The following is a 44777-nucleotide window of genomic DNA, read 5'->3' as shown; positions in this document are numbered from 1 at the left end:
CGGGAGCGTCGGCGGCGTTTACGGCAACACCGTACCGCCTCTGTACGAGCAGACTCTGCTCCGTCCCGGCGAGAGCTGATTCACTTCAGCTAGGAACCGGTAAAAGGGGAGGCTCGCTCACGCGGGCCTCCCCTTTTTCTTGCCCAATGAACGAGGCCCCCACCAACGTCCCGTCACCAGCGTCGTCCGTCGCGATCGAGGCGGTCGACTTGGAGAAGGCCTATGGGGCGGGCCTTGGTGCGCTGCTCTCGCCCAGAGCGGTGCGCGCTCAGGATCCGGCCCTCGCCGGAGTCACGTTCTCCTTGCCGGTAGGGGCGGCTCTAGCGGTGCTTGGCCGTAATGGCGCCGGTAAGAGTACCTTGCTGCGCTTGCTCGCAGGCACGGCCCTGCCGACACGCGGGTCGCTGCGGATTTGCGGGCGCGTGGCCTGTTGCTGGATCTGGGCTCGGGCCTGGTTGATGAGATGACCGGCGCGGAGAATGTTCGGGCGTCGCTCCGATTACTCGGCCTCGGAGGTCGCGACCTCGCGACGGCCGAACAGTTCGTGGCCGGCTTTGCCGACCTGGGCTCGTTTCTGCTGGAGACCGTGAGAGTCTATTCCCAGGGGATGCGTTTGCGCCTCGCCTACGCGATCGCGATCGCGACCCAACCCGAGGTTCTGATTACGGACGAGGTCCTGGCGGTTGGCGACGAGTCGTTTCAGAGGAAGTGCTCTCGCCATATGGTCGATTTCGTAGAGGGGGGCGGGACGCTGGTGCTCGCGACCCACAATCTGTACCTCGCCGAAAAGCTTTGCGGGACGGCTCTGTGGCTCGAGCGCGGGCGCGAGCGCGCTGTCGGGCCCGCGGGCGAGGTGGCCAAGGCCTACCGGGATTCGCTCGCCGGGGGTTGGAGCGAACCTCGGAGGTCGGCGGTGCGGGCCGAACAGAGTTCGATCCCCGCTGGGGGGCGGGCTCTGGCCGTTCTTTCTGGAGCCTCGGTCACGACCGGGGGACACGTGCGCATGCGCTTCGAGGATCCCTGGGAGATTTCGGTGCCGTTTGCGGCCGAAAAGAGCGCCGCGGTGCGTGAGGTCGAGATCGATCGGCCCGACGGCGCAGTGGTCGCCCGGATTCCCGTCGATGGGTGGAGGGGCGGGGTCTTGACGATCCCGGCAGGGAGCATCCTGCCGGGTCGCTATCGGCTGCGCTTGTCGGACCCGAGCACGTCGGCGGCACAGGAGACTCTATGGGTCGAATGCGTCGGCGCCCGGCGAGAGATCGGCTCCGTCCTTCTTCGCCATCGCTGGCACCGTACTTCATCAAAGGCAGCGCCGGAGGCTTTGTGGGGGTCCTGAAGTCGCTGGTGGAGAATCGAGCCCTGCTTCTCGAACTCGTACGCCGTGACATTCGGTCCCGCTTCGTCGGGGCTCGGTTTGGCCTGGTGTGGTCGTTGCTGAATCCGGCGATTCAGCTGGCGTCGTACACGCTCATCTTTGGTTACCTCTACGCGGCGCCGGTGGCCGGTGACGGCGAGGTGCCGTTCATCGCTTCGCTTTTCTGCGGGTTATGGCCGTGGTGGGGTTTCAACGAGGGCGTCATGCGGGGCCTGAGTGCCCTCGTGGACCAGGGGCATTTACTTCGCAAGGTGCCGATCCCACCATCGGCGGTCGTCGTTGCCGCAGTGACCGCTTCGATCTTCCTGCAACTCGTGGGCTTTCTGCTCTTCCTGGCCATCTTTGGCGCGATCGGCCTCGCGCCGCCGCGTCTATCGTGGCTGGGGCTGCCCGTCGTGGTCGTCGTCGGTTGGCTGCTCACGACCGGGCTGGCCCTCGTTCTGGCGCCGCTGTATCTCGTCGTGCGCGACACGCTTCATGTGGTCGCGGCGGTCCTGACGATCGGTTTCTTCGTCTCGCCGGTGCTCTACGCGAGCGACTGGCTTCCCGAAGGCGTGCGTGGTGTCGCGTCGTTGAACCCCCTCACGGGACTGCTGGGCCTCTATCGCACCGTGGTTCTGGGGTCCCCGTGGCCCTCCGGGACGGCGCTCGGTGCGCTCGTTGTGGCTGTCGCGGGCAGCCTCCTCCTAGCCCGCATCTTGTTCTCTCGCCTCGAACGACTCCTTGACGAGTACTGGTGAGTGGGACCGCCCCGCAAGAAGAGCATCTCCCGCAAAAAAGGGGGCGCCGCGGTTTGCGACGCCCCCCTTCTCGGCGAGTAGCATGTAACCACTCTTCAGCTTATACCTGCAGTGATGTGGAACAGTTTGCAGTTCGGATCCTGAGGATTGTACAGCTTTTTTCCTTCGATTGTGATTTGGTAGACTCCGCGGTCGACGCAACCCGAGCACCTGCGTCCGGAAGTGAAGCGCACGCTGCCACTCGTCCCGGTCGAGGCCTTCGTGGATTGGTAGCTTCCGAACAACTGCGACATCTTCACTTCTACGGCACCGCAAACGTAATCTGTCGCATCGCCCCAGCTCACGATGATGCGGCTGATGTCCACAGATGACCCTACGAGAGGCTCGCCCACATCGAGGCAGTAGCGCTTGGTCGTTCCGGGAGGAATCGAAACGTTCTTCAGGCCGACGGTGTTTTGGCCAGTGAAGACCGACTCCGTCAGGTAACCGTCAGGGCAGTTTCCATTTCCAGTTGGGGGTGGGGACGAGGTGCAACCGCCTTCGTCGAATGAACAGACGTTGTTGCAGCGGAGCGTGCCTCCGTCGAAGCCGCGGTTTTGGCAGCTCTGTCCGTTCAACTGAGCGCCGTCGCACTGCTCGACTCCGTCGATTGCGCCATTGCCGCAGGAGCTATTGTTACCTCCGGCAAACGGCGAGACCCCTTCGGGGCCGCAGTCATGAATTTCGAGGTTCAGGCCGTTGCTTGGCAGCTGTCCGTTGGTCGTCGTGCCCGTGATCGTGAAGTCCTCGCAACTCACCCCGTTGAGCACGATTGCCCCGCTCAAGGCGGGAATCGCCAGCGTCGCGACGACCGCGCTCGCGATCAACATCTTCATTGGTGTCTCTCTCATGAATCCACCTCCTCCGTAAGCAGGCGCAGCTCACGCGCTGAGCCTGCGACCGCCCCCCCACGATCGTTCACTATATTTCTATGATGCGATGGGCGGGCCGTCAACCGACACGGGGCACCCGGAGAGCTTCCCCCGCAAGAGTCATACCGCGTCCAGAGCGTCATAGGGCGGGCTTTTTCGGGGCCACGATCGTCACTGCAGTGCCGGTCGTGCGATGAAATATTGGCGTTTGCTGCATGTTCTGGCGTTCCTGTGGAGGAAACGGTATGCGAGCCTCATCGTCGTGCCGCTTGGCGCGGCGGAAACGGGGGATCAGGTGAAGCGCGCAATGAGAATCGTCGTTCAATTTGTCGTTTTCTTAGTTTCGTTCTCAAGCCTCCTGGCGTGGGCAGAGGACACAGCGGAAGGTAAGAACGAGTCCCCGGTCGTTCAGGTTGGAGAGATCAAATACACTGGGCCGGCGCTCGCTCGCGAATTTTCCTTCCTGCCGCCCCCCCAACTTGCTTCGCTCCATTCCGACGACAACGCCGCGCGGATCTTTGCCGTGAAGTGGTACGCCGGCCTGCTCTTCGCGACCGATGCGTCCCGCAACGGGCTCTACCGGCGTCGGCCCGGTTTGCAGGCCGCCTCGAAAGCAGTTGCGCGCCGATTCGTCAGCCTCGAGTACCAAAAAGACCTCGAAACGCGGGAGTACGCGACCAGCGAAGAGGAACTCCAGCAGCTTTACGCGCTCGCCAAGGAAAAACTCTGCACGGCGCCTGCGGCATTCCGTCTCGCTCGTGTGGGTGTCGTGATCGGCGCGAAGGCGGGCGACGCCGAGCGCGCCGCCGCACTCGGACGCATGGATCAGATCGCGCAACGGTTGGCGGCGGGGGACCCACTGGGCGAGGTCGCGGAGGAGCTGTCCGACCTGAAGAGCAAGTTGCCCAACGGTGAGATCGGTTGGATGACAGAGGCCGATCTCGGAGGCGCCGCCGGGGTACAGGAGATCACGGCGCTGAAAGCGGGAGAGCAAACGGGTCTGGTCGATACGCCGCAGGGGAAGGTGGTGTACGCAATGCTCGACCGTCGTGAGTCGGCGGTCGTATCGTTCGAGCAATGTCGTCCCGCGCTCGAAGCCTCTCTTGCCAGGCAGTTCGCGGGGGACATCAAGCACCGCCGTGTCGACGAACTTGCCGAGGAGTTGGACGCATCGATGAACATCGACGCCTTCATCGCCGCGTTGCGGGCCGTTCCGGTCCCGCAAGGGTGGGAGCAGACCTGGGGCAGGAATCCAGAGCCCTGAGCCGAACCGTTGATGGGGGGCGAGCCCCTGTCGTCCTCGCGGCCCGGGACCTCGGCAAGCGGTACGAGCTCGGTCCTTCGCGGATTCGGCGGCTCCTCGCCCAACTTCGCGGCGGGGGAGCGACCGAAGATCGCCCGAACTCTTTTTGGGCCGTGCGAGACGTCTCCTTCTCTCTCGATCAGGGCGCCTCTCTCGGCGTGGTGGGAAGCAACGGGGCCGGCAAGTCGAGCTTGCTGCGCTTGCTCGCGGGCACCGCGCGGCCGACGACTGGGCACGTCGAGGTCCATGCCAGGCTCGCATGCCTGCTCGACCTCGGCGTTGGCTTCAACGCACTCGAGACGGGTCGCCAGAATGCGGAGACCCTTCTGGTGCTGCAGGCGGGCATGTCGCGAACGGAGGCTCGGGCGCGCATCGCAGAGGTCGAGGCTTTCGCCGAGATCGGAGAGTTCTTCGACCGCCCGATCCGGACCTACTCCGACGGCATGCGACTTCGACTGGCGTTCGCAACGATCACCCTGCTCGACCCGGAGGTCCTGATCACCGACGAGGTCCTCGTGGTTGGGGACGAGGCCTTCCAGCGCAAGTGCAGTCAATGGTTCGAGGCCTTCCTCGGTCGGGGCGGGAGTCTCGTGCTGTGCGCGCACGATCTCGGCCAGGTGCAACGTCTCTGTGGGCGGACTCTCTGGCTCGACCGGGGGCGGGTCGCGGAGATCGGAGACTCCCGCGAGGTGATACGTCACTACCGAGAAGCCGTCGGTGCTGCCGTCGCGGGCGGAGAAGAGGGCGGGGGGGACTCGGGTACGAAGCATGCGGTCGGCCAGCCCGCGGGCTTACCCTTCGAGGTTGTCGATCTTCGGATCCGTGACGAGAAAGGACGTGAATTGCGGCTGCTGCCCGTCGATGCGACGGTCGACGTCGACGTCGAGATACTGGCTCCGGGTGGCGTTCCGCAATTGCATGTCGGGATCACCCGAGAAGATCTCACGCCCATCTTCGGCGTGTCGAGCGACATGGGCGACGCCGTCCCCGAAAATCTTGGTGACGGCCGTTTCCGATACAGGATCCGCTTCGACCGGCTCCCGCTCACGGCAGGCAACTACCGGCTTCGCGCGCACGCCCTCGATGAGACCGCCACTCGTTTGTACGACACCGTGGAGGTCGATTTCGCGGTTGCCGGAGACGATGCCGACGCGGGCCTTGTGCGCTTGGCCACAGAGTGGCATCCCGACGAGAAGTGATGAGGCTTCTTGCGGTCGTCGGCACTCGCCCCGAGGCGATCAAGATGGCGCCGGTCGTCGGTGAGGCACGCCGGCGCGGTTGCTCGGTCGAGGTCTGCGCCACGGCGCAGCATCGCCACATGCTCGACCAGGTCCTGCGTCGCTTCGAGATCACGCCCGACCACGACCTGGACCTGATGCGCCCCGACCAGACCTTGGCGGGGCTCACGGCGCGAGCCCTCACGGCGCTCGACACGGTCCTGGACGAGGTGAGGCCCGACTGGCTCCTCGTCCAAGGGGATACGACGACCGCGATGGTCGCTTCTCTGGCGGCGTTCTACCGACAGGTGCCTGTGGCGCACATCGAGGCGGGGCTTCGCACGCACGACCTGGCCCATCCGTTTCCCGAGGAATTGAATCGGATCATCGCGGACCGCGTGAGTGGCGCGCACTTCGTTCCGACCGAAGCTTCGCGCGAGAACCTGCTCCGCGAAGGCTTCAGTGAAGAGACACTCCATCTCACGGGCAACACCGTCGTGGATGCGTTGCGCGAGATTCAGGCGAAGGCGAGCGGCAGTGCGGGCGCCGCCGGGTTCACCGGTTGCGAACCGGGGCAGCGGCGCGTCGTCGTCACGGCGCACCGGCGCGAGAGCTTCGGCGAAGGCATGCGCGGGATCGCGCGCGCGATCGCTCGTATCGCGCGCAAGCACGACGACCTGTGCATCGTGTACCCCGTGCACCCGAATCCGAACGTCCAGAGCGTCATGCGGGACGTGCTCGGCGACGTTCCTCGGGTCCACCTGATCGAACCGCTCGAGTATCCGGAGTTCGTCGAGTTGATGTCGAGCGCCCATCTCATCCTGAGCGATTCGGGCGGCGTGCAGGAAGAGGCACCGTCGCTCGGTATTCCCGCGATCGTCTTGCGCAAGATCACCGAACGTCCGGAAGCCGTCGCGGCGGGCGCCGTGCAGTTGGTGGGCACCGACGAAGAGGCGATCGTCACGGCGGCCGATCGGCTCCTCGAGGATGACGACGCGCACGCGAAGATGGCGCGCGCGGTGAACCCGTACGGAGACGGCCGTGCCTCGGAGCGGATCGTGTCGATCCTGCGCGGCGAGCCGTGGGAACCGTTCTCCGCGGACGGATGACCGCGGACCAGGCCATTCTCTTCGGCGGCGGTGCCGCCGTCGTCGTTCTCGGGATCGTTCTGGGCCGGTGGGCTTCGACCTGGGCGTTGCTTGCGGTCCTGGCCCTGGCGCCGCTGCGCATCGAGTTCTTCCCCGCGGTACATCTCGCGACGCTCGTCCTTTGCGGTGCCGTGCTGGGGCGGGCGGACGCGATCCTTCGGGTCCTGCGTGGCGAGGCCGTGTTCGCTCTGGCGACCGCGGGCCTTCCTGCTTGGATTCTCCTCTCGGCGTTGTGGGCGCAGCAGCCGGCGTTCGTCGGGGGGCTCCTCGCAAAGTGGCTGATTGTGGTGCTCGCTGCGTGGCTCGCTGCCGCGGACTCGACACGCGATCCCCGCCTGCTCGTCGGAGGCGCCCTGGTCTCGATGATCCCGCACGCTGCCTGGGGGGCGGCGGAGCGCTTCCAACTCGTCCACCCGCTCGGGGATACCCACGAGCTGAACTACCGGGTCATCGTTCGTCGTGCGACCGGCGAAGTCCGGGGCCGTGCCCTGTTCTGGCATCCGAACCGGCTGGGCGAGTACGTCGAGCAGATCGGGTTGTTCCTCGGGGGCGCCGGGCTGGGTGGCGTCCTCCCGTGGTTCTGCCTCGCCGGCGTCGTCGTCGCGGCTGCCGGTGTCTGGGGGACCGGCTCGATGGGGAGCTTTGCGACCCTGGTGGGTGGGCTCGCGCTCGTGGGCGCCTGGATGCTCGCGGGTCGCCACATGAGTGCGGGGGCTCGGCGCAAGACGACGGCCGGCATCGTTCTCGCCCTTGGTTTGTCGGTCGGAGTGGCCGTGGCGGCGTTTGAACTCCACGGCGGGTTGGGCCCCCGCGCGGAGGTCTTCGGCTTCGCAGCCGACCGGATTGCCGAACGACCGTGGCTCGGCTTCGGTGCCGGAAACTGGTCGCTCCTGGTAGGGCAGGCTTCTCTCGATGTCAGCCGGTATTGGTTCCGCGGCCATGCCCATTCGTTGCCGCTCCATGTCGCCACCGAGTTGGGCGTCATCGGAGTGGGCTTCCTCCTCGTCTTCTTCTTCGTGCCGCTGTGGTCCGGTGTGCGGCGCCTCAGTGCCGTCCCGGCGGAGTGGTACGGCGTCGGCGTCGGTGCGGCGTTCGCGGTTGCGGGGCTCTTCGCCCACGACTTCGTGCACTACTTCTTGCGCGACGCGGTCGACGGCATCGTGACGGGGCTGCTGCTGGGCACCGTCGTGGCCGTCGCACGTCGGGTCCCGGCGCAGACGACATGAGTCGCATCGCGATCGTCGGCCCGGTTCACCCGCTTCGCGGAGGGATCGCGCAACACACGACGGGGATCCTCCGGGAGGCGCGCTCGCGCAATCACGATGTGCGCGTGCTGTCCTACCGACGACAGTATCCGGACATACTCTTTCCGGGTCGCACGCAGCTCGATCCCGGCGCCGCTCCGCCGGAAACGTCGCACGGCGTGTCGTCGCCGATCGACTCGTTGGCGCCGTGGACCTGGTATCGCGCCGCTGCAGAGGCCGCCGCGTTCGAGCCGGACCTCGTCCTGCTGCAACGTTGGCACCCGTTCTTCGCGCCGCCCCTTGCGGTGATCGCTCGTCGGCTCCGCGGCCGGGCGCGGGTCGCGTGGATGGTGCACAACGCCCGGCCCCACGAAGATGGTGTGCCCTGGGGGCCGCTGCTTCGGTTCGGGCTACACGACGGTGATCTCTGCCTCGTGCACGCCGAGGCAGAGGCAGAGGCGCTCCGGGCACTGGGGGTTCGGGCGGGGGTGCGGCGTGTCCCGATGCCGACGCCGAGCGAGGTTTCGCGCGTCGATGCCTCCGAGGCGCGCGCGCGGTTGGGATTCTCGCAAGGTGAGATCGTGTTCCTCTTTTTCGGCCACGTTCGGCGGTACAAGGGCGTCGAGGTTCTGTTGGAGGCGCTGGCGCGGCTTCCCGCGGACGGGCCGCCGTGGCGCGCGGTCCTCGCCGGGGAGTGGTACGTCGATCGCGGGCCGAGCGACGCGCTGATCTCCAAGGCCGGTCTCGGAGATCGCGTGCGGATCGACGATCGATTCGTTGCGGCCGCCGAGGTCGACGAGTACTTCGGCGCGGCCACGATCGCGGTCCTGCCCTATGTTTCGGGCACGCAATCGGCAGTTGTCCCGCTCGCGTACGCCTATGGTCGGCCCGTGGTGACCACGCGCGTCGGGGGGCTCGCCGAAGCCGTCGTGGAAGGCGAAACCGGGCGCCTGGTCGCGCCGGGCGACGTGGACGCCCTGGCGGCGGCTCTCGAGGACGTGCGGAACGGGCAGTGCTTCTCGGCCGAGGCCATCGGCCGGGCGCACGGCGCCGCTTCGTTCTCCGGGCTCGTCGATGAGCTCGAGGCGATTGTGCACGCGCCTGTTTTTCCATAGGCCCAGTGGCGTGCGGATCGCGGTCGCGGTGCACGGCTACCCGCCCGCAGGTTGCGGCGGCGTCGAACGTGTAGCCTCCGAGCAAGCCGAGGCGCTCGCGGCACGTCGCCATTCGCTCTTCGTGTTCTGTCGGGATCCGATCGGCGACGGGGAAGAGGGCGCGACCCGGGACGAGACGGTCGGCGGTGTGAGCGTGCGCCGCGTCGTCGTGCGGGACGGGGCGCGGAGCTCATTCTCCGAGTACTATGAAGGCGACTTCCTCGACCGCTCGTTTCGCCGTTTCCTCGAGGACGTCCGTCCCGACGTCTTGCATGTTCAGCACCTCGTCTCGCTCTCGACGCGGCTGCTCGATGTGGCCCGCGAGGCTGGGATCCCGGTCGTTCTCTCTCTGCATGACGCGTACTTTCTCTGTCACCGCCTCTTCTTGATCGACGCGCAGGGCGAACGTTGTCCTGGCCCGGACGCCGGCCTCCGCTGTGTCGGCTGTCTCGCGGAGCACGGTGTGGGCGATCTGGTGCGACAGCGGTTCGATGCCATGGCGAGACGGCTCGATCGCGTGGAGAAAATCACGGCGCCGTCGCCCTCGCTTCGCGCTCGGTACGAAGAGGAGTTTCCGTTCCTTCGCGGCCGGATCGAGATCGTCGAGCCGGGTATTTCCCAGAGGCCGCCCGTCGAGCCGCGCGAACGGCGTGACGACGGGACACCGCTTCGATTGCTCTTCGCGGGCACGTTGATGCCGCACAAGGGACTCGACGTATTGATCGACGCGTTCGACCGTCTGTCGGAAGCCGACTTCGAGCTCACGGTGCACGGCGAGGACGTGACCGTGGGGGACACGTGGGCGCAAAAGCTTCGAGACCGGACCGCCAATCGGGCGGTGCATTGGCGCGGGGCGTTCCCACCCTCGGAGCTGGCAGGCGTGTTGGGCCGAGCCGACGTCCTGGTGCTCCCTTCGCGGTGCGACGAATCGTGGTCGCGCGTCGTTCGAGAGGCGCGCGTGGCAGGGCTTGCGGTCGTGGCGCCGAAGACCGGTGGTCCGGCAGACTGGTTGCGCGACGGCGAGGACGCACTGCTCGTCGAACCGGGCTCCGTCGCGGCACTCGTGTCGGCGCTCGCGCGCTTGCGAGCGGATCCCGAGCTGCGGGCGGCCTTGTCGTCGCCTGTGACGGGTGTGCCCACTGTGGCGGAGGCCGCCACGATCCTCGAGGGCGCGTTCGCGCAGGTGATCTCGAGCCGAGGGCGAACGGCGCCACTCGCGCCGACTCGGGTGACGGTCGCGTACGTCACGAAAAACGGCGGGTCGTGCATCGAGGAGTCCCTCCGTGCCGTTCGTGCGCAGAAGGGCCCCTTTGAACTGGTTGAAATCCTGGCTGTGGATTCCGGCTCGACCGACGAGACCCTGGGCGTCCTCTCGAGGCACGGCGCACATGTCGTGCAGATCTCTCCTGATGAGTTTGGCCACGGGCGTACGAGGAACCTGGCTGCACGTGAGGCGAAGGGAGACGTGGTCGCGTTCCTCACGCAGGATGCAGCTCCTGCCGACGAGCACTGGCTCGGCCGGCTCATCGGGCCGCTCGAGGAAGATCCCCTGTGTGCCGCGACGTGGAGTCGCCATGTCCCGCGGCCCGAGTGTCATCCGATGGAATGGCGAATGTTGACCGAGCATCCGCCGTTTCGTCCGGGCGTTTCCGCGATTCAATCGGCGCGTGGCAATCCGGACTACGCGGCAAACCCGGACGGCCAGTGCTCGCTGTCCAACAACGGAGCGGCGTACCGTCGAGAGGATCTACTCCATCGACCGTTTCCCGACGTGTCGTTCGCCGAGGATCGAGCCTGGGCACGCGACGCCCTGGAGGCGGGTTGGCGCACGGTCTTGGTGCGGGACTCGATCCTCCGGCACTCGCATTCGTACTCCGCCTGGGTCAATCTGAGGCGGAACTTCGACCACTGGCGTGCGATGGCAGAAGAACTCGGGCAGGCCGATGGATTCACCTTGATGCAGGGCTGGCGTGCTTCTGCTCGAGAAGCTCGCAACGATCTGCGTTTCTGGTCCGACCACACCGGCCGCTCCGCGGCGGCGGTGGCATTGCGTTGGGGGGTGCCGGCGACGCTCTACCATCTCGGCGCCTTCACCGGCCGCTGGTTGGGATCGCATACAAAATGGCTCCCGCCCGGGGTGCCGGACCGGCTCTCGATGCATAGGATGCCGGACTCGACCGGTTCCAAGTCATGAGCGAAGACATCCAGGTGAGCGTCATCGTACCGAGCTACGACCACGAGGTCTTCGTGGCGTCCGCGGTGCGAAGCGTTCTTGAGCAGACCGCTGCCGCCTTCGAGGTGATTGCGATCGACGACGGCTCGAACGACAGCAGCGTCGCTCGGCTCGAAGAGATCGAGGATTCTCGGTTGGTGGTCGTGCGTCAGGAGAACTGCGGCCTGTCGCGGACGCTGAATCGGGGCCTCGAGCTGGCGCGCGGGCGCTGGGTGAAGATGTTGCCATCAGACGATCTGCTCGAACCGGGTGCGCTGGCGGCGCAGGTGCAACAGGCCGACGCCTCCGGGAGTGCCGTCGTGTTCTGCTTGCCGACCGTGGTCGACGCCGCGGACCAGCCTCTCGGCGAACCGGGGCCCCAGGCGTGGTTCGATCTGCCCGCGAGCGATTCCGCGGAGATCCTGCGCGCGATGGTGCCGCGAAACCCGCTGTGCGCCCCCGGGGCGCTGTTCGATCGCGAGCTGGCAGTGCGCGTCGGAGGCTTCGATCCGTCGTTGCGCGTCGCGCAGGACTACGATCTCTGGTTCCGGCTCCTTCAAGCGGGGACCGGCCGTCTCGTCCCCGAACGGAGGGTGCGCGTCCGTTGGCACGGCGGCAATCAGAGCGCGCAGGCCACCGAAGCGACGGAAGCCGAGCGCGCCTATGCACTCGTCGGGGCTCTGGTTCGTCGTGGAATGCAGTGGTGGACCGATCGATTCCAGAGCAGGGTCGCGCTGGCCGCGGCGCTCGTCGCCTCGGGACTGCGCGAAGCGCGCCCATTCGCCCGCGCGTCGCTCGTCTCGGCACGAACTGCCGGTGAGTCTGTAGGGTCTCATCCGGAACTGACCTCGTTGCTCCAAGAGGCGCCGGAGCTCGCGCGGCCCGGCGACTGGGGTGGGCTCCCTGCCGGCACGAGGGGGTGGGAATGACGAGACGACCTTCACTTCTGGCGCGCGTGTTCCGCCGGTCTTCTTCCTCTCGTGTCATCGACCGGAAGTCGCCGCCGGCCGCAGCCGTCGCGGCGGGAGCGCGCACGGAGGAGTGGTTGGTGGTCGGGAACGGTGGCGAGCGCGCCGCGCACCTGGCGTCGGCCCTGGCTGCAAGCGGGCGCGCGACGACCTACGTGTCGCGCGAAGCGGACGGCGGCGCGCCGCCCGCGGCAGAGGGGCTCCGCGTACTTTCTTCCTGGGACCTGTCCGCGTTGCGCGAGGACTACATGGGCCGCACGAACCGGCTTCGGGTCCTCGTCGGAGTCGCGGACGCAGAGACAATCGCCCTCGCGCGGGACCTGGCGGAGTACGGTGCGCGCGTCGCGTACGACGCGCCGGCACCCACGGGCGATCTACCCGGCCCTCTCTCCTACGATGCGCAGACCGAGCGAGCTCTCATCGATACCGTCGAAGATCTCGTCGGCTCGGATGCGCGAACGATGCGGCATGTGTCCGTGCAAGCCGGCGGGCGTCGCCTCGTGCACATGGTGCCCGATGCCGGCGATCCGGCCGCGTGGGCGGCTGCAGCGGATAGTCTGGCTGCACTTGCCCCTCGGCCGTCGGTGTCGGTGTTGCTCGCGACCGGACCGGATCCGGTCGCGACGATCGAAGCGGTCAACGCGTTCGAAGCCGCGCGCTCCGATGGCGCGTACCGCCTGGCAGTGATCGCCGCAGCGCGGGATCCTGCGTCCGACGCCCTGGATGAATTGGAAGAGGAGGGTCGGGTCACCCTCTACCGCAGCGCCCGTGACGGCCGCGTCGCTGCGTGGAACCTCGGTCTTTCGGCTACGCGGAGCGAGATCGTCGCACTGGCACACGCGAGCCAGCGCCCCGACGGTGCGGGTTGGCTCACGCCCGCGCTCGAAGCCCTGGCGACGCAGCGCGAGACCGGTGCCGTGGGACTTCGTCCGCTGCTTCCCCCCGGAGCCCTCGGCGAGGTGAAGTCCAGGCTCGGGGCTGAGGCGCTTCGCGTCGCGGCACTCGACGGACTCGGCCTCGTCGCTCCGCGGGCGGTTCTGCGGCGTGTGGGTGGGTTTGACGAAAGCCTGGAGCCCGGCGGTCTCTCCGCCGTCGAGTTGAGCTTCCGGATTCGCGAACTCGGTTTCGGTCTCGCCCTCTGCCCGCCGCTGGGCCTTCGTGGTGGTGAACGGGACGACGCGCCTACGGACCGGTTGCTCGAGAAGGAACTGCGGCGGAGGTGGTCGCATCGTCGCGACTACCTCGCCGGACTACCGTGACATCATGCCGGAGGTCCCCGACCTCGAGCTGTATCGTTCGAAGCTCCGGAAAAAGCTCCGCGGGGAGCCGCTCACGCTCGAGTTGGAGCGGGACCTCTTCGTCGTGATCCACCTCATGGTGGCTGGTCGTTTCCGGTGGGCGAAGCCCGGAGCGAACCCGGGCTCTCGGAGCACGATCCGGGCGGGTTGGAGGTATTGGGCCTGTCCGAGAAAAAGTCCGCGCGCGCTGTGCGGGCTGAGAGTCACACGTTTAAGCGAGCGCTGACCGACCCCAACACGTTCAGGGGCATCGGGAACGGCTAACTCGGACGAGATTCTTCACGCCGCTTGGCTGTCACCGATTCAGTATTCTCAGAAGCTGGCCGACGAGGAGGTCGGCCGCCTGCAGGCGGCGGTTCAGGAGGTTCTCCGCCGCTGGGTGGATCGACTCGAGCAAAAATTCGAAGGTCGATTCCCCGGTGCGGGTGACGTGACGGCCTTGCGGGACGATTTCGCCGTCCATGGCGGGCACGGCAAGCCTTGCCCGGATTGCGGCCATCTGGTCCAGCGGATCGGGTACGCCGACAATGAGACGAATCTACTGCGCGGCCTGCCAGACGGGCGGGAAGCTCCTGCGGGACCGGGCGCTGTCCCGGCTCCTGAAGGCGGATTGGCCTCGCTCGATCGATGAGATTTGAGGTCCGGGAGGCGATTCTCGGAACGGTTTGGCGCGGCCCCCGGTTGTCCAGGTCGGGCCGATTCGGCTAGTTCTAGTGGGGTGGGGCCGCGGGGGAGTGGTCTTGGCTGAATAGGGCGGTGATGATGCCGTCTATGAGGGTCAAGTCGAGGCTCGCCCGCCGCCGCCCGAACGGACACAGGTAGAGATGCCCCAGTTTCAGTACCGCGCCGCCGACGGCGAAGGGAAAGTCCTCGAAGGCATGATCGAGGCGGCCGAAGTTTCGGCGGCGGTGTCTCGCCTGCAGGAACGGGGCCTGGTTCCGCTCAAGGTGGCCACCCCGAGTCCGGAGCGCAGCGGCCTGGCGAGCCTGTCGCTGCCCGAGATCAGCTTCAAGCGGAAGGTCAAGCACAAGGACCTCCTGATCCTGACCCACGAGCTGAGCACCCTGCTCGGGGCAGGACTGCCGCTCGACCGTAGTCTCTCGATCCTCTCGGAACTCGCAGAAAACCCCGAGATGAAGATCGTCGTCGTCGACATCCTGCAGTCGGTTCAGCGGGGCAAGTCCCTCGCGGAGTCTCTGGCGGAACACCCGAAGGTCTTCGAGCCGTTGTACATCAACATGGTGAAGGCCGGCGAGCTCGGCGGCATGCTCGACACGGTCCTGCAACGGCTGACGGAGTACCTGGAGAGCGCGACGGAACTCCGTGACGAAGTGCGGTCGGCGCTGGTCTATCCCTGCATCCTGCTTCTCACCTCGTTCGGCTCCGTCACGATTCTGCTCACCTACGTTCTGCCGAAGTTCCAGACGATCTTCACGCAGGGCGGCCAGACGCTGCCGTTCAGCGCCCGCATGCTCATGAACATGTCCGACGGGATGCGGTCGTATTGGTGGATCGGCTTGCTCCTGACGGTCGCGATCGGTGTCGGCTTCACGCACTGGGTGCGGACGCCGGCGGGTCGGCTCCAGTGGGATCGTTTTCAGTTGAGTGTGGTCCTGATCGGCGACCTCACCAGGAAGGTTGCAGTCGCACGGTTCTCGCGTACCCTCGGCACCTTGCTGCGCAGCGGCGTGCCGATGCTGCAGGCCCTCGACATCGTGCGCGATGTTTCGGGTAACGTCGTGCTGGCGGAAGCCGTCGACGAAGTAAAGGTGGGGGTCCGGGGTGGGTCCGGGGTTTCCGGCCCGCTCAGTCTCACCGGCGTTTTTCCGCCGCTTGCCCTGCAAATGATCAGCGTTGGCGAGGAGACTGGTCGCCTCGACGACATGCTCGTGCAGGTGGCAGACTATTTCGACCGCGAAGTGCGTACTACCGTTAAGTCTCTCACATCTCTGCTGGAGCCGATCATGCTCCTCGTCGGCGGCGTCGTCGTTGCCTTCGTGGTGCTATCGATGTTCTCGGCGATCACCAGTGTCAACAACATGCCGTTCTGAGTGCGAGGTTCGCGAAGGAGTTCATGGAAGTGAATGCGGAAGGGAAAAGAGCGCTACTCGCTCGGGAGTCGGGGTTCACGCTGATCGAGCTGCTGGTCGTGCTCGTCATCATCGGTCTCCTGGCGACGTTGGTCGCTCCGAATTTCATCGGGCAGAGTGAGAAAGCCAAGCCCAAGACGGCGCGCGTGCAGCTCGAAAATCTGCGCAACGCGCTGGACATGTTCCAGCTCGACGTGGGCCGTTATCCGTCGACGCAGGAAGGTCTCGAGGCCCTGCGCGGTCGCCCCAGCACGGCGGCGCGCTGGTCCGGCCCCTATCTGCGCGACGAGCTCCCGTTCGATCCTTGGGGCAATTCCTACTTCTATCGCAGCCCTGGTGAGGGCGGCTCGGGGTACGACATCGGCAGCCACGGCTCCGATGGTCGTTCAGGTGGTGGAGAAACCGGCGCCGACATCGTCATCTCCGGCTGACGGCGGACTCGATCGAACCGGGCGGCGCGGTGCCGCCGGGTTCACTCTGATCGAGCTCGTCATCGTGCTCGTGATCGTCGGGATGGGGGCCGCCCTCGTCGCACCCGCGATCAACTCGGGGATGCGAACGCGCGAGGTCCGCAGCGGTGTGCGTGCGCTCGCGGGCGCGTTCAAGACGATGCAGAGCGAGGCGATCCAGAGCGGCAAGGTGCAGGTCCTGCTCATCGACCCGGTGGAGAACCAGCTCGTGGTCGAAGGGACGGAGCGGAGCATTGGCCTCGGAGACGTCGTACGTCTTGCGAAATTTGGTGACGTGATGATCGATGCGATGGGCGTGGCGCGGGTGCGCTTCTTTCCAAATGGGAGCAACAGCGGCGTGTCGGTTCTGGTCGACGATGCGGAGAATCCGCAGAATCTCGGCTACGTCGTCAGGCTCGATCCTCTGATCGGGTCGGTCGAAGTTCTTGACGAGTCCGCCTCGTGAAGTCTCGCGGCTTCACTCTCATCGAGATCGCGATCGGCATGGCCGTGCTCGGGCTCGGCGTCGCCAGCGCTCTTCAGGTGTTCGGGGGCGCGCTCCAGCTTGCGCGCGGCGCGTCGAAGCGAACCGAGGGCGTAATGCACGCGAAGGCGCTCATGGATTCGACGCTGTGGGCGCCCGAGCTCGCGCACTCGGTTTCCGGCGGGGAGATCGGCGACGGCTTCCGTTGGGAGCGCAACATCCGCGAGGGCGGCATCGAGGAAGAGCTCGATGGGGAGCCCCGTGCCGACGTTCGCTTGGCCGTCGTGACCGTCGTCGTTGAATGGGACGAGCCCGGAGGCGTCAAGACATACGAGCTGGCGACAATGCGTGTCGAGCCGAACTACGGGGAATGAGTGCGGACCGCCGCAGCCAAAATCAGCACCGGGGGGGAAGCCGGCTTCTCGTTGCTCGAACTGCTCATCGCGATGAGCCTCCTCGTCGTGATGATGACGATGACGTACAGCGTCTTTCAGACCGCCATGACGGCGGTTCCTCGTGGTGAGGAGGCCGCGGATCGGTCCGCCCGCCTGCGGATGGCTACCGCGCTGCTGACCCGCCAGGTGCGCTCGATGGTCGATTACCCGGCGGAGACGGACGACGAGGTCCACTCCTACTTCATCGGAGACGAGCAGACCTTCAGCTTCGTCACGGCCGCGCCGCAGCTTGGGGGTGGGGAGGGGCTCGGGTGGGTCACCTACGCCTCGGACGGCCAACAACTAGGAATGGCCGAGCGACTGATCTTCTCGCAGGGCGCCGTCTCCGAGGAGGCGCCCGAAGAGTCGGCCGAGGCAATCTTGCTCGGGGGGCTGAAGGGGGTACGATTTCAGTATCTCCGTCTCGACGGGAGCGATCCGGAGTGGCTCGATGCCTGGGATGGGATGGAGGAGCAAAGTCCTCCGGCAGCTATCCGCGTGACGTTGGACGGGGTTGGGCTCGGTGATTCTTACTGGGTGCAGGAGATCCCGGTGATGACGGTGATCTACGCGCTCGGGGCTTATGATTCGGACGTGGGGCTGGACGACGACGAAGGCGGCTTTGGGGGTGATCTGGAGGAAGACGATGGTCCCTGAGTCGCCACTGGAGTCGCCGAGGGACCAGCGCGGCTTTGCTCTCCTCATCGTTCTGTGGATCTTCATCGTCCTGATCGCCGTCGGGGCGGAGTTCTCCGCAGCGATGCGGCAGGACGTGACCGCGACCATGAACTTTGCAGGAGAGACCCAGAGCTACTATCTTGCTACCGCAGCGGCCAATCGCACGTTTTATCGCGCGTTGATCGCTCGGGACGAAGCCTCGATCGACATTCCACTCGAGGAGCAGGAGGAGGAGCCCCTGATCCGAGTGGACGGGCAGTGGCACCGTCAGGAGCTGTGGGGTGCGCCGGTGTGGGTGAGGATTAGCGACGAGTCGGGCAAGATCCCGGTCAATCTGGTGACCGATGGATTGCTTCGTCAAATCCTCGGGCATCTCGGCCTGGATGCCGAACAGGCCGATGAGATCGCCGCGGGAATCCTGGACTGGCGCGACGAAGACGACGAGGTTCGCGTGAACGGCGCGGAGACCGACTACTACCTCGATCAGCCGCGGCCGTACGCGGCCAAGAACGCCAAGATGGATTCGCTCGAGGAACTGCTGCTCATCCGAGGCGTCACCTGGGATCTGTACCACGGAGAGACCGAGGACTACCCGATCGGGCTGAAGCACATTTTCACGGTCTTCAACCCGCGGCCCGTCTTGAACATACGCTCGTCGCCTCCCGAGGTGCTGCAGGCACTGTTCGGGCTGGACGAAGAGCAGCTCGGCCAGATCCTTGAGATTCGCAACACCGGCACGGGCTCGCTGTTCGGCCTGATCGAGCCGATGCTGCCGGACCCGAGTCTGGCAGACCTTCTGAGTGACGAGCCTCCGAACATCCTGTTCGTCGAGGTGCAGGCGCAGGTTCCGGGCTCCAGGGTCGGCGCGCACATCGCGGCCGTGATCGATCTCGGCGAGTCCAACGAGGGCGTCTACATTCTGCGCTGGTTCGACCAACTCCCCTTCGCCGACGTGGATCGCGGCCAGCTTGAGTTCCAGGAGGCCGCGTGAGCAGCCCGGCAAATCGGATGCTCCGCCGGGCCACGCGCCTCGACTTCCTCGATGGGCTCGGGATCTCGATCGGCCTGCGGAGCGTGGCCTTCGTAAGACTCGTGAAGAGGCTCGCAACCGTGACTCTGCACGAGCATCGAGTCGTGCCCCTGCCCACTGTGGAAGATGGCCCCGCCCGCCGCGCGGCTCTCACCGCTGCCGTTCGCTCTTTCCTTACCGACACCAAGCTCGATACCGACCGTGTCTACGTGAGCGTGCCGCGCAGTCAGGCCATCATCTCGCGGATGAGCCTGCCGGCTGCGGTAAAGGGCGATCTCGCGCAGGTGATTGAGTTCGAGATCGACCGCCTGCTGCCGCTAGAGAGGGACGAGGTGTACTTCGATCATCTCGTCCGCGAAGCCGGGGACAAGATCGAAGTGCTCCTGATGAGCATGCCACGAAGGACGGCCGCCGAAATCCTCGATGCCCTCGAAGAGGGCGGCGCCCGCGTCCGTAGCCTCGTCTCGACTCCGATCGCGCTACACGACTTCCTGAGCTTCGGCCCGAGCGGTATCGACGATTCCGTCGTCACGCTGGTCGATGATGGTGGAGTCGTCGAGTTGGACCAGATGTCCAACGGAGCGATCACGGCCAGTCACGTTCTCCAGCCCTCCGAGATCGCCTCTGAGGCGGCCGTCGAGGGGCTCGTCGCAAGAGAAGTCGCGGCCATGGGCGGGACGGACACCGAGACTCGCGTGTACGGTTTCGCGACCGACGACGAACCGGGGGAGGGGGGTGGCCTGCTTCCGGCGGAGATTCTGGCGAAAGGCCGCGACCTTGTGAGCACCGCCAAAGGCGCGCTCGTAGCGCCGGACGACTTCTTCGACACCGCGCCTCCCCGCCTCGTCCCCGCCATCGGCGCGGCTCTCGCTGCGGTTCGAGAGGGCTCGACCAGCTTGAACCTCCTCCCGGCCGAGGAGCGCCGCGCGGTCGAGGAGGGCGTGCCGGTCGTGACGTTCTTCCTCGCAGCCGTCCTCGTCGTCGTGACTCTCGTCTGGGTGACCAGTGCGATGGTGAAGGACCATGTGGTCCTGGGCGACCTGCACGCAGAGCTCGCCCGACTCGAGCCCCAGATCCGGCGTGTTCATGCGAACGTCGGCGAGTCGGAGGGGCTACGGCAGAATATCGACCTTCTGACGCAGGGTGAAAGTCTGCGGAACTCGATGTTCCTTCAGGAACTGACCAAGGTCGTTCCCGCGGACGCGTACCTCACCACCTTCCGAATGCGCAACGGTCGGGTCGAACTCGAGGGTTTCGCTGCGTCGGCCGCCGATCTCGTGCCGCTGCTCGAGAAGTCGCGCCTGTTCAAGAATGCCCAGTTCACCTCACCGGTAACGAAGGTCCAGAACAACCAAGAGCGGTTCTCGCTGACGACGGACATCGCGCAATGAGAGATTTCATTGCCGATCTCCTCGCTCGCCTGCAGGCGACGAACCGCCAGCAGCGGTTGTACATGGCCGTCGGCATTCTCGCGGCGGTGGTGCTGTTGCGGTACGGAACGACCTGGTTCTTCGACTACCGGGCGGGCGTGAAGGCCGACATCAAGTTGTCCGCGCAGCGTCTCGCCGGCGCCGAGAAGCTTCTCGAGCGCGCCCCCCAAATTCAGCAGCAGCTCAAGGGGCTTCGCAAACGCTACCGGAGCACAGTTTCCCAGCTCGTCCCCGGCGCGACGCCGACTCTGGCCGCGGCCGAGCTGCAGGATCGCGTTTCCAACCTCGCTGCCAAGAACAATGTCCGGATTCAGACGACCCAGGTCTTGAAGGACGAGGCTGTTGGCCCCTTCCGACAAGTTTCGTTGCGGGTAACGGCTTCAGGCGACATCCGCGACCTCGCCGGGCTTCTCTCCGAGCTCGAGTTAGGGAATCTGCGTGTGACGATTCCCTTCCTCGAACTGAGCCGGCGTGGCGCGGCGATCCGCAGGCGGACGAAGAGCCCCCAGGCGCGGGCCGTTTCGGCGACTTTCCAGATCGCCGGGGTCGTGGCTGGTAGCGCGGGGCTGGCGGAGGAGGGTGCTCCCGAGACGGCTCAGACGGCTCAGACGGCTGCGGGCGCAGGGGAGGCGGCCCCGCCTGCACCGGTGGCGAAGGCGGCGGCACGCTCGGTTCCCGTGGCGGTCCCGGTTGCAGATCGGGAGGAGATCCCGCAGGACCCTCTGGGCACCGCACAAACGGTGAATGCGCAATGAAGCGATTCCGTCTCCTCAACGTCTTACTGCTGGCCCTCGTCGCTTTGGCGGGTTGGCGGACGGTCGACGTGTGGCGCCGCCAGGCGCCAGTCGTCGATGCCGGCGGAGAGGCCGCCCGCCCGCTCGAAGGGCTCCCCCCCCGCAGTCGGAAGCCGCCCATTCCTCAGGTTGTGAACGCAATTGCTCAACAAGATCTCTTCGATGCTTCGCGCAAAGAGGGGGACAACCAGGACACGCCTGCGCCTGAAGCGACGCCTCCGCCTCCGCCGACCCTGAAGCTGGCGGGTGTGCTGTTCATCGGGCTCGAGCCCGAGGCCGTGCTGATGGATAGCGCCCAGGGCAACAAGCAGATCCGGCTTCGCGTCGGTGAGGAGATCTCCGGGTACAAGGTCGACCGGATCTCGACCGAGACCATCGCATTGGTCGCAGGAACGGGCGAAGAGGTGGTCCTGTCGCTCCTGATCGACACGGCGAAGAAGGGCAAGGCGTCCTTTGGTCCCGGTGGGCGCCAGACGCCGCAGCCGAGGGGAGCCGCGGCTCGGCGATCCAGCGGGCAGCGGGCGGTGAAGGCCGCTGGGAAGAAGAATCCAGGATCATTCGCCCCGAACCAGGACGCCCAGTCCGAAGCCGAACGCCGCCGCGAGGACGCGCGTCGGCGAGCCGAAAGAGCCCGGGAGCGCCTGAAACGGCTGCGCGCCGAGGCCGCTAAGAATCGTTGAGGGTACGGGTGGGTTTTACAACGGATAGTCAACTCGGTTACACCGGCTCTGCGGGAGGGGGCATGGGTCGCACGAGTCCAGGTACGAGGCTGGCCGAGGTGTGCACGTCGGGGTGGGGTTTCCGTGGCGTAGCGCAGCTGGCGCTCCTCATTCTTTGCATCGCGGTGGTGTCTCTGCCGGCCGACGCACAGCCTGCTGGTCCCGTGGGCGCCAACGGCGCGCCCGCGCCCGCTCCCGCTCCCGCTCCCGCTCCCGCCGTCGCGCCGGCTGCGGCGATGGCTGCGGACATGCCCGCCGAAGATGCGATCGTCCTCAACTTCGAGGCGGCCGACATCCGCGAAGTCGTGCATAGCCTCGCGAGTGCGCTCGAGATCAACTACCTGATCGACCCCCGCGTCGAGGGCCAGGTGACGATCCGCACGACGGGTAAAATCCCGCGCAGCGAGTTGTTTCCGATCTTCAACCAGATTCTGCGCAGCATCGGCATCGCCGCCGTGAAGGTCGGTGAGGTCTACAACATCGTTCCCATCGCCGACGCGAAGACCCGGGTCATCGTCTCTCGGTCGCAGCTCAGTCAGATGACGGCCGACGACCTCTTCGTCGTCGAGATCGTGAAGGTCCGCAACATTGCCGCGGAGGAGATGGCGAATCTCCTGCAGCCGTTCATCACTCCCGGTGGCGACGTCATTCCCTATCAGCGCGCCAACTTCTTGATCATCACGGACATCGCGACGAACGTCGATCGCCTGCGCGAGATGATCCAGCTGCTCGACCGGGACAGCTTCAAGGACCTCAAGGCGAAGATCTACAAGATCGAAAACGCCAACATCGAAGACCTGGGTCAGGAATTGAGCGCGGTCCTCGATACGTACGGTATCACCGGCGAAGCCGCGAACGAGAGGGGCGTGTACGCGATTCCCCTCCTCCGTCTGAACTCGATTGCAGTCCTTGCGTTCAGCGACAACGCGTTCGAAGCCGTGTCGTATTGGCTGAATCTGCTCGACGTGCCGCCCGACGAAGACTCGGCTCGCGCGGTGCGCGTCTACAACGTCCAGAACGCGAAGTCCGCGGACCTCGCGACCGTCCTGAACGAGCTCTACGGCGGTGGCGAGGGTGCCGCCGGTGGGGGCCGGGGCCAGGCGGGGCAGGCCGGCTTTGGTGGGCTCTTCGGCCGCGCCAGCGGCGGGCGCCTTGCGAGCGGGGGCCGTGGAGGTGGCGGGCGAGCCGCGGCTGCGGCCGGCCGACTCGGCGGCGCCTCTCAGGCGAACCAGGGCGGCGGCGGACGAGGCGGACGCAATTCCGGTGGTGGCGGCGGCTTCGGCGGCGGCCGCGGCGGTGCGCGACCGGCCGGAGTTCTCGGCGGCCAGCCGGGGCGCGGTCTTGGTGGCGGCGGTCCGGGAAGTGTCATTCTCGCCGGCGGCACCGGCCCTCTCGCGTTCTTCAAAGAAGAAGTGCGCATCGTGGCCGACGAGGTCTCGAACTCACTCGTGATTCTCGCGACCAAGCAGGACTACGAAGAGATTCGAAAGGTGCTTCGCGACCTCGACGTCGTGCCGCGCCAGGTCGTGATCGAAGTGCTCATTGCCGAGATCAGCCTGAACAAGACCATGGACATGGGCCTGCAGTCGGTAATCGCGAACTCCGGCGCCATCGGTTCCGTTCCGTCCCCGCCCGCACCGACCGAATCGGCCGATGGTGTGGCCGGGATGCTCGGCGCGGTGTCGCAGGCGGCCGGGGTCAACGACGACATGCTGAAGCGGTTGTGGAACGTTGCCGACAACGGGGCGCTCACCGCGATCATCACCGATCAGTCGTCGTTCCGGTTTACCCTGACCGCGCTCGCCACGGCGGGGCGGCTGAAAGTGCTCGCGAGCCCGCACATCCTCACGGCGGACAACCGCGAAGCCTCCATCAACATCGGCCAGTCGATTCCGATCATCACGTCGACACAGCAATCGACCCTCGCGACGGCCAACGTCCTGAACTCGGTTCAGTATCGTGACACCGGCGTCATCCTGAACATCCTGCCGCAGGTCAACGCAGACGGCCTCGTGAACCTTCAGATCCGCCAGGAAGTCAGCCAAGTCGGCACGGAGTCCTTCGGTTCGAGTGGCTCGCCGTCGTTCATCACGCGGGAAGCGGAGACGACTGCCGTCGTGCAGGATGGGGATTCTCTCCTCATCGGCGGCATCATCCAGGAGAACACCCGCCGAGTCCGTAATGGTATCCCGTACCTCATGGACATTCCCGTCCTCGGCCGACTCTTCCGGTTCGACCAGGATGACGTCGAGCGCGTCGAGCTCATCATCCTCCTCACCCCGCAGGTCGTGCGGAACCGGGCCGAAGCGCTCGAGGTCACGCAGGGCTACAAGGATCGCCTGTGGGACGTGGTGGACGAGATCGAGCGAACCAAGGGCCTCCAGCTGCCGACGAAGCAGCAGCTTGGGGCGGTGGAGCGTCTGCGCAGCCGCACGACCACCGCGGAGAAGCCGCGCGGTCTGCTCCCGAACCGGGCTTGGGAGGACTGAGCCTCTTCGGTCGCCACGCCGTCGCCGGCCTCGGCCTGGTGGCGCTCGTGGTGGTGGTCTACGGCGGATCCGTGAGCCACGAGTTCGTCTTCGACGACTGGGAGCTCGTCGTCGGCAACGGGGTGGTGACCTGGCCGCTGTCGCGAGCGATGGATGTGTTCGAACACCGGCCCGGCGGCGTCTCTTACCGACCGGTGCGTATGATCTCGTACATGGTCGATCACTGGCTCGGGGACGGAGTGAACGCTCGGGTCTTCCACGCGAGCAACCTCGCGTATCACGCAATCGCGACGCTTCTGCTTTACGCGCTCGCCGTTCGCACGATCGGCAAGGTCGGACCAGCGCTGTTTGCGGCGGCGCTGTTCGCGATTCATCCGCTCGGGTCCGAGGCGGTGGTTTATGTTTCGGGGCGACGTGACCTTCTCTCCGGGATGTTCGCGCTTCTCGGGCTCCTTTCGTGGTGGAGCTTCTGTGAGGCGGGCTTCGTCACGCAGGGCCGCGGTCTCGCCCTCCGCCGGGCGGGTGCCTTGCTGGTCACCATCGTTGCCGCCGGACTCGCTCTCGGGGCGAAGGAGAATGCGGCCGTCTTTCCGGCGCTCGCGTTGCTGTTGTTTGTCGTGCAGTCGCGGCGGCACCCGGAGGCGGGCGGCGTGGCCGTCGGGACGTGGGCCGGACTCGCACTCGCGGCGATCGCTCTGTACGTAGTCGTCGACCGATTCTATCTCGAGCGTGTCTACGAGGCCCTCGCGCGTCTACAGGGGGACCCGCTCGGGCCGCAGCCCGCCCTGAGTCTCAACGTTCTCGGTCGCTACGGACTTCTCTCGGTGTGGCCCGTTCATCTGTACGCGGACTATCGGCCGCCGGGTTGGCCGCTGCCGGTTTCCGGGTTCGACAGTGCGTCCGTCGCGACGCTTCTCCTTCTCGCCGTTACCGTTGCGCTGGGCGCCTGGCTCGCCTGGCGGGGTCGGATCGCAGGTGCCGGTCTCCTGTGGTTTCCGGTGGCTCTGCTGCCCGTCCTCCAGATCGTGCCTTATCGAGAGGTCGTGGCGGAACACAACGCGTACCTGCCGCTCGCCGGTCTCGCCCTCGCGGCGGGCGACGGGGCCGCGGTGCTCGCCCGCCGGTGGCCGCGAAACGTAGCGCTCGTCGCGGTGTTGTTGCTCGCTCTTCTCGGCGTGAGGGCACACGCGCGCACCGCGGACTGGCGTGATGATGAGACTTTGTGGACGGTGACACTCGAGCAACTCCCGGCCTCGATTCGGGCAAAGCACAATCTCGCCTCCGCCTTGGCACGTCGCGGACGGCTGAGGCCGGCGCGGGAACTTCTCCGCGAAGCTCGTAGGCAAGGGCCTCGCGATGTCGAAGTGCTCGAGTCCCTGGCTACGATCGAGGGGCGAATGGGCAACGATCACGCCGCGCTGGCTTTGGCCAAGCGCGCTGTGCGGATCGACCCGAGTCCGGAACGTCTGCTCTTTCTCGGGTGGGTGCAGCTCTCGGTCGGTGAGGAATCGAATGCGCGTCGGACCTTCCGGCGTGTCACCCGCGAAGATCGCGGGAACGCTGACGCCTGGCGTGGCTTGAGGCAGCTTCGCGAGCGCGAGCGGCAACGAGATCACCTGGGCCAAAGGGGAAGATCCGGATGACGACTCAACCCCTCGGGGAACTCTGGCGGCAACGGGAGCTCCTGGCGTCTCTCACCGTGCGGGATCTGCGCTCCCGCTACGCGGGTTCGAGCGCAGGCCTGCTCTGGGCGGTCCTGAACCCCCTGATTCAGCTCGCGATCCTCACCACGGTATTCTCACTGGTTCTCCAGATCCGCCTCGGCGGGCCCACGGGGGTTCCGTTTGCCGTCACGCTGGCCTGGGGCTTTCTGCCCTGGCTCGCCCTGCAGGAGGGGCTCGCAAAAGCCACGACTTCCCTGGTGGATGGGGGCGTCCTGGTCCGTCGGATGGCCTTCCGCCCTGAGATCGTGGTGGTCCAGCCGGTTCTGGCCGCGGTGATCCAGCAGATGGTCGGATTGGTGCTCTTGATAGCCGTGATGCCCCTGTTGGGGGACGGCGTTTCGGCCTCCGTGCTGCTCTGCATCATCCCATTGATGATCCAGATCGCCTTTGGCATCGGAATCGGTTGGATTCTGGGGGTATTGCACGTCTATTTCCGCGATACGGCCCAAGTCGTTACGGCCGCTCTGCAGGCATGGTTCTACCTGACGCCCATCGTCTACACCTTGGAGGTTGCTCCAGCCTCTCTCCGGGGACTCCTTTCTCTCAATCCGCTGTGCGGAATAGTCGAGGGATTTCGGGGGTTTGCGGTCGGAGCGCCGGTGTCGTGGGGAGCCCTGGCCTACAGCGCGGCATGGGCGTTGGCAGCTCTCTTGGTAGGCGCCTTCGCCATCGACCGGGCACGGTCCGAGATTTCAGATCTGGTATGAAAGCCGTCAGCGCAAAAGACCTCGGAAAAAGCTATCGCCGATACTCCCGCCCGTTTGATCGGGCGCTCGAGTGGGCCGGTCGTGGCAATCGCCATGAGCTCTTCCAGGCCGTCCAAGACGTCACGTTCGACCTCGAGCGCGGCGAAACCCTGGGCTTGGTCGGTGACAACGGGGCGGGGAAGACCACCCTGCTGGCCATGCTGGCGGGCGCTTCGACCCCGACCGAGGGGACTCTCACGGTCGAAGGTCGCGTCGGTTCGATTCTGGAGCTCGGTGCGGGACTTCACGGGGAGTTCAGCGGGCGCGAGAACATCTTCCTGGCCGGTCAGGCCCAGGGCCTGCGGCGCGAGGAGATCGCGGCCGAGGTCGACGGGATCATCGAATTCTCCGAACTCGGAGAATTCATCGACCAGCCGGTGCGGACCTATTCGTCGGGCATGTTCCTGCGACTGGCATTTTCCGTCGCCACAGCCGTCCAGCCCGACGTCCTCGTGATCGATGAGGCGTTGGCCGTGGGTGACCAGCGGTTCCAGGCCAAGTGCACCGAGCGGATCGACGCTTTCGTGCGCCGTGGCGGGACGCTGATCTTCTGCTCGCACAACCTCTACCAGGTGAAAAAGCTCTGTCGTCAGGCGCTTTGGCTCGACCATGGCCGCGTCGAGCGAGCCGGGCCGGCAGCCGAGGTCTGTGATGCCTACATCGACCGCAGCCGCGGCCGGGTGCTGGCCCACAAGCTCGGCGTTGCTGACGGTGTGTCCCCGCTGGTCGAGGTCACGCGGGTCGAAGCTCTCGACGCGTCGGGTGAGCCCCTTCACCAGATCCAGACTGGTGATTCGGCCACGTTACGTGTGTGGCTGCGGCGCGCAGAGGCCGCGAATGTCGACCCGGGTGTCGCGGTCGGCGTCGTACGCAGCGACGGCCTCGTATGCCACTGCGGCTCGACCGATCTCGACGGCGCGACGCCGCGTTCGGTGGGCGGCGACGAATACTATATTTCCCTGCAATTCCAGGAGCTTCCGCTGTTCGGAGGCTCGTATCACTTCAATGTGGCGGCGATCGACAATCGTCGGCCACTGATCATGCTCGATGTGAGGGAGGGGGAGGCGCCGTTCTCGGTGACGAATCCGAAAACGGATTGGGGAGTGAGTCGGTTGCCGCACATCTGGACCCACGAAGGTCTGGACGTCGCGGGGATGGACGAAGGCGGGGGAGACCATGCGTAGAGGAGCGCCGGTCTCCCGTCGCCCACCCCGGTCTCTCCGTGGCGTGGCGTTTTGTGCGGTCGCCGTCGTGGGGCTGCTGTCCTTCGGCGGCTGTTCGGCCGGTGAAACGCCAGAAGATCTCGTAACCCGGGCGCAGAGCTACATGGATCTTCGCCAGAAGGGCAGTTGGGACGCCATCTGGACCGGGATGATCGATCCGCAGGTCCGAGAGGGTCTCAAACGTACCGCCTTCATGGAAAAGCGTAGATCTTCCTTCGACATTGTTGATTTCGAGATCATATCTGTCGATGAAAAAGGCCAAGAAGGCCAGGTGGTGGCCAGGATGGACACCATCGTCCCCGTTCTGAAGCCCGGCGGTGGCACGATGAGGATCCCGCGGGAACTCGATGACCCGCAAGACTGGGTCCTGAGAGAGGGAAGCTGGTACATCCAGCTGCATGGCTGATGTGGGGCGAAAGGAGAGCAGCAAAGGCGGTTTTTCCCGGCCGAGCAGGCGGCGCCGAAGGGGCGTTCCGGTTGACTCGACGGGGATATTTAAGCTATCCCACCATTTCCCTGTGTTAGGGGTGGCGGGACGAACATAGAAACGTTTTTAGGGCCTCGTCGACGATGTCACGGGGCTGGATAGGGCGCAGTTCAGGTTGTTGAGGTTCACAGGGTTTGCCGTGTGCCTGTTCGGCAACCGGTAGCCGCTTCGGGCCAGCTGTTAACCCAGCGACTGGGCGGTCAAGCGAAAGGAGAGAGGGGATTATGAGAGGGATTTATAAGCTTGGGGTGGCAGCGGTAGCGTTGACCGTAGTGATGGCAGGGCCTACGCGTGCGGACGCATTGGTTGACGACCCGTACACGAGCTTCACGCAGCCGGCGAACGCGCTGGTGATGCCGTTTGACGCCACCGAGGATTGGGTGTCGTTCATGATCGTCAGCAACATTGCTGGCACGTCGCAGGCCGGCGGGGGCGATATTCTTGGCGTCACGACGCATTGGGCTTACTGGAGTGATTCCTGTGAGCACCTCGTCGACGTGTGGGTTTGCCTCACGTTGAATGACACCATCGTCGTTGATCCGGGCGACGTATCGGCGATCGACGTCGGTAACACCCAGATCGGTCCTCGGACTGACCTTACGGGGCAGCGTGGTTTCGTGGTCGTGACGGCCTACGAGACGGACGAGATCTGCAGTGACGGTACGCTCCGCGGCTTCATCCCGGTCGACAACGCCATCGTGGGTAGCGCGACACGCGCGAACACGAGCATCGGCTACTCGTTCGGTAACGACGCCATCGGCCTCGGTCTCGATGCCGGCGGCGACTACACCGAGCTTCCTTCGGGCACCGGTGACAACGTTGACATTCTGACCCTGAACCCGACTTCGGTCGATGCTTCCTCGGTTGCCTTCATCTCCCTCGAGGAGAGGTCCGGCTCCGGTGACGCCGGTGACGTTGAGGTTGGCCCGAACACCGCCAGCCTCACCGCCAACCTGGTTCTCTACGACAACCTCGAGATCCCGACGTCGCTCCCTGATCACAGGATCCAGTGTGCCGACTTCACCTCGATGGTTCCGGGTGCCGGCCTCATCCCGAATTCGATCTCCGTCGACTCTTCCGGCTTCCTTCGCCTGAAGAACCTGAACAATCAGGACGGCGAGTTCGTCTACGCTGTGCATGGCCAGGCTGTTGGCAGCTTCGGCGGCAGCAACTACGGCAAGTACGCGATTACGAGCACTGATCAGTAAGCTCGCAACACCGACATGAGTTGGCACGAGGCCAGGGCGATTCGCTCTGGCCTTGTGTCGTTTTGGGGTAGTAGTTTTTTGTGCGGAGGTTTTCTATGAAGCCGTTGGTCGTGGCTGCAGTAGTGCTGGGCTTGGCTGCCAGCTTGTTTGGTGGGGCATGCACCCGCGGTCCGGGCATGGGGCCGGTTCTGCAGCTCAACGAGAGTGACGGCGGCGCAGGCTCCTTCTCGTGGGCGTATTACACATCGCTCGTTGCAGATGGGGATCGCGTGGCCGTCGCCTGGATGAACCAGAACGGCAAGCAGAACCGGAACGCGATGTTCCGTCGCTCGAATGACCGTGGGCAGACCTGGTCTCCGGAGTTCGCGCTGAACGAGCCCGACTTCTCCAGGACGATCTCCGTCGTGCCGACGCTTCACATGTTGCCCGCTGAGAACGAGATCCTCGCGCTGTGGCAGGCACGTCGGAACGAAGCCGGGCAGAAGTTCGTGCTCGTGCGGCAATCGACCGACTTCGGCGAGACCTGGGGCGACATCACGACGTTGAACGTTCGGAGACAGTCCTTTCTGCCGGTTTTCGCGCAGCGGCCCGACGGCGCGATGATCGTTGCGTGGACCGATGAGCGCAACGTTTTCCGCGACATCTACGCGAACCGAAGCCTCGATGGCGGCAAGACCTGGCTCGAGCCGGATGTGCTCGTGTCGAAGCTGCCACGAAGCGAGGCGGGCGCTCCGGCGCTCGCGATCGGTGAGGGCGACGAGGCGTACCTCGTTTGGGAAGAACGGCCTCACAGCCAGAAGGAAAGCGGCCTGCCGTTCATGTCGACGGCTTCCTCGGCAAACATGGGCGCAAAGTGGACCCGGCCAGAGCCGGTCGACACGGGTGAGGAGCCGCTTCCGAGTCCGATGTGGCCGCAGCTCATCTACAACGACGGTCTACTCACCCTCGTGTGGACAGGCGGTATCACCGGCGAGACGAACCGCAGCTGGATGTGGATGAGCCAGTCCAGAGACGGCGGCAAGACCTGGGACGGGCCGATCGAGATCTACGCTGGAAAGACCCAGGCCTTCTTCCATATGAAGACCAAGGGCCCTCAGCTCTATCTTGCGTGGCACGGCGGCGAGGACGACAAGCTGGGACGCATCTACTGGAACGTGTCGGACGACGGTGGAAAGACGTGGCGTGCTCCGTGGACGGCGCCCATTCGCCTGGACAAGGCGCCGGCGGGTAACGCGTTGCATCCGCGAATCGCGCTCGCCGAAGACAGCGACAACGTCGCGATCACGTGGCAGGAAGGAAACACGCGCGTGGCTCTGTCGGTGTCGCGTGACCTCGGCAAGACCTGGGTTCTGAACGATGCGACCGTCATGACCGACACTGCGGGCAACCAGCTTCGCCACCCGCAGGTCGCGGTGTCGGACGACGAGGCCTACGTGCTCTGGGAGCGCTGGCCCGACAAGAAGAAGCACATCAAGAGCTTCGCGGACGTCAATAAGGTCCTGCCCAAGGACAACTTCGTGCGCCGCGTGGACGTCGGCCGCTGAGCCGAGAAGCGCCGGCTCGAATCGCGTTCGGGCTGTTCGCGGTTCTGGCTCTTGCGGCAGGCCTGCGCCTGCTGTGGCCAGACGCGGGGTGGTTCGGCGTGGATCAGGCGCGCGATCTCGCCTGGGGAGCACGGATCGCAACCGGGGAGGAATACCCCACCCTGGGCCCTGCGATGCGGAATCGCATCTATCTGGGTGCGATCTACTACTATTTCTGGGCCGTCCCGTTCTTCTTCTCGAGCCAGCCGGCGGCCGCGTACGTCTTTGCGGGGCTGCTCGGTGTTCTCGCGACCGCGTTGACCTTCGAGGTCGGCCGGCGGATCGCCGGGGGTGCAGCGGGGCTCGCGGCAGCGTTGGTGTTCGCAACGATGCCGCTCGCCGTGATCGACGGCCGCGTGGCGTGGGCGCCGGCGGCCCTCCCGGCCCTGTGCGGCGGGTTCCTTCTGGCCATAGTATTCCTGCTCGAACGCGCTTCACTCGTGGCGGCCATCGTGGCCGCGGTCCTCGCGGGACTGATGGTGCAGCTCCACATCGCGGCCGCGCCCGTCGTGTTGGTCGGTGTCGCCGCGGTTCTCTCGCAAGCGACGCGGCTCGGCGTCCGCGGTGTTTTCGCATCCGGCCTGTCCGGAGCTCTCGTGGTCCTGCCGACGCTCTGGGCGTCGACCTTTTCTCCGCCGGTCACGGACGCGGCCACGACAGCCGGCCCCGCGGATGTCACGTCGGGTCGGCTCCTGGACCTCCTTTTCGTGGGCCGTCGCGCGGTCGCCGGGATGAGTCTCGATCCGGCGGCGTGGCCCGGCTGGATCTCGGTCTGGCTCGGCCTCGAGACGGCGTGGATCGCCGTCGTGCTTGCTTGCGTGGCTGTCCTCATCGTCCGCCTCCCGATGGACGGCGCGGCCGGTCCAACGATCGCCGTTCTGGGTATGTTGTTGTCGTCGTTCCTTGCGGTGCTGCTCTTGCCTTGGGAGGCGTGGCACTACTATCTCGATGTGAGCCTCGTCCCGGCCGCGTTGGTCGTGGGGCTCGTGGTAGCAACCGTGCTTGGACGACCCGGTTGGTGGATGCTCGGGGGTCTCGCCATCGGACGTGCGGCGCTCCTCGTGTGGTGGATTCACGCCGCCCACACCGCGGGGTACGTCGGTGCGAACCTGGAGTTGCTACGCCTTGGCGGACCTCCTGCGGCGTTCCCAGATTCGCGCGCGCGCGTACCGACCGTCGCGACCCGTGGGCAGGCGGCGGACACGTTGGTGTTCGGTTTGGGCATCGCGCCTCCCGGCCTGTGGCAACGAGCACACGGTCCGGGCTTCTCGGATCTCGACACGGACAACGGCTTCTTCTTTGCGAGAGCTGTGCACGGAGCGGACGAGCCCTCCGGTACACACGAGGTCGTGGTCACGTATCGCGGTGAAGTGCCGCCCGCATGGCGCAGTGGGCAGCCGGCGCCAATCATCGCTGGGCCGCTCGAGTTTCTGCGGTACGAGCCCTGGCTGGATCGGACGGCGGCTCGCTTGGTGAACTGCGGAGGCGGACCCTTGCCGCTTCGGCCCGGCGCGACACCACTGGATTACGGGGACGGCGCGCTGCCCCGGATGCAGTGGCCGTGCCCCGACCCGGTCGTGTCCGTCCCCCTGCGGTTCTCGCGCGACGACGATGTCGTCCTGCGGCTCTTCGCGCGTTTCGACGGGCCGGGTCGGGTTCTGGAACTCGAGGTCGCACCTCCCGCACGGGTCCGCGTCCTCGAAGACGTACCCAGGGGGCTCGGACGTGGATTCGAAATCACCGGACGCCCGGGCGAGGTCCGCCTGCGTTTGGCGATCGACGGGCCGGCGTCGCTGGACCTCTTCGAGTTGCGCGGCCGCTCCTAGCGATGCGCTAGTTCGGCTCGATCGGCTCCCAGATCGTGTAGCGGCCGATCTCCTCCACCCGGCGTAGTCGGTCGGTGACGTACGGGTCGACGATGTCCGGGTGATGGCGCCTGAGGATCATGAGGTGGCCGTTCGGCGGATCGAGGTACCACTCGTAGTGCTCGTTCCCGGCATCCCAGGGGATTTGGTCGATATTCGGCCCGCCGTAGAAGCGGGCCGAGAACGGTCGCTTCTCCACGAAGACGATCCGGCCTTCCGCGCCGCGCTCGGCCTGGAAGGCCTCGGCCCGCGCGAGAATTGTTTGCGAGGACCATCCGCCCTCGATCAGAGGCATGCCGAGGATCATCGCGAGCGAGTAGACGACGACGAGTCCGACCGCGATTCGTCCCTGTCGCGCAGCGCTGAGGCCGAGGCTCGCGAAGATCGCGGCGAGCAGGACCGCCGCCGCGGGCAGCACCGGCAGAACATACGTGCCGAGGATGTGTCGAGAGAAGCTCAAAAACAGAATGTTGCCGACCACCGCGAACCCGAGGAACTGGAGATCACTGCGCCCGAGACGTTGTTTCGCGAGCCGTCGCGCGTCGGGCGCCCGCAAGTGCCAGGCCAGTAGGACGAGCCACGGGAGGAACGCCAGAAGGAAGAACACGATCGCAGCGCCGGGCGGAAACTTGTGTCCCCCGCCGTACCGATCGCCGTACTCCGATGCGAAAAAGCGCAGGAAGTTCTCGTTGACAAAGAAGTACTCGAGGAATCCGGCGTTGGCTCGCTCCGTCAGGGCGAACCAGGGAACCCAGAGGAGCAGAAACACGAGGAGGCCGGGCCACCACGCCTGCCTCGCGAGATCGTCGAGACGCCGGTTCCAGGCACTCCAGGCGAGCGCCGGCAGGCCGAACTCGACCAGCGCGATCGGTCCCTTCGTGAGCATGCCGATTCCCAGCAAAGCGAACGTCACGAGACTCCACCGCCGCGCGCGCACCGGGTCGTCCTCACGCGTGAACGCATAGTGGGAGAAGAGGGCGCCGCCGACGGACAGGCAGAGCAGCATGTCGGTGAGTCCGATACCCGCGCTCAGGAAGAAGAGGGGCGACGACGTGAGAACGAGGAGCGAGCCCCGCAGTACCTCCGACGCCACATAGCGCCGGAGCGTGAACCACGTCACCAGCAGGACGCAGACCGAAGCGAGGAAGGGAGGGAGTCTCGCCGCCAGTTCGGTGACGCCGAGGGCCGCCATCGTCCCGGCCTGCAACCAGAAGAGGAGAGGAGGCTTGCTGAAGAACGGGGTGTACTCCCCGTTCGCCCAGATCATCGGCGTGACGAAGTCGCCGCTTTGCAGCATGTCGCGCGCGACGACGGCATAGCGGGCCTCGCTCGGGTCGAGGGCGGGGAGGAGCGGCAGGGTGGCGAATCGCATCCCCAAGAGGCCGAGGACGAAGATCACGAAGGTGCGTTGGCTCACGAGGGCTCCATCCGTGGCGCTTGCATAGCATCCCCCTGGCGCTTCGGGACCGCTTGGGATCAGCGCTCGCTGCGGAGCGCCTCGACCGGGTCGAGCGTCGCGGCCCGGTAGGCCGGATAAATCGTGGCTGCGACGCCGAGGAACAGGATGATCGCCAGTGTGCTTGCGAGTCTACTGGCCGGCACGACCCACGGCCACTCGCCGAGGGTGGCGGCGAGGGCCGCGCCGGCGACGCCGAGGCCGACACCGACCGCGGCCCCGGCGGACGCGAGCAGGATCCCCTCGAGGAGAAACTGCACGAGGATTTCTTCCCGCCTCGCACCGATCGCCCGGCGGATCGCGATCTCGCGCCGCCGCAGGGAAACGCTTTGCCACGCCTGGCTCCCGAGGGCGATGCCGCCGAGGCAGAGGGCCAGGACCGCCACGGCGGCGAGAAGCGTATCCAGTAAGCCCCGGGTGCTCCGTTGTTGACGCAGGAGGGCCTGCGCGGTCTCGATGGCGAAGTGCTCGACGCCGTCGTGTCGTCGCAGCAGCGCGCGCTTTACGACCTGCGCGGCGCGTTCGGGATCGACGTCGTCCGAGATTCGGAGCAGGATCTCGCCGAGTCCTTGTCGCTCGGAAAGGTCGTGGCGTAGCGTCGTGAGGATCGGGACGTAGAGGCGGCGATCGGTGTCTTCGCCCGTGGTCGAGGCCTCTGGCTCCAGGATTCCGACGACCCGGCACCATCGCTCGCCGACCTTCACGTGCGAGCCGTAGACCGGGCCCTCGCGCGCAAGTCGGCGGGCCGTCTCGTCTCCCGCGACGCAGACCGCGGCTCCTCCATCGCTCTCTTCGACCGAGAACGGGCGTCCGCGGGCGAACGACAGTCCGCGTAGGGCGAAGTAGTCTTGTGTCGTGCCCACCACTTGGACCGTCAGCTGTTCATCGGGAAGGAGGACGCTTGCGGGCACGACGCGCACCGGCGCGACGTCACGAGCGAATGGCAGCGCCTGTGCGATCGCGGTGGCGTCGGCGATGGTCAGGGCGGGCGGAGCCTCGCGCCCCGCTTCTCCGACGGCATGCACGCTCACCAGATTCGCGCCAAGGCGCTGGATTCGCTCGAGCAGCTCCAGGCGAGCGCCGCCCGTGATCGACAGCAGCGCGACCGCGGCTGCCGTCCCGGCGGCGAAACTCGCGATCGTGAGGGCGGATCGGAGGCGATAGAGCCGAACGCCGCCAAGCGCGGCGCGGGCGACGTCACGCGCGGAGATTCGGCCGGGCTCAGACGAAGCGGCCATGACGGATTTCCAGCGTTCGCTCGGCCATCGCCGCGACCCGGGGGTTGTGCGTAACGAGCACGACCGTCGTGCCTAAGGAGTGGATGGTGCGCATGAGTTCGAGGACGCCCTCGGCGGACGCCTCGTCGAGGTTCCCCGTGGGCTCGTGGCGAGCAGAAGCGGCGGTTCGTAGATGAGGGCTCGCGCAATTGCGGCGCGTTGCTGCTCCCCTCCGGAGAGCTCGTCGGGCCGATGCGTGAGACGATGGTCCAATCCGACCTGGCGGAGCGCCGTCGCAGCGCGCGGGCTGCGACCGTCCTCGTCGACGCCGCCGTACACGAGGGGAAGCGCGACGTTTTCTTCGAGGGTGAGATGCGGCACCAGGTGGAAGGCCTGGAAGACGAAGCCGATTTTGCGGTTGCGGCGTGCCGCGCGAGCGTCGTCTTCGAGCGTCGAGACGTCCTCGCCGTCGAGGCGGTACCGGCCGGCGGTGGGCGTATCGAGAAGACCGAGCACGTGGAGCAACGTCGACTTGCCGGAGCCTGAAGGCCCCGTCAGGGCCAGCATCTCGCCGTGCTGGATTTCGAGGTCGATGGCTTCGAGCGCGGTGACGGTGCCTTCGCGACGTGGGTAGTGGCGCTCGATTCCTTTAAGGGCCGCGCAAGGTGCTCGGCGGCCCTCGGGTGCGGCATCGCTCACGCTCGCGGCTCCGGAAGCGGTTGGAATGCAACAGAGCCGCCCGGCGATTCCAGGAGAAGCTCGTCTCCTTCATCGATCCCGGCGCGGATCTCGACGTGGGTCTCGTTCGCGAGTCCGAGCGAGACCTCGTGCTCGGCGACCGAGCTCCCGTGGCGGATGTAGACGACCCGTCTGTCCCCGCGCGTGAAAATGGCGTCCGCCGGAACCCGGACTACATCTTCGGATCGCGCGAGCTCGAATTCGACGCGTGCCGACATGCCCGGGCGTAGTCGGTCGTCGGTGGTCGCGAGCGTCAGGGTGACCGGGAAGAACTTCCATGGGGAGTCCACGACGTTCTCGGCGAGACTGCCGATGTGGCCGATTCGACCCTCGAGCCGGAGGTCGGGGTAGGCCTCGATGGCCACGTCGGCGGCCATCCCCACGGAGACTCGATGGAGATCGACCTCGCGCACGAAGGCGGTGAGCTGCATCTTCGAGAGGTCGGGCACGGTGGCAATCGGCACGCCGCTCCACACCGAATCGCCGACCTGCGGACGCCGCTTGCCGTTCTCCAGTGGGATGTCCTGCAAGACCAGGAAGCCCGCGATCGGGGTCGTGATCTGCGTTTTCGCGAGTTGCTCGTCGACCCGACCGAGGGCCGTTCGCGTCGACTCCTCTTTGCGTTGCGCGCTTTCTCGAACGGCGCGGTAGTACTCGCGTGTGTAGTACAGGACGCCCTCGGCGCGGGCGACCGCGTCCTCAGCCTCCTCGAGTTGGTTCCGCGACCGTTCGAGGTCTCGCGGGTAGTGGATCTCGCGGGCGGTACGAAGGCGATCGCCCTGAAGCCCGTCTTGACGGCCGAGGTTCTCGACCCGACCGCGTTGACGGGAGACTTCTTCGGCGCTCACGAATCCCTGGCGGAGCATGCGTTCCATGTCCATCAGGTCTTCGCGCGCGCGAGAGAGTTCCGCGCCCATTTCCGCCGCCCGGACTTCCGCTTCGCGAACGTTCAGCGCGCCGGTTCCCTTCTCGAAGGCTTCGAGATTCAGCTCGGCGAGTCGGACCGCGTGGCGCGTGCTCTCGAGCGACTCCTCGGCCTTCGCGATCTGGAGCTTTCGCTCCTGCTCCGCGCGGACAGTGGCCGCTTCGGCATCTCGCACGTCTGCGAGCGCCTTCAAACGCTCCTCCTCGAACGGGGTCGGATCGAAACGCAGCACGGTGTCGCCCGGCTCGACCCAGGTTCCGTCGGGGAGGAGGGACACGATCTTGGCGCGGTTGCTGCGGATCTCGGATGCCAACGTGACCGAGCGGGCGGCGCGAAGAGTGCCGGGCTCGACCAGGCTCTGCGTGACGTCGCCGCGCAGCGCGCGCGCGGTGGGTGGGGCCCCGTCTCCTCGTGGGGCGTCGTCCCACCCGCTGACGGCGGCGACCAGTGCGATGGCGCCGACCCCGAACAGGGACGCGGTCACTCGCCGAGAGCGCATTCGGTTTCCTTGCCGCAGGCGCCGCCCGGTGGCGGCCCGGTGTCACGAACCGCCGGAGCCGCCGCAGGCGGTAGATCCAGGAAGGCGGCGGTGAGCGTGCCCGTGGCCCGGCGCACGGCGCCGGCGGCGACCGCCTGGTCGATCGTGGCGAGGATCTGACCCGCGCGGGCCTCGGTGAGCTGTTCCTCCGCCTGGACGAGGTCGAAGTTGTCCGTGAGGCCCTTCTCGTAGCGGTATCGCGCGAGTTCTTCTTGCTGGGAGGCCTGTGTCGCAATTCGCGCGGCGAGCTCCGACTCGGCGCGAGCGCGGTCGAGCTGTCGCACTGCCTGTCGCACCTGACCCACCACCTGGCCGCGGAGTTGGCGGTAGTTCCGTTCGCGGCTGCGCAGCGCAATCTCGGCTTCCGTCAGCGCAGCTTTCTGGATGGTTCGGTCGAGCGGGACCGATGAGCGGAAGCCGACGTTCCATTCGGTGCGGTCGAGGTTGAACGAGTCTCCGAACGACTCACCGAAGCCCTGCTGTGCGTAGTGCCCGACGAGGTCGAGTGCCGGCCAGAGCCCGTACTTCGCGAGAACGAGTTTGCGTTCCGAGTCGGCAACCTCGGCCCGGGCCTCGCGAACTTCGGGGCGTTGGTTGTCGGCCTGGTCTTCGAGGTTCACGCCCTTCAGTTCGGTCACGGTCGGACCTTGGAGGCGTGGGTCGATCTGGAGGTCGACCCGCGGGTCGAGCCCGAGGAGGAGCTTCAAGTTGTCGAGTGCGCCCGCGCGACGAGCCTCCTGGTCGGCGAGTGTGTTGAGGACGCGCGCTTCTTGGATGTCGGCTCGGTAGACGTCCATCTTCGAGACCTTGCCGAGTTCGAGGCGAGCCTCGGCGGCGTCCTTCAGTGCCCGGACGCGCGTGCGCGAACGCCGCGCGACTTCGAGGAGTTGTTCGGCCCGGACGACCTCGTAGTAGGCGCGCACGATCTGGAACACGGTTTCTTCGCGTGCGACTTCGATCGCGTGCTCGCTCGAGCCGAGGCGTCGCTCGGCCTCGTCGAGGCCCGATCGGTTCTCGATTGCGGTCCAGCCTTGAAGAAGTGGTTGGGCCACGGTCACCCGGGCCTCGCTGAAGTAGGGGACCGAGACCTGCGGTACGGTGGAGAAGACGCGAGAGCTGCCTTTGACGTCGACTTGCGTTCCGGTCGGGAGGAACTTCCGCCGCAGCAGCAGCTCGAAGTTCTGGTTGGTCGTGTTTGAGCCCTGCAGGCCGCCGTCGATCGTGGGAGTTACCTGAAGATCGTACTCGACTTCGGCCACCTCGAGCGTGAGCCGCGCCGACAATTCTGCATCGATTGCATCGAGGATCTGGGGGTTTCGGGCGAGGGCGAGCTTCACGCATCCGGCGAGGTCGACCTGGGCAGCCCGGGCGGCGCCCGGTAGGAGCAGGGCCGTCCATAAGAGGACGGCCAGGGTCTGCCGCCTGAAGTGGGCTCCGGGGCTCCGTCGCTGGGTCGTTGGCTGCATCGGCTACTCTCGGCTTATTACAGGGTCCGGCTCTGGCGCCAGCCCCGGGCCGCGCGCTTGCCCGCTGGGGGCAGGCCGAGTAAGGGTCGCGAATCCAAATGAGGTCCATCATTTCGCGATCCCTGGCGCTGTTTCTCGTTGCTCTCATCGTGGCTCCGCCCTCCGTTTCGTTCGCCGCGCTCTCGGCTGCCTACGAAACCGGTTATGAGCGCTACGGCGCGGGAGACTACCGGGGCGTGGTTTCGGCCCTCCAGGGGGCGCCCGGCGGCGATCCGAACGACGCGCTTTTGTTGGGGCTCGCCCAATTGCGACTCGATCAACCCGCTCGGGCGGCGGATGCCTGGGGGCAGTTCATCAAGACATCCCCGGACACCGCCCTTGCGGGCGATATCGCTCGACTACGGACCCTCGTGGTTCGCGAGGCGAACCGGCGGGGTGCGAAAGCGGCCGTCTCCGCGGGGCGTGGGGCGCGCGTTTCCGGCGACGTGCTCGCCGTTCTGCCCTTTCGGAATGTCGGCGCGCCGGAGTACGAGCCGCTCGGCAAGGCCATCGCGGCGATGCTGACCGACAGCCTGGGTGGTGTTCCGAACTCGCGAGTCGTCGAGCGTGGCCGCGTCGAAGCGTTTCTCGACGAGGTCTCCGACCAGGCAGGAAGCGATACCAAGACCGCGCGACGTGTGGGTGCGCTCCTCGGGGCTGGACTGGTCGTCGTCGGTGCGCACGTCGATACGTCGACGGACCCGATGACGCTCGAGGTGGACTCCGCGTTGATCGACACGGAATCCGGCCTCCGGCTCGAGTCGGGCTCGTTCCTCGCCCCGCTCGATCGCTTCTACGCCGCGATCCGTGACACCGCCGTTGGGATTTCGAATCGCCTCGGTTCTCCGGTGAGTTCCCTTTCCAAGGCTTCGGCCGCGCGGATGCAGGCCGTGCACACCGAGAGCCTCGATGCCGCACTCGCGTTCGGTCGTGGGCTCGACCACGAAGACCGCGGCCAGTTCGACGACGCCCGACGCGAGTACGAAAAGGCGTTGCGCGCCGATTCGTCCTTTCGGTTGGCGCGTCTCCGCCTCGCGACCCTGCCGGCTTCGTCGATGTCGCTGACGGCGGTTGCGACCGTGGTTCAGTCCGAGCTCGAGCCGGTTGCGGCTCCAGCGGTGGTGGCCGCGGCACCGATCGCGACTCCGAGCGTGACGACCGAGGCACCTGCGGCAGCGCCCACGACCGACGCGCAGCCCGAAGTCGTCGCCCGGACGACCGACGCATCGACCACGACCGCCGCCACGGCTGGAGCCGTCGCGGGTGGGGCGTCCGCATCGAAGAAGGCCGCTACGACCACGGGCACCCCGCCGGAGCCGGTGGAGGAAGAGGAGACGACGATCCTCGGGATGTCGCCCATGACCGCCGCACTCGTCGGCGGTGGGCTCGTCGTCGTGATCGGCGGCGCAGCGGCAGCCGCGGGTGGTGGTGGCGGCGGGGGCGGAGGGGGCAACAACGACCCCGTTCGACCGCCAACGCTCAGCGGCGTCCAGGATCGCTCGGTGAGTGCCGGCGACCTGATCGTTCTGAACATCGAAGGGCAGGACCCGGAAGGCTCGCCGGTCACGCTCACGCAGTCGGGTGCGCCCAGTGCGGCGACGTTCGACACCTCGAGAGGCAACCCGGCGACGGGGACGTTCCGTTGGCAGACCACTCTCAGTGATGGAGGACAGACCGTCGACGTGACGTTCACCGCGACGGCCTCCCGTGGGCCGCCGAACGACACCGCGAGCGAGTCGGCGACGTTGAGCGTTTCCTCGGCTCCGCCGACCCCGACCCCGCCACCGACCTGCGGGGGCACCGGGGCGAGTTGCACCGCGCCGGCGGAATGTTGCCAGGACATCCCACGCGAGTGCGACGTCACGCCGGCGGGCAGCGGCACACGCTGTTGCCTCGGTCTGACGATGCCCTGCCAGATCGATGGGAATTGCTGCGGGAGTGACAACGCCTGTCGAGGCCAACAGTGCTGCGCGCCGCTGGGCGTCTCGTGCACCGGCGCGAGCGATTGCTGCGACGACGGCGCGGCGTGTGCTGCGGGTAGCTGCTGTCTCCCCGATGGTCTGTCGTGCGCGAACGACTCCGAGTGCTGTACCGGCCGCTGTGCGAGCGGGACGTGTGAGGGCAGTGCCCCGCCGACACCGACGCCCGCTCCTACGCCTCCCCTCTGCGTGCCGCAGGGGAATACGTGCGATGCCGTGTTCGAGTGCTGTCCGGGCAGCGACTGTGAAGAGACCCCGACCTCAGGCCAGAACATCTGCTGCGCGCCGCTGGGCGACAACTGCGCCGACGACTCGATCTGCTGTGGGACCAACGTGGGCTGCGACGGGGCGTGCTGTCTTCCGCTCCAGTCGGCGTGCTCCGATGCGAGCGAGTGTTGCGGGGCCGGTGCGGGCTGCGTCCTCGGGCGTTGCTGTGCCGCGCCGAGCGGCGCGTGTTCGAGCGACCAGGATTGCTGTGCGGGTTCGTGTCTCGGCGGGACGTGCTCCTCGGCCCTCTCGGCGGATGCGTCGCCCGTTCCGACGCCGAGCCCGACTCCGGCCGGTCGCCCGACCGGCACGCCCACCCCGACCCCGGCGAGCACGCCCCGCTTTTGATCGCCCGGAAGGCCCCGCCAAATGGCGGCCTTCCGAAGAGTGCGGTATGGATGCCGGGTGCTCCGGTCGCGGATCGTGGGGGTGGGGGCGGCACTTCCCGAAACGGTCGTCGGTAACGACGCCGTCGAAGCCCGACTCGGGGTCGAGTCGGGTTGGATCGAGGGCAGGACCGGCGTTCGAGAGCGGCGGATTCTTGCCGACGGTGACTCGCTCGTGGACCTGGCGGCGGCCGCCGCGCGCGCCGCGCTGGACCAGGCGAGCGTCGCCCCGAAGGATGTCGATGCGATCGTAGTGGCTACGACATCGGGCCCCTATCTCTTCCCGTCCCTCGCTTGTCTTCTGCACGAGCGTCTCGGGATCGGGACCTCGCCGGCATTCGACGTCGCGGCCGCGTGCGCCGGCTTTCCCTACGCGGTCACCGTCGCAGATCAGGGAATCCGAGCGGGGGATCACCAGCGCGTTCTCGTGGTCGGCGCCGATCGGTTGAGTGCGCTTTGTGAACCAACCGATCGCATGACGAGTCCGCTCTTCGGTGACGGGGCCGGAGCCGTCGTCCTCGTCGCGGACGAGCAGTCCGGGGAGGGCGGCAGTGGGATCCTGGTCGCGCGGTTGCGGGCGCTCGGTGATCTCTGGCCGATTCTCTACGTTCGTTCGGGCGCCCGGCGCCCCGAAGATCTTCCGCCGGGCGGCGAGGATCCCTGGATGCGGATGAAGGGACAGGATGTGTTTCGTGCCGCCGTAGAGCAGTTGGTGGCGCTGACCCGGGAGGTGCTCGATCTGGCCGGACTTCGCCCCGAAGACGTCCAGCTTCTCGTCCCGCACCAGGCGAACGTGCGCATCATCCGGATGATGATCTCGCAGTTGAAGATCTCGCCGGATCGCGTCGGGATCAACCTCGACCGGTGTGGGAACACGTCGGCCGCGTCCATTCCGATTGCCCTGGAAGAGGCGCACCGAGCCGGAAAGCTGAAGACGGGCGACGTGCTCGTGGTGAACGCGGTCGGCGGCGGCATGACGGCCGGCGCCCTCGTGGCGCGGTGGTAGGCCGGCTCGCTGCGGCGGGGCTCCTCGCCGCGCTTCTGTGCGCGGCGTTTCCCTCCGTTCTGTTCGGCGGGCGAACCTTCTCCAGCGCGGCTTGGTTGCCCGGAGCGCTCCCGACCGGGCCGGTCGGAGTCGCCGGGCCGCCCGACGTCGCCGCCCCGGTGCGCGACCTCGAGGGGGCCACCTGGGTGGACGAGCCGGCTCCCTATCTGGTGCACCGCGGCCTTGCGGCCGGGCAGGCCCCGTTGTGGAACGACGCCGAAGGGCTCGGGATCCCGCTTCTCGGCAATCCGAACATGGGCGCGTTGTCGCCGCTGCAGTTCCTCGTGAACCTCTTCCCTTCGTCCGGCATGCAGGACTTCGCGTGGCTCCTCCGCGTCTTCTTGCTCGGGTTCTTCACGTTCGGGCTCGCGCGGGAACTGGGGATCCGTTTCGCGAGCGCGCTCGCGGCCGCCGTCGCGTTGATGCTGTCGGGGCAGACCGTGGAGTGGATCGAGCATCATCCCCTCAACACGGATGTCTTCGTGCCCGCGACGCTCTGGGCCGCGTTGGCGCTTCGCCGCAACGGCGATCGAGGCATCGCCTGGATCGCGCTTGCGGTGAGTGCCGGGCTCCTCGGAGTGAAACCGCAGAGTGCGATCATGGCCGGGGTGTTCGGCTTGTCGTGGCTTCTCGCCGATGCCGCGGACCGGTCGAGCGCTGCTGCTGAAGAGGGAGCGGACCCGGACGCGATGCCGCTCTACCGCCAGATCGGCGGCTGGGTGTGTGGCGTTGCACTCGGCGCCGGGATTGCGGCGATCGCACTCGTGCCGTTCGCGGAAACGTACGGCCAAGCGAGTGGGCTCGTCCGCGCGGGACGCACGACCCAGTCTCAATGGACGCTGCCGGTCGGATCTCTCTCGAGTCTCGGTGGCAGTCTCGCGAAGGAGCTGCAGTACGTCCCAACCGGGGGCGCCACGCCGCCCGCGGAGGGCACGTCCCGGGGGCTGCCCTACGCCGGGCTCACGGTCATCGTGGGGGCGGCTTTGGGGTTCTGGCACACACGGCGGTCCTGGCTCACCCGGGCGCTCGCTCTGACCGTGGTCGTCGAAGTCCTGCGGATCCATGGCGCGCTCCCGGTGCCCCTCGGCGACGTGCCGATCTTCGGCTCGATCAACTACGTCAAATACTGCTTTCCGCTCTATCTGGCTCTGGCGCTCCTCGTGGCGCGGGGACTGGACTCGCTTCCGTTTCCGGCAACGCTCCTCGGGCTCGTGCTCGTCACGGCGGAGATGTTGTGGCTCGTGCCGCGTACCTGGGCCGAGCGGGTGGACGTCTATGCCCCCGCGCCCTGGACGGTCGAGCTACAGCGTCTCGCAGAGGAGCGCCCGGGGCGCTTCTCGGGACCCGTCGAGTTGGCCCCGCCGCTCGTGTCGAGTGCGATGGGGATTCGCGACCTTCGTTCGATCGACGTCCTCACGCCGCGCGACACGTACGACTTCGTCAGCAGGCTGATCTCGCCGAGTCGGGGCGTGACCTGGATTTTGGCGGACCCGACGCCGCTTCTGGCGGCGACCGGCCTCGGCTCCAACCTGGCGGATCTTCGCTGGATCGCTTCAGCGCAGCCGCTGCGCATCGAGGAGTTGCCCGAGGCTGTGCGCGAGAGCACCACGTCGCGCCGATTGGTCCGACTCTTCGGCGCCCTCGATCGACAGTCGATCGAGACGAGGCAGCTCGGAGGTGGCTTGCACGACGGCGGCCGGGATCGGCGATTCCACTGG

General features: G+C 66.6%; 36 protein-coding genes and 1 pseudogene. 30 read left to right on the top strand and 7 right to left on the bottom strand.

Features of this window, described 5'->3' with window-relative positions; genetic code table 11:
* Nucleotides 1–430: 430 nt before the first annotated feature.
* Both P8R42_12740 and P8R42_12735 read left to right on the top strand, forming a co-directional pair.
* Nucleotides 431–1336 (top strand): hypothetical protein, encoded by a 906-nt coding sequence (locus P8R42_12740; protein MDG2305488.1) that lies wholly within the window; start codon nucleotides 431–433, stop codon nucleotides 1334–1336.
* Nucleotides 1324–2115, top strand: coding sequence for an ABC transporter permease (locus P8R42_12735; GenBank protein ID MDG2305487.1), 792 nt, complete (start codon nucleotides 1324–1326; stop codon nucleotides 2113–2115). Before P8R42_12740 ends, P8R42_12735 begins: the two co-directional genes overlap by 13 nt.
* 95 nt (nucleotides 2116–2210) lie before the next feature.
* Here the strand turns inward: P8R42_12735 and P8R42_12730 are convergent, their stop codons facing one another.
* A complete protein-coding gene (locus tag P8R42_12730; GenBank protein ID MDG2305486.1) occupies nucleotides 2211–3005 on the bottom strand; it encodes a hypothetical protein in 795 nt (264 codons plus the stop codon).
* A 214-nt stretch (nucleotides 3006–3219) separates the two neighbouring features.
* On the opposite strand from P8R42_12730, the gene P8R42_12725 reads away from it, so the two are divergent.
* From P8R42_12725 to P8R42_12690, 8 genes are all read left to right on the top strand, one after another.
* Nucleotides 3220–4290, top strand: coding sequence for a peptidylprolyl isomerase (locus P8R42_12725; GenBank protein MDG2305485.1), 1071 nt, complete (start codon nucleotides 3220–3222; stop codon nucleotides 4288–4290).
* Nucleotides 4291–4442: 152 nt separating this feature from the next.
* Complete coding sequence (locus P8R42_12720; GenBank protein MDG2305484.1) at nucleotides 4443–5528, top strand: ABC transporter ATP-binding protein; 1086 nt, start codon at nucleotides 4443–4445, stop codon at nucleotides 5526–5528.
* On the top strand, nucleotides 5528–6655 hold the full coding sequence (gene wecB / locus P8R42_12715) for a UDP-N-acetylglucosamine 2-epimerase (non-hydrolyzing) (GenBank protein ID MDG2305483.1): 1128 nt from the start codon (nucleotides 5528–5530) through the stop codon (nucleotides 6653–6655). Before P8R42_12720 ends, wecB begins: the two co-directional genes overlap by 1 nt.
* Nucleotides 6628–7920, top strand: coding sequence for a hypothetical protein (locus tag P8R42_12710; GenBank protein MDG2305482.1), 1293 nt, complete (start codon nucleotides 6628–6630; stop codon nucleotides 7918–7920). Before wecB ends, P8R42_12710 begins: the two co-directional genes overlap by 28 nt.
* On the top strand, nucleotides 7917–9053 hold the full coding sequence (locus P8R42_12705) for a glycosyltransferase (protein MDG2305481.1): 1137 nt from the start codon (nucleotides 7917–7919) through the stop codon (nucleotides 9051–9053). Before P8R42_12710 ends, P8R42_12705 begins: the two co-directional genes overlap by 4 nt.
* A 10-nt stretch (nucleotides 9054–9063) precedes the next feature.
* Nucleotides 9064–11286, top strand: coding sequence for a glycosyltransferase (locus P8R42_12700; protein MDG2305480.1), 2223 nt, complete (start codon nucleotides 9064–9066; stop codon nucleotides 11284–11286).
* A complete protein-coding gene (locus P8R42_12695) occupies nucleotides 11283–12233 on the top strand; it encodes a glycosyltransferase (GenBank protein MDG2305479.1) in 951 nt (316 codons plus the stop codon). Before P8R42_12700 ends, P8R42_12695 begins: the two co-directional genes overlap by 4 nt.
* Nucleotides 12230–13531: a hypothetical protein gene (locus P8R42_12690; protein MDG2305478.1), complete on the top strand. Its 1302-nt coding sequence runs from the start codon at nucleotides 12230–12232 to the stop codon at nucleotides 13529–13531. The genes P8R42_12695 and P8R42_12690 overlap by 4 nt, the downstream gene beginning before the upstream one ends.
* A gap of 334 nt (nucleotides 13532–13865) precedes the next feature.
* Here P8R42_12690 and P8R42_12685 read toward each other — a convergent pair whose 3' ends face one another.
* The gene (locus P8R42_12685; protein MDG2305477.1) at nucleotides 13866–14033 is read right to left on the bottom strand and encodes a hypothetical protein; all 168 of its coding nucleotides are present in this window, start codon (nucleotides 14031–14033) and stop codon (nucleotides 13866–13868) included.
* A gap of 361 nt (nucleotides 14034–14394) precedes the next feature.
* Here P8R42_12685 and P8R42_12680 point away from each other — a divergent pair, with 361 nt between their 5' ends.
* The 17 genes from P8R42_12680 to P8R42_12600 all read left to right on the top strand — a co-directional run bounded on the left by P8R42_12680 (nucleotide 14395) and on the right by P8R42_12600 (nucleotide 32964).
* On the top strand, nucleotides 14395–15621 hold the full coding sequence (locus P8R42_12680; GenBank protein MDG2305476.1) for a type II secretion system F family protein: 1227 nt from the start codon (nucleotides 14395–14397) through the stop codon (nucleotides 15619–15621).
* A 23-nt stretch (nucleotides 15622–15644) separates the two neighbouring features.
* Nucleotides 15645–16091 (top strand): type II secretion system major pseudopilin GspG, encoded by a 447-nt coding sequence (gene gspG / locus P8R42_12675; GenBank protein MDG2305475.1) that lies wholly within the window; start codon nucleotides 15645–15647, stop codon nucleotides 16089–16091.
* Nucleotides 16051–16575: a prepilin-type N-terminal cleavage/methylation domain-containing protein gene (locus P8R42_12670; protein MDG2305474.1), complete on the top strand. Its 525-nt coding sequence runs from the start codon at nucleotides 16051–16053 to the stop codon at nucleotides 16573–16575. The genes gspG and P8R42_12670 overlap by 41 nt, the downstream gene beginning before the upstream one ends.
* The gene (locus P8R42_12665) at nucleotides 16572–16967 is read left to right on the top strand and encodes a type II secretion system protein (GenBank protein ID MDG2305473.1); all 396 of its coding nucleotides are present in this window, start codon (nucleotides 16572–16574) and stop codon (nucleotides 16965–16967) included. Before P8R42_12670 ends, P8R42_12665 begins: the two co-directional genes overlap by 4 nt.
* The gene (locus P8R42_12660; GenBank protein MDG2305472.1) at nucleotides 16968–17684 is read left to right on the top strand and encodes a type II secretion system protein GspJ; all 717 of its coding nucleotides are present in this window, start codon (nucleotides 16968–16970) and stop codon (nucleotides 17682–17684) included.
* A complete protein-coding gene (locus P8R42_12655) occupies nucleotides 17674–18696 on the top strand; it encodes a type II secretion system protein GspK (protein MDG2305471.1) in 1023 nt (340 codons plus the stop codon). The genes P8R42_12660 and P8R42_12655 overlap by 11 nt, the downstream gene beginning before the upstream one ends.
* Nucleotides 18693–20126, top strand: a complete 1434-nt coding sequence (locus P8R42_12650) for a PilN domain-containing protein (GenBank protein ID MDG2305470.1) — start codon at nucleotides 18693–18695, stop codon at nucleotides 20124–20126. Before P8R42_12655 ends, P8R42_12650 begins: the two co-directional genes overlap by 4 nt.
* Nucleotides 20123–20920, top strand: coding sequence for a type II secretion system protein GspM (gspM, locus tag P8R42_12645; protein MDG2305469.1), 798 nt, complete (start codon nucleotides 20123–20125; stop codon nucleotides 20918–20920). The genes P8R42_12650 and gspM overlap by 4 nt, the downstream gene beginning before the upstream one ends.
* A complete protein-coding gene (locus tag P8R42_12640; GenBank protein ID MDG2305468.1) occupies nucleotides 20917–21639 on the top strand; it encodes a hypothetical protein in 723 nt (240 codons plus the stop codon). The genes gspM and P8R42_12640 overlap by 4 nt, the downstream gene beginning before the upstream one ends.
* A gap of 62 nt (nucleotides 21640–21701) precedes the next feature.
* The gene (gene gspD, locus P8R42_12635; protein ID MDG2305467.1) at nucleotides 21702–24167 is read left to right on the top strand and encodes a type II secretion system secretin GspD; all 2466 of its coding nucleotides are present in this window, start codon (nucleotides 21702–21704) and stop codon (nucleotides 24165–24167) included.
* Nucleotides 24155–25810: a hypothetical protein gene (locus P8R42_12630; protein MDG2305466.1), complete on the top strand. Its 1656-nt coding sequence runs from the start codon at nucleotides 24155–24157 to the stop codon at nucleotides 25808–25810. Before gspD ends, P8R42_12630 begins: the two co-directional genes overlap by 13 nt.
* The gene (locus P8R42_12625) at nucleotides 25807–26598 is read left to right on the top strand and encodes an ABC transporter permease (GenBank protein MDG2305465.1); all 792 of its coding nucleotides are present in this window, start codon (nucleotides 25807–25809) and stop codon (nucleotides 26596–26598) included. The genes P8R42_12630 and P8R42_12625 overlap by 4 nt, the downstream gene beginning before the upstream one ends.
* Nucleotides 26595–27821, top strand: a complete 1227-nt coding sequence (locus tag P8R42_12620; protein MDG2305464.1) for an ABC transporter ATP-binding protein — start codon at nucleotides 26595–26597, stop codon at nucleotides 27819–27821. Before P8R42_12625 ends, P8R42_12620 begins: the two co-directional genes overlap by 4 nt.
* Nucleotides 27822–27864: 43 nt before the next feature.
* Nucleotides 27865–28266 carry a hypothetical protein gene (locus P8R42_12615; GenBank protein ID MDG2305463.1) on the top strand — a complete coding sequence of 134 codons (402 nt, stop codon included), beginning with the start codon at nucleotides 27865–27867 and terminating at the stop codon, nucleotides 28264–28266.
* Nucleotides 28267–28571: 305 nt separating this feature from the next.
* Nucleotides 28572–29555 (top strand): hypothetical protein, encoded by a 984-nt coding sequence (locus tag P8R42_12610; protein ID MDG2305462.1) that lies wholly within the window; start codon nucleotides 28572–28574, stop codon nucleotides 29553–29555.
* A 95-nt stretch (nucleotides 29556–29650) separates the two neighbouring features.
* Complete coding sequence (locus P8R42_12605; protein ID MDG2305461.1) at nucleotides 29651–31099, top strand: sialidase family protein; 1449 nt, start codon at nucleotides 29651–29653, stop codon at nucleotides 31097–31099.
* A 98-nt stretch (nucleotides 31100–31197) separates the two neighbouring features.
* On the top strand, nucleotides 31198–32964 hold the full coding sequence (locus tag P8R42_12600; protein MDG2305460.1) for a hypothetical protein: 1767 nt from the start codon (nucleotides 31198–31200) through the stop codon (nucleotides 32962–32964).
* Nucleotides 32965–32971: 7 nt separating this feature from the next.
* Here P8R42_12600 and P8R42_12595 read toward each other — a convergent pair whose 3' ends face one another.
* The 5 genes and pseudogenes from P8R42_12595 to P8R42_12575 all read right to left on the bottom strand — a co-directional run bounded on the left by P8R42_12595 (nucleotide 32972) and on the right by P8R42_12575 (nucleotide 39343).
* On the bottom strand, nucleotides 32972–34420 hold the full coding sequence (locus tag P8R42_12595; protein ID MDG2305459.1) for a glycosyltransferase family 39 protein: 1449 nt from the start codon (nucleotides 34418–34420) through the stop codon (nucleotides 32972–32974).
* Nucleotides 34421–34479: 59 nt separating this feature from the next.
* Entirely contained in the window at nucleotides 34480–35697 is a 1218-nt protein-coding gene (locus tag P8R42_12590; protein MDG2305458.1) for an ABC transporter permease, read from the bottom strand.
* A pseudogene (locus P8R42_12585) lies at nucleotides 35681–36321 on the bottom strand (ABC transporter ATP-binding protein). Before P8R42_12585 ends, P8R42_12590 begins: the two are co-directional and overlap by 17 nt.
* A 50-nt stretch (nucleotides 36322–36371) precedes the next feature.
* Nucleotides 36372–37838, bottom strand: a complete 1467-nt coding sequence (locus P8R42_12580; protein ID MDG2305457.1) for an efflux RND transporter periplasmic adaptor subunit — start codon at nucleotides 37836–37838, stop codon at nucleotides 36372–36374.
* A complete protein-coding gene (locus P8R42_12575) occupies nucleotides 37820–39343 on the bottom strand; it encodes a TolC family protein (protein MDG2305456.1) in 1524 nt (507 codons plus the stop codon). Before P8R42_12575 ends, P8R42_12580 begins: the two co-directional genes overlap by 19 nt.
* Before the next feature lie 98 nt (nucleotides 39344–39441).
* On the opposite strand from P8R42_12575, the gene P8R42_12570 reads away from it, so the two are divergent.
* The 3 genes from P8R42_12570 to P8R42_12560 all read left to right on the top strand — a co-directional run.
* Nucleotides 39442–41976, top strand: a complete 2535-nt coding sequence (locus tag P8R42_12570) for a hypothetical protein (protein MDG2305455.1) — start codon at nucleotides 39442–39444, stop codon at nucleotides 41974–41976.
* An 81-nt stretch (nucleotides 41977–42057) separates the two neighbouring features.
* On the top strand, nucleotides 42058–43020 hold the full coding sequence (locus tag P8R42_12565) for a beta-ketoacyl-ACP synthase 3 (protein MDG2305454.1): 963 nt from the start codon (nucleotides 42058–42060) through the stop codon (nucleotides 43018–43020).
* On the top strand, nucleotides 43014–44777 hold a 1764-nt coding region (locus P8R42_12560; GenBank protein ID MDG2305453.1), incomplete at its 3' end, for a hypothetical protein. The genes P8R42_12565 and P8R42_12560, both read left to right, overlap by 7 nt.

The sequence above is a fragment of the Candidatus Binatia bacterium genome, from assembly GCA_029243485.1.
In the GTDB taxonomy this organism is placed as follows: domain Bacteria; phylum Desulfobacterota; class Binatia; order UBA12015; family UBA12015; genus VGTG01.
This window is presented reverse-complemented; position numbering and strand designations above follow the sequence as displayed.

What these genes read in the sequence shown, in the direction of transcription:
- P8R42_12730 (MDG2305486.1), bottom strand. Translation starts at nt 3,005, where the DNA reads ATGAGAGAGACACCAATGAAGATGTTGATCGCGAGCGCGGTCGTCGCG.
- P8R42_12725 (MDG2305485.1), top strand. Translation starts at nt 3,220, where the DNA reads ATGAAATATTGGCGTTTGCTGCATGTTCTGGCGTTCCTGTGGAGGAAA.
- wecB (MDG2305483.1), top strand. Translation starts at nt 5,528, where the DNA reads ATGAGGCTTCTTGCGGTCGTCGGCACTCGCCCCGAGGCGATCAAGATG.
- P8R42_12705 (MDG2305481.1), top strand. Translation starts at nt 7,917, where the DNA reads ATGAGTCGCATCGCGATCGTCGGCCCGGTTCACCCGCTTCGCGGAGGG.
- P8R42_12695 (MDG2305479.1), top strand. Translation starts at nt 11,283, where the DNA reads ATGAGCGAAGACATCCAGGTGAGCGTCATCGTACCGAGCTACGACCAC.
- P8R42_12690 (MDG2305478.1), top strand. Translation starts at nt 12,230, where the DNA reads ATGACGAGACGACCTTCACTTCTGGCGCGCGTGTTCCGCCGGTCTTCT.
- P8R42_12685 (MDG2305477.1), bottom strand. Translation starts at nt 14,033, where the DNA reads ATGGACGGCGAAATCGTCCCGCAAGGCCGTCACGTCACCCGCACCGGG.
- P8R42_12680 (MDG2305476.1), top strand. Translation starts at nt 14,395, where the DNA reads ATGCCCCAGTTTCAGTACCGCGCCGCCGACGGCGAAGGGAAAGTCCTC.
- gspG (MDG2305475.1), top strand. Translation starts at nt 15,645, where the DNA reads ATGGAAGTGAATGCGGAAGGGAAAAGAGCGCTACTCGCTCGGGAGTCG.
- P8R42_12655 (MDG2305471.1), top strand. Translation starts at nt 17,674, where the DNA reads ATGGTCCCTGAGTCGCCACTGGAGTCGCCGAGGGACCAGCGCGGCTTT.
- gspM (MDG2305469.1), top strand. Translation starts at nt 20,123, where the DNA reads ATGAGAGATTTCATTGCCGATCTCCTCGCTCGCCTGCAGGCGACGAAC.
- P8R42_12640 (MDG2305468.1), top strand. Translation starts at nt 20,917, where the DNA reads ATGAAGCGATTCCGTCTCCTCAACGTCTTACTGCTGGCCCTCGTCGCT.
- gspD (MDG2305467.1), top strand. Translation starts at nt 21,702, where the DNA reads ATGGGTCGCACGAGTCCAGGTACGAGGCTGGCCGAGGTGTGCACGTCG.
- P8R42_12625 (MDG2305465.1), top strand. Translation starts at nt 25,807, where the DNA reads ATGACGACTCAACCCCTCGGGGAACTCTGGCGGCAACGGGAGCTCCTG.
- P8R42_12620 (MDG2305464.1), top strand. Translation starts at nt 26,595, where the DNA reads ATGAAAGCCGTCAGCGCAAAAGACCTCGGAAAAAGCTATCGCCGATAC.
- P8R42_12610 (MDG2305462.1), top strand. Translation starts at nt 28,572, where the DNA reads ATGAGAGGGATTTATAAGCTTGGGGTGGCAGCGGTAGCGTTGACCGTA.
- P8R42_12605 (MDG2305461.1), top strand. Translation starts at nt 29,651, where the DNA reads ATGAAGCCGTTGGTCGTGGCTGCAGTAGTGCTGGGCTTGGCTGCCAGC.
- P8R42_12590 (MDG2305458.1), bottom strand. Translation starts at nt 35,697, where the DNA reads ATGGCCGCTTCGTCTGAGCCCGGCCGAATCTCCGCGCGTGACGTCGCC.
- P8R42_12580 (MDG2305457.1), bottom strand. Translation starts at nt 37,838, where the DNA reads ATGCGCTCTCGGCGAGTGACCGCGTCCCTGTTCGGGGTCGGCGCCATC.
- P8R42_12575 (MDG2305456.1), bottom strand. Translation starts at nt 39,343, where the DNA reads ATGCAGCCAACGACCCAGCGACGGAGCCCCGGAGCCCACTTCAGGCGG.
- P8R42_12570 (MDG2305455.1), top strand. Translation starts at nt 39,442, where the DNA reads ATGAGGTCCATCATTTCGCGATCCCTGGCGCTGTTTCTCGTTGCTCTC.